52 protein-coding genes and 1 pseudogene (2 of these 53 cut by a window edge) are annotated in these 56063 nt (G+C 63.2%); 30 read left to right on the top strand and 23 right to left on the bottom strand.

Going from position 1 to position 56063, the window contains the following annotated elements; genetic code table 11:
* A protein-coding gene (locus K5Q02_RS05645) for an SgcJ/EcaC family oxidoreductase (protein WP_225837235.1) crosses the window boundary here: on the bottom strand, nt 1–441 show its 5' portion. 84 nt of this gene lie to the left of the window's left edge; the window shows 441 of its 525 coding nt (coding positions 1–441); its start codon is at nt 439–441; its stop codon lies beyond the left edge, outside the window.
* A 175-nt stretch (nt 442–616) separates the two neighbouring features.
* Between K5Q02_RS05645 and K5Q02_RS05640 the strand changes: the two genes are divergently transcribed.
* Genes K5Q02_RS05640 through K5Q02_RS05625 form a run of 4 tightly spaced genes read left to right on the top strand, consistent with a single transcriptional unit; the run spans nt 617 to nt 5260 of the window.
* Nucleotides 617–1792, top strand: a complete 1176-nt coding sequence (locus tag K5Q02_RS05640) for a sensor histidine kinase (protein ID WP_225837233.1) — start codon at nt 617–619, stop codon at nt 1790–1792.
* Complete coding sequence (locus tag K5Q02_RS05635) at nt 1789–2469, top strand: response regulator (RefSeq protein WP_225837231.1); 681 nt, start codon at nt 1789–1791, stop codon at nt 2467–2469. The genes K5Q02_RS05640 and K5Q02_RS05635 overlap by 4 nt, the downstream gene beginning before the upstream one ends.
* Nucleotides 2466–4790: an ATP-binding protein gene (locus tag K5Q02_RS05630; protein WP_225837229.1), complete on the top strand. Its 2325-nt coding sequence runs from the start codon at nt 2466–2468 to the stop codon at nt 4788–4790. The genes K5Q02_RS05635 and K5Q02_RS05630 overlap by 4 nt, the downstream gene beginning before the upstream one ends.
* The gene (locus K5Q02_RS05625) at nt 4787–5260 is read left to right on the top strand and encodes a response regulator (protein WP_225837228.1); all 474 of its coding nucleotides are present in this window, start codon (nt 4787–4789) and stop codon (nt 5258–5260) included. The genes K5Q02_RS05630 and K5Q02_RS05625 overlap by 4 nt, the downstream gene beginning before the upstream one ends.
* An 8-nt stretch (nt 5261–5268) precedes the next feature.
* Here K5Q02_RS05625 and K5Q02_RS05620 read toward each other — a convergent pair whose 3' ends face one another.
* Together K5Q02_RS05620 and ilvA are read right to left on the bottom strand one after the other, a co-directional pair.
* Nucleotides 5269–5709 carry a DUF2269 family protein gene (locus K5Q02_RS05620; RefSeq protein WP_225837226.1) on the bottom strand — a complete coding sequence of 147 codons (441 nt, stop codon included), beginning with the start codon at nt 5707–5709 and terminating at the stop codon, nt 5269–5271.
* A gap of 141 nt (nt 5710–5850) precedes the next feature.
* The gene (gene ilvA, locus K5Q02_RS05615; protein ID WP_225839586.1) at nt 5851–7365 is read right to left on the bottom strand and encodes a threonine ammonia-lyase, biosynthetic; all 1515 of its coding nucleotides are present in this window, start codon (nt 7363–7365) and stop codon (nt 5851–5853) included.
* Nucleotides 7366–7496: 131 nt separating this feature from the next.
* On the opposite strand from ilvA, the gene rpiA reads away from it, so the two are divergent.
* Entirely contained in the window at nt 7497–8168 is a 672-nt protein-coding gene (rpiA, locus tag K5Q02_RS05610; RefSeq protein WP_225837224.1) for a ribose-5-phosphate isomerase RpiA, read from the top strand.
* Between the two features lie 36 nt (nt 8169–8204).
* On the opposite strand, the gene K5Q02_RS05605 is transcribed toward rpiA, so the two are convergent.
* From K5Q02_RS05605 to K5Q02_RS05585, 5 genes are all read right to left on the bottom strand, one after another.
* On the bottom strand, nt 8205–9119 hold the full coding sequence (locus tag K5Q02_RS05605) for an SdiA-regulated domain-containing protein (RefSeq protein WP_225837215.1): 915 nt from the start codon (nt 9117–9119) through the stop codon (nt 8205–8207).
* Between the two features lie 168 nt (nt 9120–9287).
* A complete protein-coding gene (locus K5Q02_RS05600) occupies nt 9288–10208 on the bottom strand; it encodes an SdiA-regulated domain-containing protein (protein WP_225837213.1) in 921 nt (306 codons plus the stop codon).
* 99 nt (nt 10209–10307) lie between these two features.
* Nucleotides 10308–10655, bottom strand: a complete 348-nt coding sequence (locus K5Q02_RS05595; protein ID WP_225837211.1) for a NirD/YgiW/YdeI family stress tolerance protein — start codon at nt 10653–10655, stop codon at nt 10308–10310.
* A gap of 242 nt (nt 10656–10897) precedes the next feature.
* The gene (locus tag K5Q02_RS05590) at nt 10898–11563 is read right to left on the bottom strand and encodes a fumarylacetoacetate hydrolase family protein (RefSeq protein ID WP_225837209.1); all 666 of its coding nucleotides are present in this window, start codon (nt 11561–11563) and stop codon (nt 10898–10900) included.
* Between the two features lie 21 nt (nt 11564–11584).
* Nucleotides 11585–12976 (bottom strand): FAD-binding oxidoreductase, encoded by a 1392-nt coding sequence (locus K5Q02_RS05585; RefSeq protein WP_225837207.1) that lies wholly within the window; start codon nt 12974–12976, stop codon nt 11585–11587.
* 183 nt (nt 12977–13159) lie between these two features.
* Here K5Q02_RS05585 and serA point away from each other — a divergent pair, with 183 nt between their 5' ends.
* Nucleotides 13160–14389, top strand: coding sequence for a phosphoglycerate dehydrogenase (gene serA, locus K5Q02_RS05580; RefSeq protein ID WP_225837206.1), 1230 nt, complete (start codon nt 13160–13162; stop codon nt 14387–14389).
* 64 nt (nt 14390–14453) lie between these two features.
* Here the strand turns inward: serA and K5Q02_RS05575 are convergent, their stop codons facing one another.
* Nucleotides 14454–15077, bottom strand: coding sequence for a 2OG-Fe(II) oxygenase (locus K5Q02_RS05575; protein WP_225837204.1), 624 nt, complete (start codon nt 15075–15077; stop codon nt 14454–14456).
* An 82-nt stretch (nt 15078–15159) separates the two neighbouring features.
* Between K5Q02_RS05575 and K5Q02_RS05570 the strand changes: the two genes are divergently transcribed.
* Nucleotides 15160–15891 (top strand): hypothetical protein, encoded by a 732-nt coding sequence (locus K5Q02_RS05570; protein ID WP_225837202.1) that lies wholly within the window; start codon nt 15160–15162, stop codon nt 15889–15891.
* On the opposite strand, the gene K5Q02_RS05565 is transcribed toward K5Q02_RS05570, so the two are convergent.
* Nucleotides 15885–16823, bottom strand: a complete 939-nt coding sequence (locus K5Q02_RS05565; protein WP_225837200.1) for an alpha/beta hydrolase — start codon at nt 16821–16823, stop codon at nt 15885–15887. The two genes, K5Q02_RS05570 and K5Q02_RS05565, sit on opposite strands and share 7 nt — an antisense overlap.
* Nucleotides 16824–16988: 165 nt before the next feature.
* Between K5Q02_RS05565 and K5Q02_RS05560 the strand changes: the two genes are divergently transcribed.
* From K5Q02_RS05560 to K5Q02_RS05550, 3 genes and pseudogenes are all read left to right on the top strand, one after another.
* Nucleotides 16989–17564 (top strand): DUF6436 domain-containing protein, encoded by a 576-nt coding sequence (locus K5Q02_RS05560; RefSeq protein ID WP_225837199.1) that lies wholly within the window; start codon nt 16989–16991, stop codon nt 17562–17564.
* An 84-nt stretch (nt 17565–17648) separates the two neighbouring features.
* On the top strand, nt 17649–19136 hold the full coding sequence (locus K5Q02_RS24410; protein WP_329959553.1) for a methyl-accepting chemotaxis protein: 1488 nt from the start codon (nt 17649–17651) through the stop codon (nt 19134–19136).
* Between the two features lie 56 nt (nt 19137–19192).
* Nucleotides 19193–21570, top strand: a pseudogene (locus K5Q02_RS05550) (penicillin acylase family protein).
* Between the two features lie 77 nt (nt 21571–21647).
* Here K5Q02_RS05550 and rpmG read toward each other — a convergent pair.
* Together rpmG and rpmB are read right to left on the bottom strand one after the other, a co-directional pair.
* A complete protein-coding gene (gene rpmG / locus K5Q02_RS05545) occupies nt 21648–21803 on the bottom strand; it encodes a 50S ribosomal protein L33 (RefSeq protein WP_079203857.1) in 156 nt (51 codons plus the stop codon).
* A gap of 9 nt (nt 21804–21812) precedes the next feature.
* Entirely contained in the window at nt 21813–22049 is a 237-nt protein-coding gene (gene rpmB, locus K5Q02_RS05540) for a 50S ribosomal protein L28 (protein WP_225837198.1), read from the bottom strand.
* Nucleotides 22050–22430: 381 nt separating this feature from the next.
* Between rpmB and K5Q02_RS05535 the strand changes: the two genes are divergently transcribed.
* Together K5Q02_RS05535 and K5Q02_RS05530 are read left to right on the top strand one after the other, a co-directional pair.
* Nucleotides 22431–24008: an ABC transporter substrate-binding protein gene (locus K5Q02_RS05535; protein ID WP_225837197.1), complete on the top strand. Its 1578-nt coding sequence runs from the start codon at nt 22431–22433 to the stop codon at nt 24006–24008.
* 96 nt (nt 24009–24104) lie between these two features.
* Nucleotides 24105–25469: an esterase-like activity of phytase family protein gene (locus tag K5Q02_RS05530; RefSeq protein WP_225837196.1), complete on the top strand. Its 1365-nt coding sequence runs from the start codon at nt 24105–24107 to the stop codon at nt 25467–25469.
* Nucleotides 25470–25488: 19 nt separating this feature from the next.
* Here the strand turns inward: K5Q02_RS05530 and radC are convergent, their stop codons facing one another.
* Nucleotides 25489–26163, bottom strand: a complete 675-nt coding sequence (radC, locus tag K5Q02_RS05525) for a RadC family protein (RefSeq protein WP_225837195.1) — start codon at nt 26161–26163, stop codon at nt 25489–25491.
* A 175-nt stretch (nt 26164–26338) separates the two neighbouring features.
* On the opposite strand from radC, the gene coaBC reads away from it, so the two are divergent.
* The 4 genes from coaBC (at nt 26339) to argB (ending at nt 31566) form a co-directional block, all read left to right on the top strand.
* A complete protein-coding gene (gene coaBC, locus K5Q02_RS05520) occupies nt 26339–27547 on the top strand; it encodes a bifunctional phosphopantothenoylcysteine decarboxylase/phosphopantothenate--cysteine ligase CoaBC (protein WP_225837194.1) in 1209 nt (402 codons plus the stop codon).
* A gap of 31 nt (nt 27548–27578) precedes the next feature.
* Nucleotides 27579–28034 carry a dUTP diphosphatase gene (dut, locus tag K5Q02_RS05515; protein ID WP_225837193.1) on the top strand — a complete coding sequence of 152 codons (456 nt, stop codon included), beginning with the start codon at nt 27579–27581 and terminating at the stop codon, nt 28032–28034.
* Nucleotides 28035–29244: 1210 nt separating this feature from the next.
* Nucleotides 29245–30636 (top strand): phosphomannomutase/phosphoglucomutase, encoded by a 1392-nt coding sequence (gene algC / locus K5Q02_RS05510; RefSeq protein WP_225839582.1) that lies wholly within the window; start codon nt 29245–29247, stop codon nt 30634–30636.
* Between the two features lie 24 nt (nt 30637–30660).
* Entirely contained in the window at nt 30661–31566 is a 906-nt protein-coding gene (argB, locus tag K5Q02_RS05505) for an acetylglutamate kinase (RefSeq protein ID WP_225837192.1), read from the top strand.
* A gap of 142 nt (nt 31567–31708) precedes the next feature.
* Here the strand turns inward: argB and K5Q02_RS05500 are convergent, their stop codons facing one another.
* A complete protein-coding gene (locus tag K5Q02_RS05500; protein ID WP_225837191.1) occupies nt 31709–32806 on the bottom strand; it encodes a TRAP transporter substrate-binding protein in 1098 nt (365 codons plus the stop codon).
* A 310-nt stretch (nt 32807–33116) separates the two neighbouring features.
* Here K5Q02_RS05500 and K5Q02_RS05495 point away from each other — a divergent pair, with 310 nt between their 5' ends.
* From K5Q02_RS05495 to yihA, 4 genes are all read left to right on the top strand, one after another.
* Nucleotides 33117–33662, top strand: coding sequence for a TRAP transporter small permease subunit (locus tag K5Q02_RS05495; RefSeq protein WP_225837190.1), 546 nt, complete (start codon nt 33117–33119; stop codon nt 33660–33662).
* Nucleotides 33655–35031: a TRAP transporter large permease gene (locus tag K5Q02_RS05490; protein WP_225837189.1), complete on the top strand. Its 1377-nt coding sequence runs from the start codon at nt 33655–33657 to the stop codon at nt 35029–35031. The genes K5Q02_RS05495 and K5Q02_RS05490 overlap by 8 nt, the downstream gene beginning before the upstream one ends.
* Before the next feature lie 138 nt (nt 35032–35169).
* Nucleotides 35170–36066 carry a D-hexose-6-phosphate mutarotase gene (locus K5Q02_RS05485; RefSeq protein WP_225837188.1) on the top strand — a complete coding sequence of 299 codons (897 nt, stop codon included), beginning with the start codon at nt 35170–35172 and terminating at the stop codon, nt 36064–36066.
* Between the two features lie 85 nt (nt 36067–36151).
* Nucleotides 36152–36796 (top strand): ribosome biogenesis GTP-binding protein YihA/YsxC, encoded by a 645-nt coding sequence (gene yihA, locus K5Q02_RS05480; RefSeq protein WP_225837187.1) that lies wholly within the window; start codon nt 36152–36154, stop codon nt 36794–36796.
* A gap of 475 nt (nt 36797–37271) precedes the next feature.
* Here yihA and polA read toward each other — a convergent pair whose 3' ends face one another.
* Complete coding sequence (gene polA / locus K5Q02_RS05475; protein ID WP_225837186.1) at nt 37272–40100, bottom strand: DNA polymerase I; 2829 nt, start codon at nt 40098–40100, stop codon at nt 37272–37274.
* A 75-nt stretch (nt 40101–40175) separates the two neighbouring features.
* Here polA and K5Q02_RS05470 point away from each other — a divergent pair, with 75 nt between their 5' ends.
* From K5Q02_RS05470 to K5Q02_RS05460, 3 genes are all read left to right on the top strand, one after another.
* Nucleotides 40176–40460 carry a DUF2782 domain-containing protein gene (locus K5Q02_RS05470; protein ID WP_225837185.1) on the top strand — a complete coding sequence of 95 codons (285 nt, stop codon included), beginning with the start codon at nt 40176–40178 and terminating at the stop codon, nt 40458–40460.
* Nucleotides 40461–40472: 12 nt separating this feature from the next.
* Nucleotides 40473–41423, top strand: a complete 951-nt coding sequence (locus tag K5Q02_RS05465; RefSeq protein WP_225837183.1) for a homoserine kinase — start codon at nt 40473–40475, stop codon at nt 41421–41423.
* Nucleotides 41424–41590: 167 nt separating this feature from the next.
* Nucleotides 41591–42289 (top strand): TVP38/TMEM64 family protein, encoded by a 699-nt coding sequence (locus K5Q02_RS05460; protein ID WP_225837181.1) that lies wholly within the window; start codon nt 41591–41593, stop codon nt 42287–42289.
* Nucleotides 42290–42325: 36 nt separating this feature from the next.
* Here the strand turns inward: K5Q02_RS05460 and znuA are convergent, their stop codons facing one another.
* Nucleotides 42326–43315, bottom strand: coding sequence for a zinc ABC transporter substrate-binding protein ZnuA (gene znuA, locus K5Q02_RS05455; RefSeq protein ID WP_225837179.1), 990 nt, complete (start codon nt 43313–43315; stop codon nt 42326–42328).
* Between the two features lie 179 nt (nt 43316–43494).
* Between znuA and K5Q02_RS05450 the strand changes: the two genes are divergently transcribed.
* The 7 genes from K5Q02_RS05450 to K5Q02_RS05420 all read left to right on the top strand — a co-directional run bounded on the left by K5Q02_RS05450 (nt 43495) and on the right by K5Q02_RS05420 (nt 49141).
* Nucleotides 43495–43995: a Fur family transcriptional regulator gene (locus K5Q02_RS05450; protein ID WP_225837178.1), complete on the top strand. Its 501-nt coding sequence runs from the start codon at nt 43495–43497 to the stop codon at nt 43993–43995.
* Nucleotides 43992–44795: a zinc ABC transporter ATP-binding protein ZnuC gene (gene znuC / locus K5Q02_RS05445; RefSeq protein WP_225837176.1), complete on the top strand. Its 804-nt coding sequence runs from the start codon at nt 43992–43994 to the stop codon at nt 44793–44795. Before K5Q02_RS05450 ends, znuC begins: the two co-directional genes overlap by 4 nt.
* Nucleotides 44788–45576, top strand: a complete 789-nt coding sequence (gene znuB / locus K5Q02_RS05440; RefSeq protein WP_225837174.1) for a zinc ABC transporter permease subunit ZnuB — start codon at nt 44788–44790, stop codon at nt 45574–45576. Before znuC ends, znuB begins: the two co-directional genes overlap by 8 nt.
* 74 nt (nt 45577–45650) lie before the next feature.
* Nucleotides 45651–46472: a hypothetical protein gene (locus K5Q02_RS05435; RefSeq protein WP_225837173.1), complete on the top strand. Its 822-nt coding sequence runs from the start codon at nt 45651–45653 to the stop codon at nt 46470–46472.
* Between the two features lie 160 nt (nt 46473–46632).
* Complete coding sequence (locus K5Q02_RS05430) at nt 46633–47637, top strand: methionine ABC transporter ATP-binding protein (protein WP_225837171.1); 1005 nt, start codon at nt 46633–46635, stop codon at nt 47635–47637.
* Nucleotides 47637–48302, top strand: coding sequence for a methionine ABC transporter permease (locus K5Q02_RS05425; protein ID WP_090423656.1), 666 nt, complete (start codon nt 47637–47639; stop codon nt 48300–48302). Before K5Q02_RS05430 ends, K5Q02_RS05425 begins: the two co-directional genes overlap by 1 nt.
* A gap of 62 nt (nt 48303–48364) precedes the next feature.
* A complete protein-coding gene (locus tag K5Q02_RS05420; RefSeq protein WP_225837169.1) occupies nt 48365–49141 on the top strand; it encodes a MetQ/NlpA family ABC transporter substrate-binding protein in 777 nt (258 codons plus the stop codon).
* 86 nt (nt 49142–49227) lie between these two features.
* Here the strand turns inward: K5Q02_RS05420 and K5Q02_RS05415 are convergent, their stop codons facing one another.
* From K5Q02_RS05415 to K5Q02_RS05385, 7 genes are all read right to left on the bottom strand, one after another.
* Entirely contained in the window at nt 49228–49656 is a 429-nt protein-coding gene (locus K5Q02_RS05415) for a GFA family protein (protein ID WP_225837167.1), read from the bottom strand.
* Between the two features lie 149 nt (nt 49657–49805).
* Nucleotides 49806–50219, bottom strand: a complete 414-nt coding sequence (locus K5Q02_RS05410) for a YbaN family protein (RefSeq protein ID WP_442963966.1) — start codon at nt 50217–50219, stop codon at nt 49806–49808.
* Nucleotides 50212–50805, bottom strand: coding sequence for a biliverdin-producing heme oxygenase (locus K5Q02_RS05405; protein WP_225837165.1), 594 nt, complete (start codon nt 50803–50805; stop codon nt 50212–50214). Before K5Q02_RS05405 ends, K5Q02_RS05410 begins: the two co-directional genes overlap by 8 nt.
* Before the next feature lie 110 nt (nt 50806–50915).
* Nucleotides 50916–52274: a TolC family outer membrane protein gene (locus K5Q02_RS05400; RefSeq protein WP_442963965.1), complete on the bottom strand. Its 1359-nt coding sequence runs from the start codon at nt 52272–52274 to the stop codon at nt 50916–50918.
* Nucleotides 52271–53596: an HlyD family type I secretion periplasmic adaptor subunit gene (locus tag K5Q02_RS05395; protein WP_225837163.1), complete on the bottom strand. Its 1326-nt coding sequence runs from the start codon at nt 53594–53596 to the stop codon at nt 52271–52273. Before K5Q02_RS05395 ends, K5Q02_RS05400 begins: the two co-directional genes overlap by 4 nt.
* Nucleotides 53596–55356, bottom strand: coding sequence for a type I secretion system permease/ATPase (locus tag K5Q02_RS05390; protein ID WP_225837161.1), 1761 nt, complete (start codon nt 55354–55356; stop codon nt 53596–53598). The genes K5Q02_RS05395 and K5Q02_RS05390 overlap by 1 nt, the downstream gene beginning before the upstream one ends.
* A 186-nt stretch (nt 55357–55542) precedes the next feature.
* Nucleotides 55543–56063 carry the 3' portion of a heme acquisition protein HasA gene (locus K5Q02_RS05385; RefSeq protein ID WP_225837159.1) on the bottom strand. 43 nt of this gene lie beyond the right edge of the window, so only the last 521 of its 564 coding nucleotides appear in the window; the start codon falls outside the window, past its right edge; its stop codon occupies nt 55543–55545.

Genomic DNA, 56063 nt, shown 5'->3' with positions numbered 1-56063 from the left:
ACGGGTGTAGAGGAAGGTGTAACGCGCCTGCACATCCTGCGTCTTGCCTTTGGCATCGGTCAGCCGGAAGGTGTATACGCCGCTGTCCAGTGCAGTGTTCAGGCCCAGACGACGGATTTCCCGGTAATTGATGTGGCCAACCGGCTTCAGCGCCAGGAAGTGGTCGAAGTAGTCAGTGATTTCCGCAGACGTTGCCCGCACATGGTTGGAAACGGTTGGCTGCAACACCGCATCCTTGCTGTACAGGGCAACGACCTTGGACGAATCACCGGTCTGCAGCGCTTTGTTCCACTGATCGAAAAGAGCAGCCACGTCACGATCAGCGGAATCGGTAGGCGCCTCGGCGATACTGCTGTAGTTGTAAGGCTTCTGCTCAACGGCAGCGAACAGCGAGGAGCTGGCGGTAAGCAACAGAGCGGCGGCGATGGCATGTACTTTCATGGTCTTTCCTGTCTCGTTGGTTGATGCCGGTACTTTGCCCCGCCTGCCCGACGCCGCCATCGGCCGGTTGGCGACAACGGCCTATGCCGATCGGCGGATGGGCGACAGCGGTATGAAGTCGATTTAATGGGATCATTGCGCCACCAATCGGCGCTGCCCCGCTGGAGAGACACCCATGCACAATGAAAACGGCAGTGCCCTGGCCCTACGCAGCCAGTACCGGCAGTGGGAAAGCCGCGCGGCGCGTCTGAGTCTGCTGGTCGATACCGGGCGCGAGCTGGGCGCCTTGGCGCCGAGTGAGATGGGCGAGCGCGTACTGCAACGCGCCTGCGCTTTCTGTGCAATGGACAGCGGCCTGGTAATCCGTGAGCTGAACGGTGAAAACCAGGTGCTCGCCAGCCATGGTGCCCACTCCAACGAACAGCGCGTGGCACTCTTGGCACTGGCCGAAAACGACTCCCCTCTGGCCCAGTGTCTGGCCATCGAGAAGAGCGTGCTGCAACTGGTCATCCGGCTGCCCTTGTCGACTGCTCAGGGCCGCCCGTTTGGCAGCGTATTGCTGGCCAGCGCAGCGAAGATCAACCCGCCGGATGACGAAGACCTCGAGTCCCTGCAACTGCTCGCCACCCTGCTTGCCGCGCACCTGGAGAACCAGCGCCTGCACGGCGACCTGCTGGCACGCGAGCGCACCATGTCGGAGCTGGTACATCGCCTGCTCAGCGCTCAGGAAGATGAGCGCAGACGCGTCGCCTATGACCTGCACGACGGCCTCGCACAGACCCTGGCCGGCCTGCACCAGCGCTTACAAGGCTTCGCCAGCCAATGTCCGACGCTACCCAACGCCCAGCAGCAGGAACTGAGCACCATCCTCGACCTTGCCCAGCGCTGCGTGCGCGAAGGCCGACAGGCCATCGGTGGGTTGCGCCCGCAACTGCTCGATGACTTCGGCCTGCTGCAAGCGCTGGACAAGGAAGCCGACCGCCTGCGCGAAGCCGGCTACCGGGTGCAATGGCTGCAGCGCAGCGATGCGCGGCTGCCAGCCAACGTGGAAATCACCCTGTTCCGTATCGCCCAGGAAGGCATCAACAACATCCTCAAGCATGCCGGCCCCTGCAGCGTGCGCATCGGTCTGAGCAGCGCAGAGCAAAGCGCCGAGCTGCGAGTCGAAGACGATGGCCGCGGCTTCGACACGGCACCCGACCGTTCCGTGACAGGCAGCGGCGGCCTCGGCCTGGCCGCCATGCACGAGCGGGCCAGCCTGCTGAACGGACACCTCCACTGCAACAGCGAGCCAGGGCGCGGCACTCGGTTGCTGGCTCAGGTACCCAGCGTCGGGGGGAGCACGCCATGACCGCCCCCTTGCGCCTGGTGCTGGCCGATGATCATGAAGTGACCCGCGCAGGCTTTGTCGCCATGCTGGCGAGCTGCGACGAATTCGAGGTGGTCGGTCAGGCAGCCGATGGCGATAGCGCGCTGCAACTGTGCGAGCGCCTGCAGCCGGACATCGCCATCCTCGACATCCGCATGCCCGGGCTGAATGGGCTGGGCGCCGCGCGCCTGCTGCAGCAGCGTCTGCCGCGCCTGAAGGTGGTGATGTTCACCATGTACGACAGCCCCGAACACCTTGAAGCAGCCATCGCCGCGGGCGCCGTGGGTTACCTGCTGAAGGACGCCACGCGCGACGAGGTGATTGCCAGCCTGCGCCGCGTCGCAGCGGGTGAAGAAGCACTCAACAGCTCAGTCAGCGCGCGCCTGCTGCGACGCATCGCCGACCGCAGCAATACAGGCGCTCCACCCTCAGACGCCCTGACCAACCGCGAGCGGCAGGTACTTGGCCTGGTCGCCGGTGGCTTCAGCAACCGCGAGATCGGCGAAAAACTGGGAATTGCCGCCGGCACCGTGAAGACCCACGTCGAGCGGGTGATCGCCAAGCTAGGCGTGGCCGATCGTACCCAGGCGGCCGTACGCGGCATCGCCCTGGGTTTGGTGGCGCAGCCGGCGACAGACTGGTTCGGCCCGCCCACATGATGCGCCGCATCGATGGTTTCTGGGCTGACCTGCCCCTGCGCGGCAAGGCGCTAGTCGGTATCTCGCTGCCATTGGTGATTCTGCTGCTATCACTGGTACTGATCTACATCACCGAGCGCCGCACCGCCGAGGCCGAGGAGGACGTGCGCCGGGTGCTGCAGGTGCAGGGCGATATCCAGGCCGTACAGACGCTATTGGCCGAGGGCGCCTCCAGCGTGCGGGGCTACCTGTTGACCCGCCGTGAGAATTTCCTGCCCACCTACCTGCAAATCGAACCGCGTATCGACGCAGCCCTGGCACGCCTCGACGCCAACATCCGCGATACCGAGGTGCGCCAGCGCCTGGATCGTATCAAGCCGCTGATCAGCACCAAGCTGCAAGGGCTGGATGTGCTGCGCAACGTCGACATGCGCCAGGATAGCGAGCAGATCATCGCCATTCTGGTCGAGAACAAACGCATGCTCGACACCCTCCGCCAGGAGATCGACGCGATGCGCGTACGCGAAGACGCCCTGCTCGCCGACCGCACGGCGAATGCCGCGGACAATCGCCAGCGCATGCTGCTAGCCACGCTGCTGGCGGCCGGCTGCGGCCTGTTCGGCGCGATCATCGCCGTGCTGTTGCTATCCAGCGGCATCGTCACCCGCGTTCAGCGCGTGCAACGCAGCGCTCGCCACCTGGCCCTCGGCAAGCCCTTGAAAACCCGTCACCACGAACGCGACGAGATCGGCCGCCTCGGCGCCAGCCTCGAGGAAGCCAGCCAGTTGCTGGCCCAGCGCGAGCGCGCCTTGCGTGACAACGAGGAACGCCTGCGCCTGATCATTGAAGGCGTACGCGACTACGGCATCTTCGCCCTCGATCCACAGGGCCACGTCACCACCTGGAACGCCGGCGCCGAGCGCATCAAGGGCTATAGCGAAGCGGAAATCATCGGCCGTCACTTTTCACTGTTCTACCCGACCGAGCAACGACCGCACCATCCACTGCATGCACTGCAGGTGGCGGCCGAAAAAGGCCGCTACGAGGAAGAGGCCTGGCGCCAGCGACGTGATGGCTCGCGCTTCTGGGCCAGCGTGGTAATCACCGCCCAGCACGATGCCAGCGGCACCCTGCGCGGCTTTTCCAAGGTCACCCGCGACATCACTGACCGTCGCGCCGCTGACATCGCCCTGCGCGACGCCCGCGAGGAAGCCGAGAACGCCAGCCAGGCGAAGAGCGAATTTCTATCGCGCATGAGCCATGAGCTGCGCACGCCGCTCAATTCCATTCTGGGCTTCGCCCAACTGCTCGATCTGGAATCGCCCAGGCCTCAGGTCACCCACATCCTGCGCGCTGGCCAGCACCTGCTGACGCTGATCAACGAAGTGCTCGATATCGCCCGCATCGAAGCCGGCCGGCTGCCCATGAGCCCGGAAGCCATTGACCTGCATGGCGTGGTGCAGGAGGCGATGACGCTGATCTCGCCGCTGGCCGACGAGGCAGGCATCCGCCTTCGACCCTTGCCGCCGAGCACCTCGCCGGCAGGCGTGATGGCCGACCGGCAGCGGCTGATCCAGGTGCTGCTCAACCTGCTGTCCAACGCCGTGAAGTACAACCGCCCAGGTGGCGAAGTGCACCTGGATATCGAATTGCAGGGCGAGCGCCTGGCCCTGGCCGTCAATGACAGCGGAGCGGGCATCGCAGCGGACGATCTGGAGCGACTGTTTCGCCCCTTCGAACGCCTGGGCGCCGATCAACACAGTGAAGGCACCGGCCTGGGCCTGGCCCTGAGTCGCAACCTGCTGGAGGCAATGGACGGCACGCTGGAGGTGATCAGCGAGGTAGGAACCGGCAGCCGCTTCGTGCTGACGCTGCCCACGGCGCAGGTCGAAACTCCGGCAGTGGGTGACGATCCCTGGCGCCAGCCACCTTCGCCAGCGCCCGCTGGTACGCTGGAAAGCGCCAACCTGACCCGTGTGCTGTGCATCGAGGACAACCTGTCCAGCCAGGCGCTGATCGAAACCCTGCTGCAGCGGCGCCCCGGCGTGCAACTGCTGTCGAGCATGCAAGGTCAGCTTGGTCTCGATCTGGCGCGCCAGCATCTGCCCCGGGTGGTTCTGCTGGATATCAACCTGCCGGACATGACCGGCATCGACGTACTGAAACGGCTGCGCGCCGACCCGGCCACAGCAGGTATCGCCGTACTGATGATCACCGCCGACGCCACCAGCGCCTCACGGCGCGCCATGCAGCAGGCGGGGGCGACGGCGATCCTCACCAAACCCATCCACGTACCGACCTTTCTGGCCTTTCTCGACCAGCACCTGCCGGAGCCCGCATGAGCGACGACTATCGCATCCTGATCATCGATGATCAGCGTCCCAACCTGGATCTGATGGAGCAACTGCTGGCCCGTGAGGGTTTGCACAACGTGCTCAGCAGCACCCAGCCGACCCGGGCGCTAGAGCTGTACAACAGCTTCGAGCCGGACTTGGTGATTCTCGATCTGCATATGCCGGACTTCGACGGCTTCGCCCTGATGGAGCAGCTCAACCGACGCATCCCGCAGAACGATTACGTGCCGCTGCTGGTGCTGACCGCCGACGTGACCCGCGCCACGCGCCTGCGCGCCCTGGCACTGGGCGCACGGGATTTCATCAGCAAGCCGCTGGACGCCCTGGAAACCATGCTGCGGGTCTGGAACCTGCTGGAAACCCGCGCCCTCTACAAAGCCCTGCGCGCGACCTTGAGCGAGCCGCAACTGGCCGCCCTGCTGCAACCGCTGGTGGCGCAGCGCCAGGGCAGACGTTAAACGGGTTCTTAGACAGGCTTGGCGCCCATCACCGCCATGATCACCACCAGCAGCACCACGATCAGCGCGGCATAGGCCACCACGAAGCGCAGCGACCTGGCCGGCACCGTGCCACCGGCCTGAGCCTGCCAGGCGCCGAGACGCCCGAGCAACAGCAAGCCGACGATCATCAGCACGGCGAAGAGAATGCTGCCGAGCAGCAGCCAGGTCTGGCTCAGTGGCCAGCCGGCCAGGTTGACCATCCACCAGCCGGTCACCGGCAGGCTCAACGCCAGCAGGGCGAACACCGGCAGGCTGATGGTGCGGGTGCGCTGCAGCTTGCGTTGCAGTACGGCGCTGTCGCCATTGCGCCACGCCTTCCAGAGCATGAAGGCATGGGCCAGCACGCCGAGCAGCAGCAAGATGCCAGGCACGCTGTGGAGGATGCGCAGCAGCAGGTAATGTTCCATCACGGTTTCCTTCAGCTTTTATAGATATAGGCCCTGGGTATCGCTGCGCTCAACGCCAGGCTACCGGTAGAAACATCCGTAGCCTGGGTGGAGCAGCGCAATACCCGGGAAAATCGTCTGCGCCTGTTCTGGCTGAAGCAACTAGCCAAGAAACAGCTTATAGGCCGGATTGTCGCTTTCATCCCAATACGGGTAACCGATCGCATCCAGCGCCGGCGCGAGCAGATGGCGCTCGTCTTCCGGCACCTGCAGGGCAGCCAGCACGCGGCCGTCAGCGGCACCGTGGTTGCGGTAGTGGAATAGCGTGATGTTCCAGCGCCCGCCCAGCTTGTCGAGGAAGTTGAACAGCGCCCCCGGCCGCTCCGGGAACTCGAAACGAAACACGCATTCGTCCGGCACGGCAGCGGCATGCCCGCCGACGGTGTGGCGGATGTGCAGTTTGGCCAGTTCGTTGTCGGTCAGATCGAGCACCGGGAAGCCCTGGCCACGCAGATTCTCCACCAACGCCGCACGGGGATCGTTCTCCGGGTGGGTCTGCACGCCGACGAAGATGTGCGCCTCGCCGTCCTGGTGGTAGCGGTAGTTGAATTCGGTGATCTGCCGTTTGCCAATCGCTTCGCAGAAGGCCTTGAAGCTGCCCGGCTTCTCCGGAATGGTGACGGCGATGATCGCTTCGCGTTTTTCACCCAGCTCTGCCCGTTCCGCCACATGGCGCAGGCGGTCGAAGTTGACGTTGGCGCCGGAATCGATGCCCACCAGCACCTGGCCGGTGGCGTTTTCACGCTCGACGTACTTCTTGATTCCGGCCACGGCCAGCGCGCCGGCGGGCTCGGTGATGGAACGTGTGTCGTCGTAGATGTCCTTGATCGCCGCACAGATCTCGTCGGTGCTGACGGTGATCACTTCATCGACGCACAGCTTGCAGATATCGAAGGTGTGCTGACCGATCTGCGCCACTGCCACGCCGTCGGCGAACAGCCCGACTTGCGGCAGAACAACGCGTTCGCCTGCGGCCAGTGCCTGCTGCAGACAGTTGGAGTCGTCTGGCTCGACGCCGATCACCTTGGTCTCCGGACGCAGGTATTTGACGTAGGCGGCGATGCCGGCGATCAGACCACCGCCACCGACTGGAACGAATATCGCGTGCAGCGGGCCCTGATGCTGACGGAGGATCTCCATCGCCACGGTGCCCTGGCCGGCGATCACGTGGGGATCGTCGTAGGGGTGCACATATACCAGGCCCTTTTCCTCGACCAGCTTCAGCGAATGCGCCAAGGCTTCGGGAAAGGCGTCGCCGTGCAGCACAACCTTGCCGCCACGGGAACGCACACCCTGCACCTTGAGCTCAGGCGTGGTGCGCGGCATGACGATGGTCGCCTTCACGCCCATGTGCTTGGCGGCCAGCGCCAGGCCCTGGGCGTGGTTACCGGCCGAGGCGGTCACCACGCCGCGGGCCAGCTCTTCCGGAGTGAGCTGCGCCAGCTTGTTGTAGGCGCCACGAATCTTGAACGAGTAAACCGGCTGCAGATCCTCGCGCTTGAGCAGAATCTGATTGCCCAGGCGTTCGGAGAGTTGGCGAGCGGGTTGCAGCGGGGTTTCCACGGCAACGTCATAGACACGGGAGGTCAGGGTCTTCTTGACGTACTGTTCGAGCATGGCAGGCATCGCAGGCGGCTTCATGGGGAACCCCGGAGTCTAACGCAGCCATCCGCCGAGCGACCATACGAATTCCGGGGTTTTGCCGGCTATAATCAGCGCCTCGTTTCCTTCTCTCTTGTGGAACCCGCATGACCCAGGATCAGCTCAAACAAGCCGTGGCTCAGGCCGCCGTCGACTTCATCCTTCCCAAGCTCGACGCCAAGAGCGTCGTTGGGGTCGGCACCGGCTCCACGGCCAACTGCTTCATCGACGCCCTGGCCAAGCACAAACTGGACTTTGACGGCGCCGTAGCCAGCTCCGAAGCCACTGCCGCGCGCCTCAAGGGCCATGGCATTCCGGTGTACGAACTCAATACTGTCAGCGACCTGGAGTTCTACGTCGACGGCGCTGACGAGAGTGACGAGCGCCTGAACCTGATCAAGGGCGGCGGCGCAGCGCTGACCCGCGAGAAGATCGTCGCCGCCGTGGCCCGCACCTTCATCTGCATCGCCGATGGCAGCAAGCTGGTGCCGGTGCTCGGCGCCTTCCCGCTGCCGGTGGAAGTGATTCCCATGGCGCGCAGCCACGTGGCCCGTGAGCTGGTCAAACTGGGCGGCGATCCGGTTTACCGCGAAGGCGTACTGACCGATAACGGCAATGTGATCCTCGATGTGCACAACATGAGCATCACCGACCCGGTGAAACTGGAAGCGGACATCAACGCCATCGTCGGCGTGGTCACCAACGGCCTGTTCGCCGCACGTCCGGCCGACCTGCTGCTGCTCGGCACCGCCGAAGGCGTGAAATCGCTGCAGCGCTGATTATCGCAGGCGCTACCGAAAAGGCCGGGTGAGCAGTCACTCGGCCTTTTTGCTGAAGGTGTAGAAGAGATTGGGCTCGCTGATCATGTAGATCACGCCATTCTCATCCATGGCGATGCCCTCGGCCTGAGGCACGGATTCCTTGAGCCCCTGTTGCCCACCGATCAGCGACAGGCTGCTGACCGGTTCGCCCTCGATATTCATCTCAACCAGCAAGCGCGAATCATCGGAGAGCGCCAGCAGGTGCCCGCTACCGGCGACGTATTGCAGGCTGGACAGATCGCGCACGAACAGCCCCTCGTCACGCTGGCGGTCATCGATGATGCGGATCGCCGACGGGCTGTTCGGGTCGAGATGGGGAAAGCCATGAACCTCGTAGATGCGCAGCGGGTCGCGCTCCTTGGCGACGAACAGGCGCTTGCCGGCCAGGTCGTAGGCCAGGCCTTCGAAGCCTTTGTTCTTGGCCTCCATCTCCAGGCCCAGCGACAGCTGCTGACCATCGGCAGCGTCGACACGGGTGGTGGTGTCGTCGATACGCACTTCGACCATACGCTGCGGGCGCTCGTCGGCGATCACGAAGATCCCCGGAGCCACATATTCCACCGCCTCCGGATCACCAAAACCGACCAGCTCGATCTCTCGCAGCACCTTGCCGTCCAGCGAAAGCTCGATCAGCCGCGAGTTCTGGTTGGTGACGGTGAACAAGCTCTTGCGCAGCGGATCGTAGGTCAGTGCCGACACATCGTCGTCCAGACCGTCGATCACCTGTGCTTCCAGGGTTACCTCATAACCATCGAGCCACAGCGCATTGGCCGGTGCGTCGTCGGGCTGCTGCACATTGAACCAGGCCCGTTCGAAGACCCGGAACTCCTGACCCCAGACAGCCAGCAGCGAGGCCGCGACGAGTATGAACAGCACCAGCAATGCCTTGAAGGAAAACAGACGACGCATATCGGTTCACTTGTCCATCGGCGGGAAAAACCGGGCTGCCTCTGGGTAAACACGCGGAGGCGAGCATTTGAGATCGGCGAAACTAACAGCCCTCGCTCCACTTCACCAGCGCGGCGAGGGCGGCAGCACTATCGCAAGCTGGCCGATTCTCGCCTCACGACACCTAGCTCAGTCGCTCTTGCCGTCCTTGCTGAAGACGTAGAAGAGATTGGGCTCGCTGGTCAGGTAGAGCACACCGTGATCATCCATCGTGATGCCTTCCGCCTGTGGCACCGATTTCTTGAGGCCCTGCTGTCCCTGCAGCAGCGACAGGCTGCTGATCGGCTTGCCGTCCTCGCCCAGCTCGACGACCAGTCGCGACTCGTCCGACAGCGCCAGCAAATGGCCGGTGAGGTTGTCGTAATGGAGGCTGGAAAGATCACGCACGAAGATGCCCGCATCACGTTTGCGGTCGTCGCGGATCTGCACCGGATTGGGCGCGGCCGGGTCGAGATTGGGGAAGCCGTGCACCTCGTAGATCCGCATCGGGTCACGCTCCTTGGCGACGAACAGGCGTTGCCCTTTCAAGTCGTAAGCCAACCCCTCGAAGCCCTTGTTCTTGCTGCCCATCTCCAGGCCCAGCGACATCTGCTGACCGTCGGCGGCGTCGATGGAGGTGGTGTCGTCGTCAACGCGGATCTTGACCAGCCGCTGGGTGCGCTCATCGGCGATCACGAAGCGCCCGGGCGCAACGTACTCAACCGCTTCGGGATCACCGAAACCGACCAGCTCTATCTGCCGCAGCACCTTGCCGTCGAGGGACAGCTCGATCAGCTTGGGATGCTGGTTGGTTACCGTGAACAGGCTCTGGCGATCCGGGTCGTAGGTCAGCGCCGAGACGTCGTCCTCCAGACCCTCGATACGCTGCGCCTCGATCACCACCTTGTAGTCGCTCAGCCACAGCGAATGCGAGGGCGCCTCGGCGGGCTGGCTGAAATTAAACCAGGCCCGCTCGAACAGGCGAAATTGCTGGCTCGTGATAGCCAGCGCAGCCAGCACAACGAGCATCAACAGCAGGAATAATCCTTTGATCGAAATCAGACGACGCATGGCAACTCACATATCCATCAGCAAAAACGACAACGCCGCCCCTCGGTAGTCCGAGAGGCGGCCATTCAGTGCAGTGGCGAGACGCTAACAGCGCGCGCCTTATTTCACCAGTTCGACGATATCGACATCGATTTCGCGGCTGGTCAGATCCTTGTCGACTTCACCGGTCAGCTTGACGGTGGCCTTCTCGGAGATGGCTTGCGGCGGCCAGTCTTCGTCGTCGATTTCAACGTGGATGGTGCCGGTGGCGTCCTTGAACTCATAGAGTTCGTCCTGCAGACGTTTGACGATCTGGCCCTGCAGTACCACCGGGGTGTCGTCGCCGGCTTTCAGCGCCTGCTCGACAGTGGTGACCTGAGCGACCTGACCTGGGCCGGTGTAGCCGGCAGCCATGGCAGCGGAAGAGAACAGCGGAACGAGCAACAGTGCGAGTGCGGGAGCTTTCATGGGTGTGACCCTCTATCTGTAGATGACGGGGTCAGGTTAAGTCGACTAGCTGAAGCCAGGCTTAAAGCCGGCTTAAGCGAAGCTTAATTGGAATAAACGTGGATTCGGGATGGTTGCGAGGCGAGAGCGGTCATCGGTGCAGTATCTGTGGGAGCGGGCCATGCCCGCGATTTTTCGCGCGCATGGCGCGCTCCCACAGTGGAGCGGCGAACGGCCGCTACCGCCTTGCAGCGGGCGCCGTGTCAGATGACCCGGCTGGCGAAGCTGGAGTGGCCGACCAAGTCGAGCACTACTTCATCGCCCTTGTGCAGCGGGCCGACGCCTGCGGGAGTGCCAGTGAGGATCACGTCGCCAGGCTGCAGATTGAAGTGGCCGGCCATTTCCTGGATCACAGGCAGGATCGCGAAGATCATGTCACCGCTGATGCCATCCTGGCGCACTTCGCCGTTGATGGTCAGGCGAATGCCGATAGCAGCCAGGTCTTCGACCGCGTCACCCGGCACGAAGGGCGCCAGCACGCAGGCACCATCGAACGACTTGGCCGGCTCCCAGGGATGCCCCTGGCCTTTGAGTTTGTTCTGCACGTCGCGCAGGGTCAGGTCGAGAGCGGGAGCGAAACCGGAAATGGCATCCAGCACTTCTTCATCGCTCGGCTTGCGCGACAGCGGCTTGCCGATCAGCACGGCGATTTCCACTTCGTAGTGCACCGAGCCGCGGTCTTCCGGAATGCTGAAGCCACCTTCGAGCGGCACCACGCAGCTGCCGGGCTTGATGAATAGCATCGGCTCGGTCGGCAGCGGGTTGTTGAGTTCTTTGGCATGCTCGGCGTAATTGCGGCCTACACACACCACCTTGCCCATCGGGAAGTGGATACGGGTGCCATCGATATACTGGTGCTGGTAGCTCATGGTCGCTCCTTGGTCCGGGGATCAGTTGAAGATCTTGCCTGGGTTCATGATGCCGTTGGGGTCAAAGACCGCCTTGACCGCTCTCATGTAACCGATTTCTGCCGGCGAGCGGCTGTACTCCAGGTAATCGCGCTTGGTCATGCCCACGCCGTGCTCGGCGGAGATAGAGCCGTTGTACTTCTCGACGGTCTCGAACACCCACTTGTTGACGGTCGCACACTTGGCGAAGAAGTCTTCCTTGCTCAGTGCGTCGGGTTTGAGGATGTTCAGGTGCAGGTTGCCGTCGCCAATGTGGCCGTACCAGAGCACTTCGAAATCGGGGTAGCTGCCGGACACGATGGTGTCGATATCGGCGAGGAACGCTGGCACCTGGCTGACCGTCACCGAGATGTCGTTCTTGTACGGCGTCCAGTGGCTGATGGTCTCGGAGATGTACTCGCGCAGCTTCCACAGGTTCTGCAACTGCTGCTCGCTCTGGCTCATCACGCCATCGAGCACCCAGCCCTGTTCGACACAATGTTCGAAGGTCGCCAGGGCGGCGTTGGCCACATCTTCATTGACGGCTTCGAATTCCAGCAGGGCGTAGAACGGCGTGCGGCTTTCGAAAGGAGCAGGAATGTCGCCACGGCCAAGGATTTTGTCCAGGCACTTGTCGGAGAAGAACTCGAAGGCGGTGAGGTCGAGCTTGCCGTGGAAGGCGTGCAGCACCGGCATGATCGAATCGAAATCCGGCGTGCCGAGCACCATGGCGGTGAGGTTGCGCGGCGCGCGATCCAGACGCATGGTCGCCTCGACCACGAACCCCAGGGTGCCTTCGGCGCCGATGAACAGCTGGCGCAGGTCATAGCCGGTAGCGTTCTTGATCAGGTCTTTGTTCAGTTCGAGCAACTCACCGGTGCCGGTGACCACTTTCAGGCCAGCCACCCAGTTGCGGGTCAGGCCGTAGCGGATCACCTTGATGCCACCGGCATTGGTGCCGATGTTGCCGCCAATCTGGCTGGAGCCGGCGGAGGCGAAATCCACGGGGTAATAAAGGCCCTTGTCCTCGGCGAACTGCTGCAGCGCGCCGGTGACCACACCCGGCTGGCAGACCACGGTGCGGTTGGCCTCGTTGAAGTCGAGGATCTGGTTCATGTAATCGAACGACACCACCACTTCGCCATTGGCCGCGACCGCCGCTGCCGACAGGCCGGTACGGCCGCCCGAGGGCACCAGGGCGATCTTGTGGGCGTTGGCCCAGCGCACGATGGCCTGTACCTGCTCGATGGTCTTGGGGAAGACGATGGCACTGGGGGCTGGCGCGTAATGCTTGGTCCAGTCCTTGCCGTAGGTTTCCAGGGAGGCAGCGTCGGTCAGCACCTTACCGGGCTCGACCAGGGTTTTGAGTTCTTCAATCGGCAGGTGATCGGTCATTTCAACTCTCGAAACATTCATGGTCGCCCTGAGAACCGTTCAGGTCGCAACCGAGCAAGGAAAAGGGAAGCCATGCTAGCATATGCCCCCCGCAAATCATGCTTTGCCGCGATCTGCAGGCCCATTGGCGCTAGCGCCGATACTTCTCCTGACACTTAATTTAGTGGGACAACAGGTACTCCGATGAGCACGACCTCTCTCGACAAGAGCAAGATCAAGTTCCTTCTTCTCGAAGGTGTCCACCAGAACGCAGTGGATACCCTGAAGGCGTCCGGTTACACCAACATCGAGTACCTCAAGACCGCGCTGTCCGGCGAGGAGTTGAAGGCCAAGATCGCCGACGCGCACTTCATCGGCATCCGCTCTCGCACCCAGCTGACAGAAGAGGTCTTCGACTGTGCGAAGAAACTGGTCGCCGTTGGCTGCTTCTGCATCGGCACCAACCAGGTCGACCTGAACGCCGCCCGCGAGCGCGGTATCGCCGTGTTCAACGCGCCGTACTCCAACACCCGCTCGGTCGCCGAACTGGTGCTGGCCCAGGCCATCCTGCTGCTGCGCGGCATCCCCGAGAAGAACGCCTCCTGCCACCGTGGCGGCTGGATCAAGTCGGCAGCCAACTCCTTCGAAATCCGCGGCAAGAAGCTGGGCATCGTCGGTTACGGCTCAATCGGCACCCAGTTGTCGGTACTCGCCGAAGCCCTGGGCATGCAGGTGTTCTTCTACGACGTGGTAACCAAGCTGCCGCTGGGTAACGCCACACAGATCGGCAAGCTGCATGACCTGCTGGGCATGTGCGACATCGTTTCGCTGCACGTGCCTGAGCTGGCATCCACTCAGTGGATGATCGGCGAGAAGGAAATTCGCGCCATCAAGAAAGGCGGCATTCTGATCAACGCCGCCCGTGGCACCGTGGTCGAGCTCGATCACCTGGCTGCGGCGATCAAGGACGAGCACCTGATCGGCGCGGCCATCGACGTGTTCCCGGTCGAGCCGAAGTCCAACGACGACGTGTTCGAAAGCCCGCTGCGTGGCCTGGATCGCGTGATCCTGACGCCGCACATCGGTGGCTCCACCGCCGAAGCCCAGGCCAACATCGGCCTGGAAGTGGCCGAGAAGCTGGTCAAGTACAGCGACAACGGCACCTCGGTATCCTCGGTCAACTTCCCGGAAGTGGCGCTGCCGGCGCACGCGGGTAAGCACCGTCTGCTGCACATCCACGCCAACGTTCCAGGCGTGATGAGCGAGATCAACAAGGTGTTCGCCGACAACGGCATCAACATCTCTGGTCAGTACCTGCAGACCAACGAGAAGGTTGGTTACGTGGTCATCGACGTCGACGCCGAATACTCGGATCTGGCGCTGGAGAAGCTGCAGCACGTCAACGGCACCATCCGCAGCCGCGTTCTGTTCTAAGAGCCTAGGCGCATTGAAAAGGGAGGCCTCGGCCTCCCTTTTTCGTTTCCGGCAGTCGCTGACGTCAGAGCGGGCCGTCACCACGGCGGCGAAACCAGCCCGTCAGTGACAAGCGATCACGGCTCGCGGGTAGCACTTCATGGGGCACATCGGCAGACAGAAAGACGACCAGAGTGCCGGCCTGAGGCCAGACATCGCGCACTTCGCCATCGGCCAAGTACAGCCGTAACGCGCCGCCTTCCTCCGGCAACCAGTCGTCGTTGAGATAAAGCACTGCAGAAACGGCACGACGGTCCTCGTCGAGAAAACGATCCAGGTGCTTGAGGTAGAAAGCCCCAGGCGGGTAGAAGGCGAAGTGACTCTCGTAGTCCACCAACCCGAGATAAAGGCTCTGGTTGAGTACACCACGCAGTTCGTCGAGCAACTGCAAGTAACCATCACAGGCCGGCGACTGCCCAGCTTCGAGCCACTGAATGTGATCACCCCGGGTGCCTTCCCGTACCGCCACGGCGTTACCACGACCGGTACCAGCAGGCGCCAGCGTTCCCAGCGCTATACGCTGGCGGCACTCATCGGCCAGTTGCTGAGTCAAAGCAGGGGAGGCGAACTGCGCTTGCAACGACCAACCGAACTCGGCAAGGTCATCGATGATGCGGTTCAGCAGCGAGTCGGTGATTTCGGTCGTCATGAGCGGATTCTACCCTGTGTCGACTACACCTCGACAAGTGCCACCCAGCTGCCGAAAATAGCCGCCCCAGACAGGAGTCCTTATGCGTGCGTTGTGTTGTTTCTTGCTGTTGCTCCTGAGCCTTCCCGCTCTGGCCGAGCCCCATGCCGAGCTGTATGAGAAAGCCGGCTGGCCGCAGCAGCGTGCGCATTTCAGCGATGCCCTTAGCGCCGCCCAGGCCCGCTACAGCAAGAGCCTGCCACCTGCGGTTTATCAAGCGCTGGTGAACAACAGCAACCAGCGCTTCGCGGCCAGTGCCATGGATCAGCGCGCCGAGACCAGCCTGCGCGAGAACCTGGCTGACCCAATGCCTGCGCTGCGCTTCTTCGAATCACCACTGGGCCGCAAGATCGTCGAGGCAGAGCTGCTCGCCACCCGCCCGGATCAGCTAGCCAAGTACGCCGACGGGCTGCCGCTCAGCGAGGCAGACGCCACCCGCCGCTTGTTGATACGCCACTTGGCCCAGGCGCTGCCGGCCAGCGAGTCGGGCGCGGAAATCAGTCTGGCCCTGGCCGGTGTCGCTGCCGACAGCCTAAGCCAGATGATTCCCGGGCTGCTTGGCGCAGGCGCCGCACAGGGTCTACTCGACGGCCAACGCCAGCGTCTGATGGCGCAGATCGACAAGGATCTGGATAACACGCTGCTGCACGTCTACCGCGGGCTTTCAGACCCAGAGTTGGAAGAGTTCGTCACGTTCGCCCAATCCAGTGAAGGCGCGGCGTACTACAAGGCCGCGCTAGCGGCAATTCGCGCTGGCCTGGCGGTTGGTCAGTAAGCGTTCAACTGCTCGCCCAGATAATCGAAGTAGCGCTGACGTAGCGGCGCCGCCTCATTGGCAAGGTGGTGTCTGGCCTCAGGCAGGCGCAGGATGCGCGGCGCCCTGAACTTGTTCTCCAGCACACCGAGGTTGTGCCGCCAGTCTACCGTCATGTCTGCCTCGCCCTGGATGATCAGCGGGCTTCGCGTACTGCGCGGCGCCTGCTCGATGCGCGGCACCCACTGGCTCAGCGCGCCGACCCAGACCGTCGGTACTACCTTGGGCTGCAAGGGATCGCGGTTGCGCAGGAAGTCGAGAAACTCCAGGTCACTGGAGTTCTCGCTGAAGCGCCGTGGAATCTCCTGGACAAACCGGCGCAGCAAGCGATAGCTGAGTTGCGACCAGTTCCAGCGGCGCGGCCTAACCAGCGGCGCCAGCAGGATGGTCTCGCCCACCGCAGCCAGCGGCTTGTCGTTGAGCAGGTAGTCGATCAGGATCGCCCCGCCAGTGCTTTGCCCGCACAGGTGCCAGGGCTCCGGCAACCCCAGCGCGTCGGCCTGCTCCAGCGCCCCACGCAGCACCGCCTGATATTCAGCGAAATCATTGATGCTGGCGCGCAGCCCGCTGGACAACCCATGCCCAGGCAAGTCCACGGCAAGCACGGCAAAGCCCATCTCCAGGCCCCACTGAATCACGTGGCGATACAGCCCGCTGTGATCGTAATAGCCGTGCAGGAGCAGCAGGGTTGCGCGCGGCGCGACGGGTTTCCAGACCTGCGCTGCGATGCGATAGCCGCCCACCTCGAACCAGCCCAGCCGCGTTTCTACCGCGTCCTGCGGCACGAAGCCGTAGAACTGCCGATAGACGAGCTCCGCCGGCGACAGCGGCGCCGCGCTGGCCAGAGGACGCAGGCTGGCGACCAGGGATTCGGGCTGAAAGGTATCGGACATCAGGCTCATGACTCTTTTGATTCACAGCAGCGTCGCCCCAGCGGGCAACAGGTACAGTAGCGATATTCTGCTGCCGAGGGCTTCATGGCAAGCCGCCCTCGGCAGTTGCAGGCTTCAAGCACTGCGCGACTCGACGCTGTCTCCACACCTAACAGAAGCTGTCATATGGCACGTTCCCGCCGCACCACCCTGCTCGCCTGCCTGGTCACCGTGATCTGGCTGGTTGCCATGGTTGTCGCCTTTTGGTGGTTCGAGGCGCGCTACCTGCGGCCGTTCAGTGATCGCACCACGTTGTTCACAGGCGCAGAGCTGCGCCTGCCTGCAGAGCTGGCCGGATCAGGTGAAGTTCGCCTGGTGCATTTCTGGGATCCGGCCTGCCCCTGCAATGTCGGCAATCAGCAGCATCTCGCCGAGCTCACGGAACGTTACTCTGCGCGTGGCGTGAGCTTTCACGCTGTACAGAAGGCGGGCACCGACGGACAGTTACCCGCCAGTCTGAGTGCCCTGCAACCGCTCAGCGGATTGATCGGCAGCGACCACCTGCCTGCCAGCCCGGCCGTAGCGATCTGGGATCAGCACGGCGAACTGGCTTATTTCGGCCCCTACAGCAGCGGCTTTACCTGCACCTCGGGCAACAGCTTCGTCGAGCCCGTACTCGACGCGCTGCTCGCTGGCCGGACAGTCCTTGCAAACAACAACCTGGCCAGCGGCTGCTTCTGCGATTGGGCAGAACTGCGCTGAACGGCCATTAAATAGAGCCGATGTTGCGCTTTTCCTCGTGTTCTGCCACAACTTCTGGGCGCAGCAGCAACCGGAAGGGACACCATGCACAACAATTTCTATCGCCAGGCCGACCGCCTGATGCTTTGCGTAGTCTGGCTGATGACCCTGTACGCGCTCGGGCTGGCGTTCTGGCACGCGACCTGGGCGGCGGCACTGATCATCGGCGGCGGTACGGCCATCGCGCTCAGTGCGCTGTACGCCATGATCGGCGGCACCCGGCCCTATCGCTGCCTGATCGCGGTGGCATTCATGGTGCTGGCCGCGCTGCATATCCAGCAGAGTCATGGCATGGTCGAGATGCATTTCAGCGTATTCGTCCTGCTGGCGTTCCTGGTCTATTACCGCGACTGGCTGCCAATCCTGCTGGCTGCCGGCACTATCGCCGTGCATCACCTGAGCTTCTTCGCCCTGCAGCAAAATGGCAACGGCGTGTTCCTCCTGCAAGCCGGCGCTGGCTGGCCCGTGGTGTTCATCCACGCCGCCTATGTGATCGCCGAGACCATCATTCTGCTCGTGCTGGCGCGCCACAGCGCCCGCGAGGCGGCGGCTGGGGAAGACCTGCAGCGCACCTCGGCGCACCTGCTACGCGACGGCGAGCCTGTCGACCTGGCGTACCGCAGTGCCTCCAGCGACCGCCTGGCACAGCGTTTCAATCGCTTTCTGGCGCTGCTCGACAACCTGGTGAGCCGGGTCGTCGGCGCAGGCGATGAGCTGCGCAGTACCAGCCAGCACCTCAGTCAGTCCACCCACGAGCTGAACAAGTGCGCCGAGGATCTGCTCAACGCCACCGCGCAGATGGGTGGCGCCATCGAACAGATGACCCTGGCCGTGGGCGAAGTGTCCACTAGTGCAGAACAGGCTGCCCAGACCGCACGCCTGGCTGATCGCGACGCGGCGGCGGGTGCATCGGCGATCACCGACACGCAGAGCGAGATCCAGAACCTGGCCCGGCAGATCGACGGCAGCAGCACTGTGGTGCAGGAACTGGCCGACGAAGCCCGAGCCATCGACAAGGTACTGGAGGTGATTCGCTCGGTGGCCGAACAGACCAATCTGCTGGCCCTCAACGCCGCCATCGAAGCCGCCCGCGCTGGCGAGCAGGGCCGCGGCTTCGCGGTAGTGGCCGATGAAGTGCGCCAATTGGCGCAGCGCACCCAGCAGGCCACTGGCGAAATCCAGGGCATGATCGCCCGCCTGCAGCAGGGCTCGACCAACGCGGTGAATGCCATGGCCGAAAGTCATGCTGGCGTGGCCCGCTGCGTTGGCCATACCCAGCGCACCGTGGCGCTGCTGGACAACGTGCACCGCTCCATCGAGGCCATTCAGGCGATCGGCGTTTCCACCCGCGAGCAACTGGCGGCCACCGCCGAGGTCGCACGCCTGATCGAACAGGTGCGCCAGGTGGCTGGAGAGACGGCGCGCGACGCCGGCGAGGTGGCCGGCGACAGTCAGCGTCTGGCCTCGCTGGCCGAGCACCTGAATGGTCTTTGTGACCAGTTTCACGTCAGCCAGAACCGCGTGACGTCCTAGTTGCGGCCGGCGCCGATTGCTCGCAGCATGGGCGCCCTCGTAACAAGGATGTGAGCATGAAACGCCTATTTATCACCCTGGCTGCACTCATGCTGGCAGTGACTGGCGCAGGAGCCTGGTACCTGCACAGCAAGCAGCCACTGCGTGACGGCCAACTGACGCTGCAGCGCTTGAGCGCGCCGGTCGAGGTGCGCTACGACGAGCGCGGCGTGCCGCATATCGAGGCGCAGAACGAGTCCGACCTGTACCGCGCTCTGGGCTTCGTGCAGGCTCAGGATCGTCTGTTCCAGATGGAAATGCTGCGCCGCTTGGCACGCGGCGAACTAGCGGAAATTCTCGGCGCCAAACTGCTGCCCACCGACCGTCTGTTCCGTAGCCTGGAAATCCGCACAAGGGCCGACCAGCAGGCCGCCCTGCTGGATGCCGACAGCCCCCACGCCAAGGCACTCGTCGCCTATCTCGATGGCATCAATCAATATCAGGACAGCCGCCCGGCGCCCTTGGAGTTCGACCTGCTGGGCATCGAGAAGCGCCCTTTCACGGCCGCCGACACCCTGTCCATAGCCGGTTACCTGGCCTACAGCTTCGCCGCGGCGCTGCGCAGCGAGCCGCTGCTGACCCATATTCGCGACAGGCTAGGCAGCGACTACCTGACTATCTTCGATCTCGACTGGCACCCCGAAGGCGTGATCGACGCATCCCTCGGGAAAAACGATTGGCAGATGCTCGACCGCCTCGCCCAGCTCAGCCAGCAGGCCCTGATCGACAGCGGTCTGCCGCAGTTCGAGGGCAGCAATGCCTGGGCGGTATCCGGTTCGCGCACCGCCAGCGGCAAGCCCCTGCTGGCTGGCGACCCGCACATTCGCTTCTCCGCACCGTCGGTATGGTACGAGGCGCACCTCAAGTACCCGGGCTTCGAGTTGTACGGTCATCACCAGCCGGCGACCCCGGTGGCGTTTCTCGGCCACAACCGCGACTTCGCCTGGAGCCTGACCATGTTCCAGAACGACGACATGGATCTGATCGCCGAACGGGTCAACCCGGATAATCCTGGGCAGGTCTGGTACCAGGGCCACTGGGTCGATCTGCAGCATCGCCAGGAGACCATTCAGGTCAAGGACGCCGAGCCGGTAACCCTGGAACTGCGCCGCTCCCCTCACGGCCCGATCATCAACGATGCCCTGGGCGACGCCGACGGCACGACACCGATCGCCATGTGGTGGGCCTTTCTGAAACCGAAAACCCGCTGCTCGACGCCTTCTACCGCCTGAACCGCGCCGACACCCTCGAAAAGGGCCGCGCTGCTGCAGAGCGCATACACGCTCCAGGCCTGAACCTGGTCTGGGCCAACGCCAGCGGTGACATCGCCTGGTGGGCCGCGGCGAAACTGCCTGAACGACCTGCCGGGGTGAATCCAGCGTTTATTCTCGACGGAGGCAGCGAGGCGGCAGACAAACCCGGCTTCCACCCCTTCAGCGCCAACCCTCAGGAGGAGAACCCGGCGCGCGGCTATATCGTTTCAGCCAACTTCCAGCCGCTGTCGACCAGTGGCCTGGAGATTCCCGGCTACTACAACCCGCCGGAACGCGGCCAGCGCCTGAATCGGCACCTGGCCGACCCGGCTATACGCTGGGATCTGCACAACAGCCAGGCCCTGCAGCTGGAGACCGGCACCGATTACGGTCCGCGGCTACTGGCACCGATCCTCGACGACTTGCGCGCAGCGGCGGCGGACGAGCCCGAGCAGGAACTGGTCAAAACCCTGGCCACCTGGACGGGCGATCATCCGCTGGATTCAGTGGCCGCCACGCTGTTCAACCAGTTCATCTTCGAGCTGAGCCGCGTAGTCATGGCCGAGAGGCTGGGCCAGGCGTCCTTCGAACAGTTGCTATCGACGCGCATGATCGATAGTGCGTTGCCGCGCCTCACCGCAGACCCGCAATCGCCCTGGTGGGCACGTGCCGACGGCCAACCCCGCAGCCGTGCAGACGCAGTGGCCGAGGCCTGGCGCGCAACCCTGCAGCACCTGCGCGCGACCCTTGGCGAGAATCCCGAGCAATGGCACTGGGGGCCGGCGCACACGCTCACCCATCAGCATCCGCTCGGCGTGCAATGGCCACTGAACACGCTACTCAACGTCGGCCCACTGGCAGCGCCTGGTGGTCATGAAACACCGAACAACCTGTCGCACCGCATCGCCAGCGCGCCCTGGCAGGTGGGCCACGGCCCCTCCACGCGACGCCTGATCGATATGGCCGATGCCAGCCGCAGCCTGGGTATCAACCCGCTCGGCCAGAGCGGCGTGCCGTTCGACCGCCACTACCACGATCAGGCGCAGCGCTTCATCGATGGCGCATACGTGCCACAGCACCTGAGCGCCGCGGACGTCATCGCCAACACCCGCAGCACGCTGACCTTGCAGCCGGCCCCCTGACAGGCTGCCGAGGTGAATCGCGGGCATGAAAAAGCCCGCCATGAGGCGGGCTTTTCAACAACAGGGTCGCCGATCAATTACTTGATCTTGGCTTCCTTGTAGTTCACGTGCTTACGTACGACAGGATCGAATTTCTTGATTTCGAGCTTGTCGGGGGTGGTGCGTTTGTTCTTGTCGGTGGTGTAGAAGTGGCCGGTACCGGCACTGGACACCAAACGGATCAGTTCGCGCATGATAGCTCCTTAAACCTTTTCGCCACGAGCACGAAGCTCGGCCAGGACAACGTCAATACCACGTTTGTCGATGATGCGCATACCTTTAGCAGTAAGGCGCAGACGCACGAAGCGATTCTCAGTCTCGACCCAGAAGCGATGATGCTGCAGGTTCGGCAGGAAACGACGACGGGTTTTATTGTTAGCGTGGGAAATGTTATTCCCGCTTACCGGACGCTTACCGGTAACTTGACAGACTCTCGACATACCTCAGCCCTCTAAAACCACATGCCCAACCCGGCATGGGTTGGCCGCTTAATCTCTGTTTTTCGGCGCTGGGCGCCGCGTTTCTTCAGGGTCTTACCGGTGATAGATAGCAATCAAGCAACCGGGCCCCTAGAAAAGAGCGCTGCTTTATACCAGAAAGACCTGGGTGCAACAAGCATGAACACACGCTAAAGCGCAGTTCATCTGCGCTTTAGCCCGGCCCTGCGGGCGTGCCCAGCAACGACCATTGGTCGCCAGGATACGTTGTCCCCCTCCGACTTATCGCTTAGTGTCTATTCACGCGTCAACGCGACCCACCCCAGTCAGCGTTTTCCATTCGACGGCCCGCCGGATGCGCGCCGCCCCGTTCAGGAGTTCACCATGCGTCTCGCCCTTTTGCCGCTACTCATCGCCCCGCTGTTCGCCCAGGCCGCCACCCTCAGCGTCTGTACCGAAGCCAGCCCGGACGGGTTCGACGTGGTGCAGTACAACTCCCTGACCACCACCAACGCCTCGGCCGACGTGCTGATGAACCGCCTGGTCGATTTCGATGCGGCCAGCGGCAAGCTGGTACCGAGCCTGGCCAGCAAATGGGAGGTCTCCGCGGACGGCCTCGCCTACACCTTTACCCTGCGCCCCGACGTGCAGTTCCACCGCACCGACTACTTCAAGCCCAGCCGCCCACTGGAAGCCGACGACGTGCTGTTCAGCTTCCAGCGCATGCTCGACCCTGCCCAGCCGTGGCATAAGGTGGCCACCAGCGGCTATCCCCATGCCCAATCCATGCAATGGCCGGAGCTGGTCAAGGCGGTCGAGAAAGTCGATACCCATCGGGTACGCATCACGCTCAACAAACCGGACGCGACCTTCCTCGCCACCCTGAGCATGGGCTTCGCCTCCATCTACTCGGCCGAATACGCGGATCAGTTGTTCAAGGCCGAGACGCCCGAGAAGCTCAACAGCCAGCCCATCGGCACCGGGCCTTTCGTGTTCAGGCGCTTCCAGAAGGACGCCGCCGTCCGCTATGTCGCCAACGCGGACTACTTCGCCGGCAAGCCGAATGTCGACGCGCTGGTGTTTGCCATCACCCCGGATGCCAACGTACGCCTGCAGAAGCTGCGCCGCGGCGAATGCCATATCGCCCTGTCGCCCAAGCCGCTGGACGTCGAGGCCGCCGCCAAGGACGCCAACCTCAGCAGCGTGAAAACCGCGGCCTTCATGACCGCCTTCGTCGGCATCAACAGCCAGCACCCACCACTGGACAAGCCCGCCGTGCGCCAGGCCATCAACCTGGCGTTCGACAAGACCAGCTACCTGAAAGCGGTATTCGAGAACAGTGCAGAGCCCGCCAACGGCCCTTACCCGCCCAACACCTGGGGCTACGCCAGTGAACTGCCGGGCTACGCCCATGATCCGCAGAAAGCCCGTGAGCTCTTGAAAGAAGCCGGACTGGCCGACGGCTTCAGCACCACCATCTGGACGCGCCCGTCGGGCAGCCTGCTCAACCCCAACCCCAGCCTGGGCGCACAACTGCTGCAGGCCGACCTGGCCAAGGTCGGCATCAAGGCCGAAATCCGCGTGATCGAGTGGGGCGAACTGATCCGCCGCGCCAAAGCGGGCGAGCATGACTTGCTTTTCATGGGCTGGGCCGGCGACAACGGTGACCCGGACAACTTCCTGACCCCGCAATTTTCCTGCGCCTCGGTGGAGTCCGGCCTGAACTTCGCCCGTTACTGCGACGCCAAGCTCGACAAGCTGATCGCCGACGGCAAGGCGATCAGCGATCAGGCAAAACGCGCGGCGCTATATAAAGATGCTCAGGCGATCATCCAGCAGCAGGCGCTGTGGCTGCCACTGGCCCACCCAACGGCCTACGCCCTCATCCGCAAGGATGTCGAGGGCTACAGCGTCAGCCCGTTCGGCCGCCAGGACTTCTCCAAGGTCAGCGTGAAGCCCTGAAACCCAGCCAGCAGCTCGACAGCAGGCGGTTGTCACAGCCATGACACACGCCTGCCCCACCCTGTCCGTTCTCTACAGACGGGGATCGTTCAGGCCATGCGCTTCAATGCCAGTGTTTGCAAACTGCTAGCCACCACGCTCTGCTGCGTGCCGCTCATCGCCCATGGGCAGAACACAGCCAGCGCCTACCCGGCGATACTGGCCGGCCACGCCGTGCTACCTGCGGCCAGCTTCGTGACTCCGCCGGCGGATGCACCGGCTGATTTCGCCGTCAGCGGCAAATTCTCCAATGGCCAGCGCAGCGAGAAAATCGGCAGCGTCGAAGGGATGTCGGCCAATCGCCCCACCGGTATGTCGCTGCCTTTTGAAGGTCAGCCGCTACAGGGCCATTCCGGCATCAAGCACATGCCTGATGGCAGTTTCTGGGTGCTGACCGACAACGGCTTTGGCACCAAGGCCAACTCCGCCGACGCGATGCTCTACCTCAACCACTACGACGTCGACTTCCAGTCAGGCGAATTCAAGCGGCTGGCGACGGTATTTCTCAGCGACCCGGACAAGAAGGTGCCCTTTCGAATCGTTCACGAAGGCACGCAAGCGCGCTGCCTGTCGGGCGCCGATTTCGATCCCGAGAGTTTCCAGTTCGCGGGTGATGCAATCTGGATTGGTGACGAGTTCGGCCCCTATGTAATCAAGACCGACCTGCAGGGCCGGGTGCAGAAGGTGTTCGACGTGGAGGTAGCGGGCAAACCGGTGCGCTCGCCCGACAACCCAGCGGTCAAGCTGCCTGGCTGGCCTGCCGAGCCGATGAATGTCGAGGTGCGTCGTTCCAAGGGCCTGGAAGGCATGGCGGCCTCCAGCGACGGCAGCAAGCTCTATGCACTGCTCGAAGGCCCCTTGTGGGACGCAGCCAGCAACGGCGCCGAGCAGCAGGATGGCAAGAGCGTAGTGCGTATGGTCGAATTCGACGTGCAGCGCGAGGCCTGGACGGGTCGCCACTGGCTCTATCCCCTTGAGCAGCCCGGCCACGCCATCGGCGACTTCAACATGATCGATGCTGCCAGCGGGCTGATCATCGAACGCGACAATGGCGAAGGCACGCCCGACAAGGCCTGCCCTGCCGGCCAGACCGACAGCACCTGCTTCTCCGACATCGCCCGCTTCAAGCGCGTCTACAAGGTGGCGTTCGACGACAGCAATGTTGGCCAGCCCGTGCGCAAGGTCGGCCATATCGACCTGCTCGCTATTCAGGATCCCAAGGGCATCGCCCGCAAGCCGTTGAACGATGGCGTGCTGACCTTCCCGTTCTTCACCATCGAGAACGTCGACATCGTCGATGACACGCACATCGTTGTCGGCAACGATAACAACCTGCCGTTCTCCAGCAGCCGAGAGCCCAACCAGGCCGATGACAACGAACTGGTTCTGCTCGAGGTGGGCGAACTGCTGCGCGCCCAGTGATCGGCGATGGCCGCGCCGGCTACATCCAGCCGTGCTCGGCCATCGACAACGGCTCGCCATCGCCAACAATGAAATGGTCGAGGATGCGGACTTCGACCAAGGCGAGCGCCTCCTTCAATCGCTGGGTCAGCACCTTGTCAGCCTGACTCGGCTCCGCGACGCCTGACGGATGATTGTGCGTGAGGATCAGCGCGGCGGCGTTATGCGCCAGCGCGCGCTTGACCACCTGGCGCGGGTAAACGCTGGCACTGTCGATGGAGCCCTGGAACAGCGCCTCGAACGCCAGCACGCGATGCTTAGCATCAAGAAACAGGCAGCCGAACACCTCGTGGGGCTCGTGACGCAGCAGCGCCTTAAGGTAATCACGCACCGCCTGCGGGCTTTCCAGAGCCGAATCACGGCGCAGCTGCTCGGCCAGATGGCGACGGGCCATTTCCAGCACCGCCTGCAACTGGGCGAACTTGGCAGGGCCAAGCCCGAGACGCTGGGTGAAGAATGGCAGGTCGGCCTGCAACAGTGCCCGCAGGCTGCCGAAGTCGGCGAGCAGATGGCGCGACAGATCCACCGCACTCTGCCCCGCCACGCCAGTGCGCAGGAAGATCGCCAGCAACTCGGCATCGGTCAGGCTGGCCGCGCCCTGGGCCAATAATTTCTCCCGCGGGCGCTCTGCCGCGGGCCACTCACGAATACTCATCAGACGCTCCTTGTCCATCCAGTTTCCGCAGCAAGTCCAGTGGCGCTACCCTCGCCGGACGCCCCACTGCTCGCCTGCTGCCGCTGTGCTATCGTAGCCCGGTTTTTCGCATGTTGCCGGGCCTGGGGAGGATCGGTCACTTGCGTCTGTAACTACACACGACAAAGGCAGAGTTATGCAGCGGCTGTATCGCAAACGCATCATCCTCGGCGTGGGTGGCGGCATCGCGGCGTACAAGAGCGCCGAACTGGTACGCCGACTCAAGGATCAGGGCGCCGAAGTGCGCGTGGTCATGACCCACGGTGGTCGCGAGTTCATCACCCCGCTGACCCTGCAGGCGCTGTCCGGTCACCCGGTGCATCAGGATCTGCTCGACCCGGCTGCAGAAGCCGCCATGGGCCATATCGAACTGGCGCGCTGGGCCGATCTGGTACTGATCGCGCCAGCCACCGCTGACCTTATGGCGCGCCTGGCACAGGGTGTGGCCGACGACCTGCTGACCACCCTGGTGCTCGCCACCGATGCCCCCGTAGCCCTGGCACCGGCAATGAACCAGGCAATGTGGCGCGACCCGGCCACCCAGGCCAATGCCGAGTTGCTGCGCGCGCGAGGCCTGCGCCTGTTCGGGCCGGCATCCGGCAGCCAGGCCTGTGGCGACGTGGGCCTGGGGCGCATGCTCGAGGCCGATGACCTGGCGCATCTCGCTGCCGACTGCTTCGAACACCTCGCGCTGACCGGCAAGCACGTGCTGATCACTGCCGGCCCGACTCAGGAAAACATCGACCCGGTGCGTTACATCACCAACCACAGCTCCGGCAAGATGGGCTTCGCCCTCGCCGAGGCCGCGGTGGAAGCCGGCGCCAAGGTCACCCTGATCAGTGGCCCGGTGCACCTGGCGACGCCGGATCGGGTCAACCGCATCGACGTGGTCAGTGCCCGTGACATGCTCGCCGCCTGCGAAGCGGCAATGCCCTGCGACATCCTCATCGCCGCGGCGGCGGTCGCCGACTACCGCCCGGAAGTTGTCGCCCAGCACAAATTGAAGAAAGACCCCAACAGCGGTGACGGCCTGCTGTTGCAGATGGTGCGCAACCCGGACATTCTCGCCACCCTGGCACACCGTGACGACCGCCCCTTCAGCGTCGGTTTCGCCGCCGAAACCGAGAATCTGCTGGAGTACGCCTCGCGCAAGCTCAAGGACAAGAACCTCGATCTGATCGTCGCCAACGACGTGGCCAACCCCAGCATCGGTTTCAACAGTGAAGACAACGCGATCACTATCATCGATCGCGAGCTACAGCAGAGCAGCTTCGCGCAGACCAGCAAGGGCAAGATCGCCCGACAACTGGTGAGTTTCATCGCCGCGCACCAACACAAACCCTGACATTCATCAGCACGGAAACCTTGATCGCCCCATGCACGCCCTACAAGCCAAGATTCTCGACCCCCGCCTCGGTAACGACTTCCCCATGCCGGCTTATGCCACGCCGGGTTCGGCAGGCCTCGATCTGCGCGCCATGCTCAAGGAAGACCTGACCCTGGAACCGGGGCAGACCGTATTGATCCCCACCGGCCTGGCCATCCATGTTGCCGACCCTGGCCTGGCGGCGCTGATCCTGCCGCGTTCGGGCCTAGGCCACAAACACGGCATCGTGCTCGGCAATCTGGTCGGCCTGATCGACTCCGACTACCAGGGTGAACTGATGGTGTCGTGCTGGAACCGCGGCAACAGCGCCTTCAAGATGGCGATTGGCGAACGCATCGCTCAGCTGGTTCTGGTGCCCGTCGTACAAGCTCGCTTCGAAGTGGTCGAGGAATTCGACGACAGCGAGCGCGGCACCGGTGGTTTCGGCCACTCCGGCAGCCACTGAAACAGACCCAATCGCCAGGAGACGTCTGATGAAAGGCTTCAAACGCGCGCCCAAGGAAGAACGCTCCGGCGATTCGCAAGACAACTCCCGGCCCAAGCAGAAGGCCAGTGCCGACCTGCTACCCGGCGCCTTGGCAGCCGCCCTGGGCGTGGTACTTGCTGGCGCGCTGCTGTGGATCACCGCTGTCAGCCCCGCCCAGCAGTTGCAACAGCAACAACTCACCCAGGCCTGGGGCAACAGCCAGGCGGCCAGCCTGCAGCAGGCGCTCAAGCAACTCAGCGCCGACACTATCGCAGCCGCACGCAACCCAGCGCTGTCGCAAGCGCTGCAGAGCGGTGACGAGCAGCAACTGCGCAGCGCCGAAAACAGCCTGCGCTACTGGAGCGGCGTGGCCGATGCCCAGCTCAACCTCACCGGCCAGGCTGTGCCGGACAGCAGCCGCACAGCGCCGATGAACTTCGCCGCCCTGGACATGTTGCGTCGCCTCGAAGGCGGGCAGGCACCGGCAGTGGAAGCCTACCGGGTCGGCGATCGCTGGCTGGCCTATAGCGTCGCCCCTGTCCGTCAGGACGATGCCCAACCCATGCTCGGCACCCTGCTGCTGGCCGTCGATATCAACCGCGTGCTCGCCAACCTGCCGCCGCTACCAGCCGATGTCGGGCAGATCCAGCTGGTGCAGCGTTTCGATGGCGGCGCACCGCAGACCCTGATCCAGCGTGGCCAGGCCGACGGCAACGCTCAGGCATTCGCGACCGGTAACCCACACTGGACGCTGAACTTCACACCGGCCTCCAGCCTGGGTGCGAACGGACTGTCGCCGACGCTGCTGGCGCTTGCATTGCTGGTCGCGCTGGCCGGTGCTCTGGTGGGGCTCTACCTGGTCAATCGGCGCCTGCAGCAGCGCCTTACCAGTGACACTTCGCAATTGACCCAGTTGGTTAAAGAACTCTCCGCGGGCAAAGCCGTCAAAGCCTTCAGCTTGAGCCTGCCCGCCCTGCATGACCTGGCGCAAAGCCTGAGCCGACTCCCCCGTCGAGCCCAGGAGTCCGTGGCCATACGCCCGGACGTCACAGCCAGTCAGCAACCCAGTAGTAGCGTCGCGGCCAAGCCGGCGGATCTCGTAAATCCGCTGTTTCAAGACACCGATATCCTCGATATCGACATTCTCGACGACGACCAGGATCTCCTGGGACTGGAGCAGACCCCGATCATGACCGCGCCGCAAGCCCCAAAACTTCCAGCAGATATCTTCCGCGCCTATGACATCCGCGGCGTGGTGGGCGCTGGCCTGACCCCGGAAACCGCCTATTGGATCGGCCGTGCCATCGGCTCCCAGAGCCTCGCCGAGGGCGAGCCCAACGTGTCCGTTGGCCGTGACGGCCGCCTATCCGGCCCAACGCTCGTGCAGCAACTGATCCAGGGTCTGGTCGACAGCGGTTGCCAGGTCAGCGACGTCGGCATGGTGCCGACGCCTGTAGTGTATTACGCCGGTCACGTGCTGGCCGGCAAATCCGCGGTAATGCTCACCGGTAGCCATAATCCGCCGGACTACAACGGCTTCAAGATCGTCATCGCCGGCGACACCCTGGCCAACGAACAGATCCAGGCACTCAAGACACGCATCGACACCAATGACCTGGTCAGCGGTGAAGGCAGCGTCGAGGCCATCGACTTGCTGCCGCGCTATATGGAACAAATTCGCAGCGATATCGCCATGGCCAAGCCCCTGCGCGTAGTGGTCGACTGTGGCAACGGCGCCGCAGGCGTGATCGCCCCGCAGCTGATCGAAGCCCTGGGCTGCAAAGTTATTCCGCTGTTCTGCGACGTCGATGGCAACTTCCCCAATCACCACCCGGACCCGGGCAAGCCCGAGAACCTGGTCGACCTGATCGCCAAGGTCAAGGAAGAGAACGCTGATATCGGCCTGGCTTTCGACGGCGATGGTGACCGTGTTGGCGTTGTCACCAACACCGGCTCTATCGTCTACGCAGACCGCCTGTTGATGCTGTTCGCCAAGGACGTGGTCTCGCGCAATCCGGGCGCCGACATCATCTTCGACGTCAAATGCACCCGCCGCCTGACCCCGCTGATCAGCGGCTACGGTGGCCGTCCGGTGATGTGGAAGACCGGCCACTCGCTGATCAAGAAAAAGATGAAGGAAACCGGCGCCCTGCTGGCCGGCGAAATGAGCGGCCACGTGTTCTTCAAGGAACGCTGGTACGGTTTCGATGACGGCATCTATGCCGCCGCCCGTCTGCTGGAAATTCTCAGCCAGGACAAGCGCACCGCCGAGCAGGTATTCGCTGCATTCCCGAACGACGTGTCCACCCCGGAAATCAACATCCAGGTCACCGAACAGACCAAGTTCCCCATCGTCGAGCGCCTGCAGCGTGAAGGCCAATGGGGCGAAGGCAGTGTGACCAACCTCGATGGTGTGCGCGTCGACTACCCGAAAGGCTGGGGCCTGGTGCGTGCGTCCAATACCACGCCGGTTCTGGTGCTGCGCTTCGAAGCGGAGAATCAGACTGAGCTGGAGCGGATTCAGGAACTGTTCCGCACGCAGATGCACCTCGTCGCGCCCGATGTCAAATTACCGTTCTGATCCGCCCAGCACTGGAGCCCCCGCATGACCCTAGAGCGTGATGCCGCCACCAACGTCGCCAAGGTTCTGTCCGAAGCACTGCCGTACATTCGCCGCTTCGTAGGCAAGACCCTGGTGATCAAATACGGCGGCAACGCCATGGAAAGCGACGAGCTGAAGACCGGCTTCGCCCGCGACATCGTGCTGATGAAGGCCGTAGGCATCAACCCGGTGGTGGTTCACGGTGGTGGCCCGCAGATCGGTGATCTGCTCAAGCGCCTGTCCATCGAAAGCCACTTCGTCGACGGCATGCGCGTGACCGACGCACAGACCATGGACGTGGTGGAGATGGTGCTTGGCGGCAAGGTCAACAAGGACATCGTCAACCTGATCAATAGCCATGGCGGCAGCGCCATCGGCCTGACCGGTAAGGATGCCGAGCTGATCCGCGCCAAGAAGCTCACCGTCAGCCGCCAGACCCCGGAAATGACGCAGCCGGAGATCATCGATATCGGCCACGTCGGCGAAGTCACCGGGGTCAATGTCGAGCTGCTGAACATGCTGGTCAAGGGCAACTTCATTCCGGTTATCGCGCCTATCGGCGTGGGCCCGGACGGCGAGTCCTACAACATCAACGCAGACCTGGTGGCCGGCAAGGTCGCCGAGGCGCTGAAGGCCGAGAAGCTGATGCTGCTGACCAACATCGCCGGCCTGATGGACAAGCAGGGCGAGGTACTCACCGGTCTGACCACCGAGCAGGTCGACAGCCTGATCGCCGACGGCACCATCTACGGCGGCATGCTGCCGAAGATTCGCTGTGCGCTGGAAGCGGTGCAGGGCGGCGTGACCACTGCGCACATCGTCGACGGTCGCGTACCCAATGCCGTGCTGCTGGAAATTTTCACCGATACCGGTGTCGGCACCCTGATCAGCAACCGCAAGCGTCACTGATTACTCTGCGTAAAACGAAAACGCCGGCTCTAAGCCGGCGTTTTCGTTTGCAGATGTTGTACCCCGGGTCGAGCGAAGCGACACCCGGGAACCACATCCCTGGGTATCGCTTCGCTCAACACCAGGCTACGGCTCTTCAGCCTCAACGAATCGCGTAGATATCCTTCTCGTTGGCTTCGGCGTACTCGTACAGGCGCGCCAGATAGGCCTTCTGCTGCTCCCAGACTTTCTGCGCGGCGGGGTCGGCGGCGGCAGTGGCATCGACCACGCCGGCAGACACTTCCTTGAGTTTGGCGAGCACATCGTCCGGCAGACGGCGCACATCGACACCATCCTTCTTCAGCTGCTCCATGGACTCCATGTTCTTGGCGTTGTAGTCGTCGAGCATGTCGCCGTTGACGTCGCGGGCAGCGGCGCGAACGATGGCCTGCAAGTCGGCCGGCAGGGTTTCCCAAGCCTTGATGTTGATATCCAGTTCGAAGGTGACGTTCGGCTCCTGCCAACCCGGCGTGTAGTAGTACTTGGCCGCCTTGTGCAGGCCCAGCGCCTGGTCGTTATACGGGCCGATCCATTCGGTGGCGTCAATGGTGCCGGTCTGCAACGCCGTGAAGATCTCGCCAGCCGGCATGTTGACCACGGTGCCGCCGACCTTGGTCAGCACTTCGCCGCCGAGGCCCGGAGTACGCATCTTCAGGCCTTTGAGGTCATCGACCGAATTGATTTCCTTGTTGAACCAGCCAGCGGTCTGCACGCCGGTTGCGCCGCACGCCATCGGCAGTACGCCATAGGGCTTGTAGACTTCTTCCCACAGCTGCATGCCGCCACCGTAGTGCAGCCAGGCATTCATTTCCTGAGCATTGGGGCCGAATGGCAGTGCGCAGAAGAATTGCGCGGCGGGTACTTTGCCTTTCCAGTAGTAAGGCGCGCCGTGGCCCATTTCAGCAGTGCCGCGCGACACCGCGTCGAACACCTCGAGGGCCGGCACCAGTTCACCGGCGGCGTAGACCTTGACCTTCAGTCGACCGTTGCTCATCTGATCGACCAGCTTGGCAAAGCGCTCAGCGCCCACGCCGACACCCGGAAAGTTCTTGGGCCAGGAAGTGACCATTTTCCAATTGAAGGTCTTGGCTTCGGCTGCAGGCTGAGAAGAATCGGCCGCACCGGCTTCCTCCTTGCAACCAACCAATGCACCCGCGGCAATGCCGACACCTGCAGCAGCGAGAATTTGGCGACGTTTCATAGGTAGCTCCTTGTTGTTGTAATAATTACCTTCGACCGTTCCAGCCTCGACAAACATAGTGGCGATCCGCCAACCGCCCCGCGCGCTATCCTATGCTCGCGTATAGGCGACACGGCGCGCACAAATGTTTCAACCCGTTTCTAGCAAACGCTCTTTAACCCCTTCCGGCCGCTCAACGCGGACACTTCAAGGGCAGTCCGTCAGTCGCCGCACCGATGCCGATACCCTTTAGTCGCCATTGCCGTACGCCTGGGCACCTGCCTAAAATCCCCAGCTTTTTTTGCTCTTTCGATAACTATAAGGACGGGTCATGTCCAACACGCCTTCATTTCCGCTAGGGATCGCACGCGTCATTGACGCGGTGAACTTCCGCTTCGGCCAGGCCTGCTCCTGGCTGACAGTGTTTCTGGTACTCGGCACGGCTCTGGTCGTGATACTTCGCTACGGCATGAACCTGGGCGCAACGGCCCTGCAGGAAGCCGTGCTCTACGCTCACGCCCTGGTATTCATGGGTGCATCGGCCTGGGCATTGCAGCGCAACGCGCACGTGCGTGTGGATATCTTCTACCAGCAGTTCAGCGGTCGCCGTCAGGCCCTGGTCGAGATCCTCGGTACGCTGTTCCTGCTGCTGCCGGTCTGCCTGTTTCTCGGCTGGGCCAGCTGGGATTACGTGGCCAACTCGTGGTCGACCCGTGAGGGCTCCAGCGAGTCGGGCGGCCTGAAGTTCGTCTACCTGCAGAAGAGCATCATTCTGGTGCTGGTGGTCAGCCTGACCCTGCAAGGCATTTCCAACATCATCAAGGCAATCTACCTGCTACTCGGCGTGCTGCCTGAGCCGGAGGTGAAACATGGCTGAAGTCATGTCGATCCTGCTGTTCCTGAGCATCTGCGTGGTGCTGATGGGCGGCTTCCCAGTGGCTTTCACCCTCGCGGGTGTGTCGTTGCTGTTTGCCGGTGTCGGTATTGCCACCGGCACTTTCGACGCCGGCTACCTGGGCGCCCTGCCCAACCGCCTGTTCGGCATCATGAATAACCAGACCATGCTGGCCGTGCCACTGTTCGTGTTCATGGGCGTGATGCTGGAAAAATCCAAGGTTGCCGAAGACCTGCTGGAATCGATGTCGCGCCTGTTCGGCGGTATCCGTGGCGGCCTGGCGATTTCGGTGTGCCTGGTGGGTGCGCTGCTCGCGGCCAGCACCGGCATCGTCGGCGCCACCGTGGTGACCATGGGTCTACTGGCATTGCCGACGCTGCTCAAGCGTGGCTTCGATCCGGCAGTCGCTACCGGCACTCTGGCCGCCACCGGCACTCTGGGGCAGATCATCCCGCCGTCGATCGTGCTGGTACTGCTTGGTGACGTGATGTCCAGCGCCTACCAGCAGGCGCAGCTGCGCATGGGTATCTTCTCGCCGAAGACCGTGTCGGTTGGCGATCTGTTCATGGGCGCATTGGTGCCAGGCCTGCTGCTGGTGGTGTTGTACGTCGGCTACCTGATCATGGTGGCGATCTTCCAACCGCAGAAAATGCCGGTGGTGCCCAAGGAAGAACTCGGCGAAGTGGAGTGGGGCAAGCTGCTCAGCTCCCTGATACCGCCGCTGGCGCTGATCATCTCGGTGCTCGGTTCGATTCTCGCGGGTTACGCGACGCCGACCGAAGCCGCCGCCATCGGTGCCGTCGGTGCAACCCTGCTGGCGCTGTTCAAGGGTCAACTGAACCTGACGCAGTTGCGCGCCGTGGCCCAGGGCACCACGGAAATTTCCAGTATGGTGTTCCTGATCCTGATCGGCGCCTCGCTATTCTCCCTGGTGTTCCGTGGCTTCGGTGGTGAAGCGCTGATCGAGGATGTGTTCCAGCAACTGCCAGGTGGCGTGCTCGGCGCATTCTTCCTGGTCATGCTGGTAATTTTCCTGCTCGGCTTCATTCTCGACTTTATCGAGATCATCTTCGTGGTGGTGCCAATCGTCGGCCCGGTACTGCTGGCCATGGGTCTGGATCCGGTCTGGCTCGGGGTGATGATCGCCCTGAACCTGCAGACCTCGTTCCTTACTCCGCCGCTGGGCTTCTCACTGTTCTACCTGCGGGGCGTGACGCCGCGTTCGGTGAGCACGGGTACCATGTACCGGGGCGTGATTCCGTTCATCATCATCCAGTTGATGATGCTGGTCATCGCTTACCAGTTCCCTGGCTTGATCACTTGGCTACCGAACAAGATCTACGGTTCGTAAACTGATACGCAGAACAAAAACGCCCGTCCCGACGGGCGTTTTTCATGGAGGCGAGCGAACCCCGAGGCCACGCCGTGGCCCAACAGGCAACATCTATCAGGCAGTTGAAAAACCACCTGCTACAGGAGCAGCATTTTCATGAGCACCACCAACGAACGTATCCAATTGGGTGACCTGGTTTGCTGGCGCATCCACCATGCCGGCGCCGAACTGCTGGTGAGCGAGCAAGGGGCACAAATCCTGCGTTACCAACCGGCCAGCGGGCAGCCGCTGATCTGGCTGAGCGATGAGGCCGCCTATGAGTCCGGGCAGAGCGTGCGCGGCGGGGTTCCAGTGTGCTGGCCCTGGTTCGGCGACCTGCAGCGCAATCCCGACGCGATACGGGCCGGCCATACGCGCCCTGAAAACGCCCCTGCACACGGTCTGGTGCGTAACTGCGACTGGCAGCTGATCGGCCTGAACACCGAGGAAGATGGCGTGACACTGTCGTTCGCCTTCGACACGGCTGCACAGCCGTTCGCAGAGTGGCCGTTCGCCGCCGAACTGCAGCTCGATATCCATCTCGGCGAGCGCCTCAAGCTGACCCTGACCACGCGCAACCTCGGCGACACCGAGCTGCCAATCAGCCAGGCGCTGCACAGCTACTTCGCCGTTAGCGACATCCGCCAGGTGAAGGTCGAAGGCCTGGATGCCTGCCGCTACGTCGACACCCTCGACGGTTGGAAGAAAGTCCGCCAGAAAGGCGCGCTGGCATTCAGCGGCGAGACCGACCGCATCTACCTCGACACCCCGGCGCAACTGAGCATCGTCGATCCCCTGTGGAAGCGGCGCATCCTCATGCGTAGCGAAGGCTCAAGCTCGGCGGTGGTGTGGAACCCGTGGATCGCCAAAGCCAAGCGCCTGTCGCAATTCGCCGACGACGCCTGGCAGGGCATGCTCTGCATCGAGCACGCCAATGTGCTGGACGACGCCCTGATTCTGGCACCGGACGCCGAATACAAACTCGAAGTGACACTCTGGTCGCAAGCACTCTGAGACAGCGCGGCAGTCAGCCCGTACGCGTCATCGGGGCTCCAGCCTGATAGACTGCCGCGATGCACGCCCTCCACCGGATACCCCGATGCAAGCAAAGAACCCTGCAATCGGCTTGTGTCAGCAAGCCACCTTTCTGATCAGCGCCGCCAAGGTCGACCAATGCCCGGATGATCAGGGCTACGAAGTGGCTTTCGCCGGGCGTTCCAACGCCGGCAAATCCAGCGCGCTGAACACCCTGACCCACGCCAGCCTGGCGCGAACCTCGAAAACGCCAGGGCGCACCCAGTTGCTCAACTTCTTCCGCCTGGATGAAGAGCGCCGCCTGGTCGACCTGCCCGGCTACGGTTACGCCAAGGTGCCGATCCCGCTCAAACTGCACTGGCAGAAACACCTCGAGGCCTACCTCAGCAGCCGTGAAAGCCTGCGCGGGCTGATGCTGATGATGGATATCCGTCATCCGCTGACCGAATTCGACCGCATGATGCTCGACTGGTCCGGCGCCAGCGGCATGCCCATGCACATCCTCCTGACCAAGGCCGACAAACTGGCTTTCGGCGCGGCGAAAACTGCGCTGCTCAAGGTTCAGCAGGACATTCGCAAGGGCTGGGGCGACCATGTCAGCATCCAGCTGTTCTCGGCCCCCAAGCGCATTGGTGTCGAAGACGCACAGACCGTTCTGGGGCATTGGCTGGGCCTGATGGGCGAAGAAGACGAGCCAGTCGAGGAATAGTCCCTGCCCTGTAGCCCGTGGTTGAGCGCAGCGATACCCGGGATGGTCATCAAAAGCCACGCAGTGCTAAAGAACACCCCTGGGTTTCGCTTCGCTCAACGCCAGCCGACTGAACGCCCCGCATTACGCGGGGCGTTTTGCATTGGCAAGAATTTGCGCCCAGGCAATCAGGGTCTACGCTGCAGATGGGGAGATCGAAGGACGATGTCGCCTGGCACTTTTCTGCAGGCAAAAAAAACCCCGAACTTCATATGGGGAGGGAGAAGATCGGGGTTTAAGGGTCTGAACCGCTAGGGCGGGGTTCAGATGTCTGCCAACACTTAACACAACAAAGGAGCATCGAAGGGCTTTATGGGCCATTCACAAACTCTGACCGGGTGGACAGGAGTAAAGTTCAGCGATGCTTAGAACCCTTTGTTTGGTCTCGATATCCACTAATACCCCTGGACACTAACTGATAATGTGACGCATCCACTCAGTGGGCTTCATCCCAGTTATTGCCTACACCGACCTCGACGAGCATCGGCACATCCAGCTCGGCGGCCCCGGCCATCAGCGGACGAATCTGCGCGCTGACCTGCTCAAGCAGATCTTCACGCACCTCCAGCACCAGTTCATCGTGTACCTGCAGGATTACCCTGGCATCCAGGCCCGACTCGGTGAGCCAGTTATCCACAGCCACCATGGCCTTCTTGATGATGTCCGCCGCAGTGCCCTGCATCGGCGCGTTGATTGCCGTTCGCTCGGCACCGGCGCGTTCCTGAGGACGACTGGACTTGATCTGCGGCAGGTACAGACGACGCCCGAACAAAGTTTCCACGAAGCCCTGCTCCGCGGCCTGCCGACGGGTCCGATCCATGTACTCGCGCACGCCGGGGTAGCGAGCAAAGTAGGTCTCGATGTAGGCCTTGGCCGTTTTACTGTCGACGCCGATGTCCTTGGCCAGCTTCTGCGCACCCATGCCGTAGATCAGGCCGAAGTTGATGGCCTTGGCGCTACGCCGCTGATCCAAGGTCACCTGATCCAGCTCGACCTTGAACACTTCCGCGGCAGTCGCGGTGTGCACATCGAGGTTTTCGCGGAAGGCATTCATCAGCCCTTCATCGCGCGACAGGTGCGCCATGATGCGCAGCTCGATCTGCGAATAGTCGGCCGCCAGCAGCTTGTAACCCTCAGGAGCGATGAAGGCCTGGCGAATACGCCGGCCCTCAGCGCTGCGTATTGGGATGTTCTGCAGGTTCGGGTCGCTGGACGATAGGCGCCCAGTAGAGGCCACTGCCTGTTGATAACTGGTGTGGATACGCCCGGTACGCGGGTTGATCTGTTCCGGCAGGCGATCGGTGTAGGTGCTCTTGAGCTTGCTCAGGCTGCGGTACTGCATCAGCACCTTGGGCAGCTCGTAGTCCTGCTCGGCCAGCTCCGCGAGCACCGCTTCGGCAGTCGATGCCTGACCTTTGGCGGTCTTACTGATGATCGGCAAACCTAGCTTTTCATAAAGAATGGCGCCGAGCTGCTTGGGCGAACCAAGGTTGAATTCCTCGCCTGCCACCTCGAAAGCCTCGCGCTCCAAAGCGACCAGCTTCTCGCCCAGCTCCTGGCTGTGGCGGCCCAGCAGGTTGGCATCGACCAGCGCACCATTGCGCTCGATACGCGCCAGCACCGGTACCAATGGAATTTCGATATCACTCAGCACGCTGGCCAGACTCGGCACCTGCTCCAGGCGGTTCCACAGGTGCTGATGCAGGCGCAAGGTCACGTCAGCGTCTTCAGCCGCATAAGGGCCGGCCTGCTCCAGGGCGATCTGGTCGAAGGTCAGTTGCTTGGCGCCCTTGCCGGCGATGTCCTCGAAACGGATGGTGCTGTGCCCCAGGTACTTGAGCGACAGGCTGTCCATGTCGTGGCGCGTGGCGGTGGAGTCCAGCACGTAGGACTCGAGCATGGTGTCGAACGCCACGCCCTGCACGGTGATGGGCGTGGAGGCGTTGGCGAGGATATTGATGTCGTACTTGGCGTGCTGGCCGACCTTGGCTTTGGCAGGGTCTTCGAGAATCGGCTTGAGCGCGCGCAGCACGGCATCACGATCCAGTTGCTGCGGCACGCCCATATAACTGTGGGCGACCGGCACGTAGACAGCCTCACCGGCCTTGACCGCGAACGACAGGCCGACCAGCTGCGCCTGCTGGGCGTCGACGCTGGTGGTTTCGGTGTCGAAGGCGATCAGCTCGGCCTGCTGCAACTGCGCGAGTAGCGCGTCGAACTCGCCCTGCTCGAGGATCGTGCGGTAGTTACCGGTAACAACCGCCGGCTCGCTTTCGGCAACGGGTGCTTCATCTGCTGCAGGCGCAGGGCTTTCTGGGTTGCTGAACAGATCGTCGGCAGCCGGGGTGAGTTCACTCTTGGCCTTGGCTTTGGGCGCAGCGCTTTTGTTCTGGCGCAGCAACTCGTCGAGCCAGCCCTTGAACTCCAGCTCTTCGTAGAGCGGTTTGAGCGCCTCGATATCCGGCTCGCCCGGGTAAAGCCTGGAGTAATCAAGATCCAGCGGCACGTCCAGCTTGATGGTCGCCAGTTGATAGGAGAGATACGCCATGTCGCGGTGTTCTTCGAGCTTGGCCGGCAGCGTCTTGGCGCCGCGGATCGGCAGGCCTGGCACCTTGTCGAGGTTGGCGTAAAGCACGTCGAGGCCACCACCGACACCGACCAGCAGGCCGAGGGCGGTTTTTTCACCGACGCCGGGCACGCCCGGGATGTTGTCGACCTTGTCGCCCATCAGTGCCAGGTAGTCGATGATCAGCTCAGGACCGACACCGAATTTCCCTTTCACGCCCTCAATGTCGTAAACGCTACCGGTCATGGTGTTGACCAGCGTAACGTGCTGGCACACCAGCTGCGCCATGTCCTTGTCGCCCGTAGAGATCACCACGTCACGGCCCTCGGCGGCGCTCTGCCGGGCCAGGGTACCGATCACGTCGTCCGCTTCCACACCCTCGATGCACAGCAGCGGCAGGCCAAGTGCACGCACGCTGGCGTGCAGCGGCTCGACCTGCAGGCGCAGCTCGTCGGGCATCGGCGGGCGGTTGGCCTTGTAGTCGGCGAACAGCTCATCGCGGAAGGTACCGCCCTTGGCATCGAAGACCACTGCGAGGGGGCTGTCCGGGTACTGCCGGCGCAGGCTGCGCAGCATGTTCAACACACCCTTGACCGCGCCTGTCGGCAGGCCTTTGGACGTAGTCAGGGGCGGCAGGGCATGGAAGGCGCGGTACAGGTAAGAGGAACCGTCGACCAGGACGAGGGGGGCTTGGCTCATGAGCGTGATCAACCTTTTCGGCGGGCGTGGCGCTAGAATACGCAGTACCGTTGATTTCAAAGGGACAAGGTTACCATGGGACTCTTCAATCGCTTGATCCTGCTTGCCGTGCTGGCCGCAGTGCCGTTCGTTGCGCAGGCCAGTGATGCGCCCTCGGCGGAACCCGATGTCACCATCCGCCAGGACGGCGACCGTACCGTGGAGGAGTACCGGGTCAACGGCTTCCTCTACGCCATCAAGGTCACCCCCAAAGGTGGCAAACCCTATTTCCTGGTTCGGGCCGACGGCAGCGACGGTAGCTTCGTGCGCTCCGATTCGCCGGACATGCTGATCCCGGCCTGGGAAATCTTCAGCTGGTAAGGCAGTCAATTCATGTCGGTGTTCACCCCGCTGCAACGTTCGCAACTGGACACGTTTCTCGCGCCTTACGGGCTCGGCCGTCTGCTCGATTTTCAGGGCATCGAGGCCGGTAGCGAAAACAGCAACTTCTTCGTCAGCATGGAACAGGGCGAGTTCGTGCTGACCCTGATCGAGCGCGGGCCAAGCGACGATCTGCCGTTCTTCATCGAGCTGCTGGACGTGCTCCACGACGCTGGTCTGCCGGTGCCCTACGCACTGCGCGCCGACAGTGGCGAAGCCTTGCGCAGTCTGGCTGGCAAGCCGGCGCTGCTGCAGCCACGACTGAGCGGCAAGCACATCAGCGCGGTCAACGCCCACCATTGCCAGGAAATCGGCGGCCTGCTGGCGCGCATTCATCTGGCGACCCGCGAACATCCCCTGCCGCGCAAGAGCGATCGGGGCCTGGAGTGGATGCTGCGTGAAGGTGCAGCGCTGGCCCAGCGGCTGCCGGCCGAGCAGGCCAGCCTGCTGAACGGCGCCCTGGAAGAGATCGCCAAACTGCAGGAGCGCGTGCGCAAGCTGCCGGGTGCCAACCTGCATGCCGATCTTTTTCGCGACAACTGCCTGTTCGAAGGCACGCACCTGAGCGGAGTGATCGACTTCTACAACGCTTGTTCGGGGCCGATGCTCTATGACCTTGCCATCGCCGTGAACGACTGGTGCTCGGATGAACAAGGGCGCCTGAATGCCGAGCGCACTCGCGCGCTGCTCGGCGCCTATGCCGCACTGCGCCCGTTCAGCGCCGCTGAAGCCGAGCTGTGGCCTGCCCTCTTGCGCATCGGTTGCGTGCGTTTCTGGCTGTCGCGGCTGATCGCTGCCGAGGCCTTTGCCGGCCAGAACGTGTTGATCCACGACCCTGCCGAATTCCAGCGCCGTCTGGCAGAGCGTCAACACGTCGACCTGGCACTGCCATTCGCGCTGTAAATCACCCCTGGGGCCAGGGGTCTGTAGCATCCAGTCGCGCATGCCCTGGCTCAGCGCTTGTACCGCTCGAGCGCTTGCCCCTATGCTGCGGCTCTCATCCGCTGCTACCGGTAAAACGCGGCTGGCAGCTCGATCTCCACTGACTCGCGCGAAATCGAGTCAGGTTCATGACCTTGCAGCGGGCCCTCATGCAATCACCGACGCCCAATCACAAAGGGCGCCCGGCGCCCGCAACACCCGCCACCTGGGCACTGCGTATTCTTGGCGCGATCGTCTTGCTGGTACTCGCCGTACTGATCTGGAACGCCTGGGATCATCAGGCGTTCATCGCCTGGCGCGAAGAGGCCGGGGTACTGCCGTTTTTCTTCGCAATGGCGATACTGCCCGCGCTGGGTGTACCGATCACACCCTTTTTCATCGTCGCCGGGGCGACCTTCGGCGTGCATATAGGGCTTGCCGGCAGCGCGATCGCCCTGTCGGCCAATCTTCTGCTGTGCTACTGGATAGCGCGCAGCGGCCTGCGGCCCTGGCTAAGTCGCCTACTCGCACGCACTCGCTATAGCATTCCCGACTTCGAGAAGGGTGAAGGTGCGCTGCGTTTTACGCTGCTGGTCAAGCTGGCCCCGGGCGTGCCCATCTTCATCAAACACTATCTGCTCGGTATGGCCGGGGTTCCCTTCTGGATCTACTTCGCGGTGTCGGGGCTGATCACCGGCGTTTATGCAGTGGCCTTTGTGGTCCTTGGCGAGTCACTGCTCGAACATGACCTGGGCAACAGCGCGGCGGCGCTCGCCGTGCTGGGCCTGGTCGCGCTGGCGATCTATCTGTGGCGTCGGCGTATTACCAACAGGCAAGACGCCGAGTGAGCGATCCGAGCCTCTGTGAATTATGGACACCCGGTTTTAAAGCTTACCCAAGCAGCCACTAAAACCATCGGCTAACTCTTGCAACAGGCTTTCATAACCGGCTGCGCTGATCGGTGCTGCCGCGCCCATGGCGTCGAGTTCTGCCAGAGTAGCCGGCAAGCCAGCAGTCAGGGTCTCGGCCAGGCGCGGGCGCAGCGGCGGCTCGCTGAACACGCAGCTCGGCCCTACGCGCTGCAGTTGCTCACGCATCGCCGCCACATGACGGGCACCCGGCTGCACTTCGCTGGCCACACTGAATACACCGACATGCTTGAGGCCATATGCGGCTTCGAAGTAGTCGAAGGCCTCATGGAAAACGAAAAAAGGCTTGGCTGACAGCGGCTTGAGCTGAGCCTGCAGGCTCGGCTCCAGCACATCGAGTCGCTTTTCGAACGCTTGCAGATTGGCCTGATAACGCAGTGCATTGGCGGGGTCGGCCTTGCTCAGGTCGGCGGTCATGCGAGCGGCAATCACCCGAGCGTTGGCCGGCAGCAGCCACAGGTGAGCGTCCAGACTGCCGGGACGGTGATCGTGGTCATGCTCGCCGAGTGCTTCAGGGGCATGCTCGTCACCGTGATCGTGATCGTGATCGTGATCGTGATCGTGATCGTGATCGTGATCGTGATCAGCATCCTCGCCGAAATGCCGCAGCGTCATGTCCGGCAAGCTCTGCACAGCCACGCTGGGCTTTTCGCGGGTAGCCAGAACGCGGGGCATGAAGCTCTCCATGTCCGGCCCGATCCAATACAGCAGATCCACTTCCTGCACACGACGCATGTCCGAGGGGCGCAGCGCATAGTGGTGCGGCGACGCGCCCGGCGGCAGCAATACTTCGGGTTCGCCCACGCCGTCCTGCACCGCAGCGGCGATCAGCTGCAATGGCTTGATGCTGGTGAGCACACGGACATCGGCCTGGGCAGCGCCCATCGTGCTGAAGAACAAGGAAACGGCCAGAGTGAGCAACGACGGGAAACGCAAACGCAGCATGGGAAGAGATTCTTTCGAGAGACAACAGGAGTAATACAATAACATCCTATTCTCGCCAGTTGGCACTTGTCCGCCGAATGAACCTCTCAGCGCGCCAGCCGGACGGCCAACCGGTACATGCGTGGCGCGCGGCGGGCGATGCGTAATAGAATAACGTCCTACGCTTCGAGGCCCTCGCCATGTACAAACCCGTCAGCGTCGTGCCGCCTTTGGCATCGCGCCCACATGACCACTCCCATTGCGTCAGCCACGCCCTGGCCGAAGCCGAGGCCATCTGTGCTCGTCAGGGCCTACGCCTGACCGCCCTGCGCAAGCGGGTTCTGGAGCTGGTATGGGCTAGCCACAAGCCGCTGGGAGCCTACGACATTCTTGGCGTGCTCAGCGAGGAAGACGGCCGCCGCGCGGCGCCGCCGACCGTTTACCGAGCCCTGGATTTCCTTCTGGAAAACGGCCTGGTGCACCGTATCGCTTCGCTCAACGCCTTCGTTGGCTGCAGCCATCCGGCACACGCTCACCAGAGCCAGTTCCTGATCTGCCGCAATTGCAACGCTGCCGTGGAACTGGAGCAAACAGCGATCAGCGATGCCATCGTCACAGGCGCCAAGGGTGTCGGCTTCAACGTCGAGAGCCAGACCGTCGAAGTCGTTGGCCTGTGCGCAGGCTGCCAAGGCAGCAAATGAGCGACGCGCTGATTCGCCTCGAAGGCGTGACTGTCGGTTTCTCCGGGCAGACGGTGCTCGATAACGTCGAGCTGACGATTAAACCTGGCGAGATCGTCACCCTGATCGGCCCCAACGGCGCCGGCAAGACCACCCTGGTGCGTGCGGTACTCGGCCTGCTCAAGCAGGACAGCGGCAGCGTCTGGCGCAAACCCAAACTGCGCATCGGCTACATGCCGCAGAAGCTGCACGTCGACCCGACCTTGCCGCTCAGCGTGCTGCGCTTTCTGCGCCTGGTGCCCGGTGTCGACCGTGCCCGCGCCCAGGCGGCGCTGGCAGAGGTAGGTGCCAGCCAGGTGCTCGACAGCCCGCTGCAAGGCATCTCCGGTGGCGAACTGCAGCGCGTGCTGCTGGCCCGTGCCCTGCTGCGCGAGCCGCAGCTGCTGGTGCTCGACGAGCCTGTCCAAGGCGTCGACGTAGCCGGCCAGGCCGAGTTGTACCGGCTGATCACACGCTTGCGCGATCGCCACGGCTGCGGCGTGCTGATGGTTTCACACGATCTCCATCTGGTGATGAGCACCACTGATCAAGTGGTGTGCCTGAACCGTCACGTGTGCTGCTCGGGCCATCCAGAGCAGGTCAGTTTCGATCCGGCCTTCGTCGAACTGTTCGGCCGCGACGCCCAGAGTCTGGCCGTCTATCACCACCATCACGACCATGAACACGACCTGCATGGCGGCGTGGTCAGCGACAAACCGGGTCTGACCATCAACGGCCCGGTTCGCCCCCACGTACACGGAGATGGCTGCAAGCATGGCTGATTTTCTGCTCAACGCCCTGCTCGCCGGCCTCGCCCTGGCGCTGGTCGCCGGCCCATTGGGCTCCTTCGTGGTGTGGCGGCGCATGGCCTACTTCGGCGACACCCTGTCCCATGCCGCGCTGCTCGGTGTGGCTCTGGGGCTGATGCTGGATGTCAGCCCGACCTTCGCGGTGACCGTCGGCTGTGTGCTGCTGGCGATCTTGCTGGTCACCCTGCAGACACGCCAGCCGCTGGCCAGCGACACGCTGCTCGGCATCCTCGCCCACAGCACGCTGTCGCTGGGTCTGGTGGTACTGAGTTTCATGCGCGACGTGCGCATCGACCTGATGGGCTACCTGTTCGGCGACCTGCTCGCTGTCAGCACCACCGATCTGGCCTGGATTCTCGCCGGCAGTGCTCTGGTACTGATCCTGCTGGTGCTGATGTGGCGCCCGTTGCTGGCGATTACCGTGCACGAGGAACTGGCCAGGGTCGAAGGTCTGCCCGTGGCAGCGATCCGCCTCGGCCTGATGCTACTCATCGCCATCGTCATCGCCGTGGCGATGAAGATCGTCGGCGTGCTACTGATCACCTCACTGCTGATCATCCCCGCCGCGGCCGCACAGCGGCATGCGCGCACGCCAGAGCAGATGGCCTTCGGCGCCAGCCTGCTGGGCATCGTCGCAGTCTGTTGCGGCCTCAGCCTGTCCTGGCTACAGGACACACCGGCCGGCCCTTCCATCGTGGTTTCCGCGGCCAGCCTGTTCCTGCTCAGTTTCGTGCTGCCGCGCCGCAGGGCGTGAGTTGCGGAATTTGGTCAGCGCATGAGCCAGCGTGTAGAATTGCGTGTTTTTTGCACAAATCGAGACTCGCAGCCATGACATCGTTCCCCCTATGCCGTGCCGCTCTGGCCGCACTGGTTCTGCTGATGGTCGGCTGCCAAAGCCGCCAGGAAGCCGAACCAGTTGCGGCTCCGGCTGCCGTGGCGGTTGCTCCCAGTGCTCAGGAGCAGTTCGACGCCAACCTGGCCGCTGGCCAGTTGGCCGAAGCCGAGGCGCAATTCGAAGCGCTGCAGGGCGGTGACCCCGCCGCGGTGCTGCACGCTCAGCGACGCCTGTCCGAAGCCTATTTGCAGGAAGGTCAAAAAGCCCTGGAAAGCGGCGATCTCGACAAGGCCGCCAAATCCCTTGGTCATGCGCGCAACCTGATGCCCAAGGCCCCAGCGCTGACCACCGGCCTCGATGGCGCTATCGGCAAGGCTCGTGAAGCCGAGCTGAGCGCAGTCGAGCAGGCCCGCCAGGCCGGTGAGCAGGCTCAGGCCGCACGTCAGGAGCAGCTGCGCCTGTTGCGCCAAGCTGCCGAGGCACAGGCAGCCGCAACCCGCGCCGCTGATGCGCAGCCGGAAGTACCGGCGAAGCTGATCGATCCTGCTGCCACACGCAGCGAAATCAGCCTGCCTATGCTGGATAGCCGTGATGAGGCCGCCTTGTTCGAACGCCTCGATGCGGTGGCTGCGGATGTGGTGACCTTCGACCGCACCGTGCATATCCAGGTGCGCAGCGCCGAGGATCTGCGTCGCGTCACCGGCTTGCTGGAAGCGCGGGTGATGAAACGCGACCCGACCTTCAAGCTGACCCTCAGCCATGCGGTGAAACCCGTTCAGGTGCCCCACCTGATACTGAGTTCGCGCAATCGGTAGCTGAATGGATGTGCCGCCTGGAGCGGCGCACTTCAACCAGCTTTTTAGCTATAAACATAGGCCTACAAAGATCTTTGAGGCCTAACAAGCGCCGGATAAACTAGCGCATCTAATCTATATGCCTATCCGGCAAAAACGACGAACCCAAAAGGTTTAACGCGTGATCGACTTCCATCAGGTTCACAAGGCGTACCGCGTCAGTGGCCGCGATATCCCCGCCCTGCAACCCTGCGATTTGCATATCGACCGTGGCGAAGTATTCGGCATCATCGGTCACTCCGGTGCAGGCAAGAGTACCCTGCTGCGCCTGATCAACCGCCTCGAAGAGCCTTCGGGCGGGCGCATCGATATCGACGGCGTGGACGTGACCGCTCTTGGTGCCGATGGCCTGCGCACGTTCCGCCAGCAGGTCGGCATGATCTTCCAGCACTTCAACCTGCTGTCATCCAAGACCGTCGCCGCCAACGTCGCCATGCCCTTGAAGCTGGCTGGCGTGCCAAACGCGGAGATCGAGCAGCGTGTCGCCGAACTGCTCGAACGCGTCGGTCTTCAGGATCACGCCAACAAGTACCCGGCACAACTGTCCGGCGGGCAAAAGCAGCGTGTGGGTATCGCCCGGGCGCTGGCCACCCGCCCGAAGATTCTGCTCTGCGACGAGGCCACCAGCGCCCTCGACCCGCAAACCACCGCGTCGGTGTTGCAATTGCTGGCCGAGATCAACCGCGAACTGGGCCTGACCATCGTCCTGATCACCCATGAGATGGACGTGATTCGCCGCGTTTGCGACCGAGTGGCGGTGATGGATGCGGGCGTGATCGTCGAACTGGGCGCCGTCGCCGACGTCTTCCTGCACCCACAGCACGCCACCACCAAGCGCTTCGTTCAGGAGGCCGAGCAGGTCGACGAAAACGAGCAGCGCGACGACTTCGCCCATGTTCAGGGCCGTATCCTGCGCCTGACCTTTCAGGGTGACTCGACCTATTCGCCGATCCTCGGCCAGGTCGCCCGGGAAACCGGTATCGACTACAGCATCCTCGCCGGGCGTATCGACCGCATCAAGGACACGCCCTACGGCCAGTTGACCCTGGCACTGAGCGGCGGCGATATCGACGCGGCCCTGGCTCGCTTCGAAGCGGCCGACGTGCACCTGGAGGTTCTGCGCTGATGGAAACCTTACTGCCCAACGTCGACTGGCTGGAAATCTGGCAGGCCAGCCTCGACACCCTGAACATGCTCGGCGGCTCCATGCTGTTCACCGTGCTGTTCGGCCTGCCCCTCGGCGTGCTGCTGTTCCTCACCGGCCCACGGCAGATGTTCGAACAGAAGGCGCTCTACGCAGTGGTCTCGTTGCTGGTGAACATCCTGCGTTCGGTGCCCTTCGTGATCCTGCTGATCCTGCTGATCCCGGTCACGGTGCTGATCACCGGCACATCGCTGGGGGTTGCCGGGGCCATACCGCCGCTGGTGGTCGGTGCCACGCCGTTCTTCGCACGTCTGGTGGAAACCGCACTGCGCGAGGTCGATCGCGGCATCATCGAAGCGACCCAGGCGATGGGTGCCAGCACCCGCCAGATCATCTTCAACGCCCTGTTGCCCGAGGCCCTGCCGGGCATTCTGGCGGCGGTCACCGTCACCGCCATCACCCTGGTGTCCTACACCGCGATGAGCGGCCTGATCGGCGGCGGCGGCCTCGGCGACCTGGCGGTGCGTTACGGCTACCAGCGTTACCAGCCGGACGTGATGTTCGTGACCGTGGCGCTGCTGGTGGTGCTCGTACAAATTCTGCAAACCATCGGTGATCGGCTGGTGGTGCACTTCTCTCGTAAATAAAACAGCTGGAACGGACGACCGGCACTTTGCCGCCACGCCGCCTCATCTCAAGGAGTCAAATGATGAAAAAACTGCTTACTGCCCTGGCTGTCGTCGCAGCCTTTTCCAGCGCTGCCCAAGCTGAAACCCTGAGCGTCGCAGCGTCGGCCGTGCCGCACGCGGAGATCCTCAACTTCGTCAAACCGGCACTGGCCAAAGAAGGCGTGGAGCTGGACATCAGGGTGTTCACCGACTACGTACAGCCCAACGTACAGGTCGCCGAAAAGCGCCTGGACGCCAACTTCTTCCAGCACCAGCCCTACCTTGATGAGTTCAACAAGAGCCGTGGCACTACCCTGGTCAGCGTAGGCGGTGTGCACGTCGAACCGTTCGGCGCCTACTCCAGCAAGATCAAGGATCTGAAAGACCTGCCGCAAGGCGCCAACGTGGTGATTCCTAACGACGCCACCAATGGCGGCCGTGCCCTGCTGCTGCTGCAGAAGGCCGGCGTGATCACGCTCAAGGATGCCAACAACATCCTCTCCACGCCGAAAGACATCGCCGAGAACCCGAAGGGCATCAAGGTGCGTGAACTGGAAGCCGCGACCCTGCCGCGCGTTCTGACCCAGGTCGACCTGGCGCTGATCAACACCAACTACGCGCTGGAAGCCAAGCTGAACCCGACCCAGGACGCCCTGGCCATCGAAGGCAGCGACTCGCCGTACGTCAACATCCTGGTTACTCGTGAAGACAACAAGGACAGCGCCGCCGTACAGAAGCTGGTCAAGGCCCTGCACAGCGACGAAGTGAAAGCCTTCATCCTGGAAAAATACAAAGGCGCGGTCGTTCCGGCATTCTGATTGCCGTAATACCACCCCTGCAGCACCCGATGCCGCGTAGCCTAAAGCTACGCGGCATTTTCATTTCTGCACGGCGGGCTGCACGCTCACGACGGGATAAAGCGCAGCACGCCAGCCTGTCGCGGCCCGGCGCCAGAGGGATCGTCCTTCGGGTGGGCGATGCCATCGCTGACCGGCACCTCGGCGAAGTCGAACGGGCTGACACCTTCGAGGCACGCCACGTTGACGCCATACTGATGGGGATTGGAGCGGCGTTGATGGTGGGTGTAGATGCCGCAGCGCGAGCAGAAGAAGTGCTCGGCGCTCTTCGTATTGAAGCGATAGACCGTCAGCAGTTCTTCACCCTGCAGGATGCGAAAGCCGGCCAACTCGGCCGATACCGCCACCGCGCCGCGCATGCGGCAATAGGAGCAGTTGCAGCGCCGGGCGGTGTGCAGACCGTTACTGAGCGTCACCTGAAAGCGCACCCCGCCACAATGGCAGGCACCGCTGATCTCGCTGATATCCTTGTTCATCGCCAGGCCCTCGTTCGATCGAGCGCACAGCATAGGCCAAATACCGAACAAATAGCCTGGCGTTGAGCGTAGCGATACCCAGGAACAATCGACAAAAAACCCAGGTTTACTATCGATGCATCCCGGGTATCGCTGCGCTCAACCGTGGGCTACGAGACGGAATTGTCTTTGCGTGGTCGCTCCGGCCGCGACCAGATCCACAGCGCGCCGCCGCTCATGCCCAAGCCGGCGAAAATCAGCGACGGCGTGTGCGCTACCGTCAGCAACATGACTGCGAAGGCCATCAGCATGCTCAGGCTCGCCACCCGCTTGGTACGCCGGGTGATCACACCGCCGTCCCGCCAGTTGCGCAGCAGCGGGCCGAACAGACGATGGTTCTCCAGCCAGGCGCTAAGCCGTGGTGAACTGCGCGACGCGGCCCAGGCGGAAAGCAACACGAACTCGGTGGTCGGCAAGCCAGGCACCAGCACGCCCACCGCTGCCATGCCGATGCTCAGGTAGGCGAGCGCCAGCCATAGCCAGCGTGCCCAACCACTCGCCATCGTCTGCGGCGTATCAGGCAAAGCTGCGCTCCAGGTGCACGGCGAAACGCTCGAAAGCCGCGATAGCGGCGGCCTCGGCCTCACGCTCTTGCTGCTCATCCAGTTCGACACCGTCGAGCGCTGCGACGAAGGTTTTCCAGCCTTGCGCCCGGCCACCCTCGGGCTCGCCCAGATGCCGCGCCCCGAAGGTCTCGCTCAGGCCCAGAGCGGGCATGCGCTTGAGTAGGAAGGCCGCCCCCAGCTTGGAGCCCTCGGACACGAACAGCCAGGCAAGGGCGGCGCCGAGCCCCAAGGACTGGCCACGAATCGACTCATCGCCCAGTGGCACCGGCAGGCCAAGGTCAGCCAGATCGAGACGGGCCTGCTGCAAGCGGCAACGTGCCGGCAGATCCGCTAGCAACGCGATCAGCGCGGGGTCGTGATAGAGCGTTTCCAGGTCGTACTGGAACAGATACTGGGCGGCGACGAAGCGCGCGAAGCGCTCTGGACTGCCGAATGGATCATGGCCTTTGACCAGCGCATCGAGCTTGCCATGAGGTTCGTGGGTCAGTTGGTTGAGACGCTGCGAACGCAGTGGATGGGACAGTTGTGCTTGTTGGGCGGTCATGGGTCTCTCCTTGTACGGGCCTGCCGAGCGGTGCTCGGCATCGTCTAGATAACTGACGAATCAGCAGGAAAAATTCGGTAAATACCGACACTCGCCCCGCGAGCCAACGGTCATGCGCTACCCGGGAAATAACGGCTCAAGTGGCGCAGATCCGCCTCACCGAGCACCCCGGCCAGGTAGCGCAGCTGCAACCAGGCGCGCAGGTAGCCATAACGCGCCTCCGCCAGATCCCGCCGAGCGCTGTAGAGCTGCTGCTCGGCATCGAGGACGTCACGGTTGACCCGCTCACCACCGGTGACACTCTTCCGGGTAGCGTCGATCAGACCACTCGCCGACTCGACCGCCAGCTCATAGGCACGCACCTTGGCAGTGCTACTCGCACACAGGTTGAACTGCCGCCGTAGCTCGTTGAGCACCCCGTCGCGCTGGGCGTCCAGCTCGTAGCGGGCCTGATCGTAGGATGCCGCTGCCTGACGTCGCGAAGCCGATACACCGCCACCGGCGAACAACGGCACACTGAGCTGGATACCGATGCTGTCGGTGTCGTACTTCTGGTTGTAGGTGCTTTCCGAGTCGGAGCTGGTCTTGCGCGAGCTGGCGTACAGCCCGAGTGTCGGCAAGTGCCCAGCACGTTGGCGCTCGACCTCCTGCTCGGCCACGCTCAGCCCATGGCGCTGGCTGGCGAGCTCGGCATTGTGCGCCATGGCCATGTCGCGCCAGCCTTCGAACCGCGCCGGAGCCAGCGGTTCGGCGCTGAACGGGCCACTCAATGGCGCCAGTTGGCGAAGTTCGACCGGCTCGCCGATGATTGCCTGCAGGTCGCGCAGCGCGGCATCCAGGGCATCCTGCGCCTCGATCTCCTGCGCCCGGGACAAATCATGACGAGCGCGGGTTTCCAGCAAGTCGGTACGGGTGCCTTCGCCGGCCTCGAAGGTGCGCTGGTTGAGCTGCAGCTGCTCGGCATAGGCACGCCGCTGGGCACCCGCCAGCTCGATCTGCTCACCCGCCAGCAAGGCCTGGCTGTATGCCTCGAACACTCGCACCACCAGTTCCTGGCCACGCCCACGCAGACGTTCGTCGGCCAGCGCTGCCTTGGCCACGCCCTGGCGGTACTCGGCCCAGGCGGCGTAATCGAACAGCGGTTGCTGCAGGGTCAGCGCCGAGGAGTAGCTGTCGTAATCGCGATCGTTGGTCACCCCGCCCGCCGTGACATCGGACTCGTTGCGGGCCTTGCGATAACTGTACGAGAGGTTCGGCAGCAAGCCGGCCCGGCCGATGGCGAGGCTCTCCACGCCAGCGTCCCGCTCGCGGGTGGCGGCTTGGAAGGTCGGATCATTGCGCAGGGCCAGGGCGTAAGCGTCCATCACACCGAACGCGAAGCCTGGGCCGGCGAGCAGCGCACCGAGCAGCAGGAGCCCGCATCTTAGGGCTGGCGAGATCCGACGCCGGGTTCGATTCGATGCTTTCATTCTTCCACCAGCGCCATATGGGTGCGATCGGTCAGCGGCTTGAACAGATAGTTGAGCAACGAGCGCTCACCGGTGCGCACGAAGGCTTCCACCGGCATGCCGGGACGAATCTGTTGTCCCTGCAACTGACGCAATCCATCGTCGTCCACCTGCACACGCAACCGGTAATAGGGCTGATCGGTCTTTTCGTCCAGCAGGCGGTCGGCAGAGACCAGGGTCACCTTGCCGTTCACCCGCGGCGTACGGCTCTGGTTGAAGGCGACGAACAGCAGCTCCACGTCCAGGCCGGGCTGCAGCTTGTCGACCAGTTCGACCGGGGCCCGCGCGTCGACCAGCAACGGAGCGTCCTGCGGGACGATCTCCATCAGCATCTGCCCCGGCGAAATCACCCCACCCTCGGTGAACACGTCGAGCCCGACCACGGTACCGCCGGCTGGGGCACGGACTTCACTGTGGGCCAGTTCGAAGTCGGCGGCGCTCAGACGACTGCCCAGTTCCTCCACCTTGAGGCGTGAATCTGCAAGCTGCTGACGTACGTCCTGCTGATATTCCTCGCCGCGCTGGGCGGCACGCAGGCGCAGCTCGAGTATCTGCCGCTGAGTGCGGCCGATATTGCCGAGGTCTTCGGAAATGTCACCATTGAGCTGGGCATACAGCCGCTCGTTTTCCAATAGTCGATTGCGGGCCACGTAGCCTTCGCGGGCCAGCTCGCGCAGCCCCTGCAATTGCGCCTGCATGCTGCTGCGCTGCTCGTCCTTGTGAGCCTTGGCGGCGCGCAGCCCTTCGAGCACGGCCTGGCTGCCGGCAATGCTCTCCTGCAGGCCATCGAGTTCCAGACGCAACGCGGCCCGTCGACTGGCGAGCAACTGCCGCTGCAATGCCAGGGTCGAGTCGACCCGTGGATCGTCTGCTGAAGCGATGGCCGGCGGAAAGTCGATGGCCGCCAGCCCGTCACGCTCGGCTTCCAGACGAGCGCTACTGGCCACTGCTCCAAGGTGCTGAACGAACAGCGATTCGCGCTGGGCACGGATCTGCGTGGCGTCCATGCGAATCAACACCTGACCGGCTTCGACTTGGTCGCCGTCACGTACCAGCAGGCTCTGAACTACCCCACCAGAGGGGTGCTGCACGGCTTGACGATTGCCGGCGACCACCACATTGCCGCTGACCGCCACGCCCTTGTCGAGGGGCGCCAGGCCAGCCCAGAGCAGAAAGCCACCGAAACCGACTGCCAGCAGCCAGCCACCCATGCGCGAATAACGCCGTTCGTCGAGGGGCAGCACATCGGCCAGCGGCCCTTCCTTACGCAGAGATTCGGCCATCAGGACACCACTCCCTGACTGCTGTAACTCATGCTCAGCGATGAGGCTCCGCGCAAGGCTGCCGCTACGGGTGCCGCCTTGGGTTGCAACGCCTGCAAGACTCGCTCGGCCGGCCCGAATGCCTGCATCTGCCCGGCGCGCAGTACCAGCAGTTTGTCGGTGCTGGTCAGCAATGAGGGCTTGTGGGCGATCAGCACCAGGGTGCGACCTTGCCGCTTCGCCTCGGCGATGGCGGCCAGCAGGGCCTGCTCACCCGCTTCGTCGAGATTGGAGTTCGGCTCATCGAGCACGATCAGCGCCGGCAGGCCATACAGCGCACGTGCCAGGCCGATACGCTGCCGCTGCCCCCCGGACAGCCCGGTGCCGCCCTCACCGAGACGGGTATCGTAGCCGTCGGCCAGTTGCAGGATCAGGTCATGCACACCGGCCATCCGTGCGGCGGCCACTACCTTCTGCGCATCCACCTCGGTAAAACGGGCAATGTTCTCGGCCACGCTGCCGGCGAACAGTTGCACGTCCTGCGGCAGGTAACCGATATGAGCGCCAAGCGCGCTGCGCTCCCAGTGCTGGAGATCGGCGCCATCCAGCCGCACCTTGCCGGTCTGCGCCGTGGTCACGCCCACCAGCAGGCGTGCCAGGGACGACTTGCCCGAGCCGGAGGGGCCGATCACACCCAGCACTTCCCCCGCCTCCAGGGCGAAACCAAGGTTCACCAGGCACGGCGTGCGGGTGCCCGGGGCGAAAGCGCTGAGCTGCTCGACGCGTAGCGCACCGAGCGGCGCGGGCAACGGCATGCCTGCCTGGCGCGGCGGGTGCGCCTGGAGCAGCGCCGACAGCCGCTCATAGGCCAGCCGCGCATTGCTCCACTGCCGCCAGACGCCGAGAACCTGATCGATGGGCGCCAGCACCCGGCCCATGAGTATGGAACCGGCGATCATCATGCCCGCCGTAATCAGACCATCCAGGGCCAGCCAGGCACCCAGGCCCAGCACCAGTGACTGCAGTGCCAGACGCACGTACTTGGAGCAGGCGCTGAACACCGCAGTCTTTTCACTGGCCAGGTTCTGCTGACCCAGGAAACCGGCATGCAGGGCGAACCAGCGCTGGCGTATCGCGCCAAGCATGCCCATCGACTCGATGGCTTCGGCCTGACGCAGATGGCCGGCGGCCTGCTGATTCGCCGCGATGGACAGCCGTGCAGCCTCACCAAGCGGCTCCCGGGTCAGACGCTGATTGAGCCAGGCCAGTATCACCAGCGCCAAGGCGCCTACCAGGGCAAGCAGGCCAAGCCACGGACTGAACAGGAAGATCACCCCCAGATACACCGGAAACCAGGGGGCGTCGAAGAAGGCGAACAGCGCATTGCCGGTGGCGAACTGGCGCAGGCTGGTGAGATCGCTCAGGGCCTGGGTCGAGGTCTGTCGAGCGTTGCTCAGGTTGGCTTCGAAAGTCGCCTCGAATACCCGTGCATTGAGGCGCATGTCCATCTGCGTACCGAGCCGGATCACCAGCAGGCTGCGGATCCATTCCAGCGCTCCGGCGAACACGAACAGCCCGACCACGATAAGGGTCAGCATCAACAGGGTCATGGCATTGCCGGAGGCGAGCACCCGGTCATAGACCTGCAGCATGTAGAGCGCAGGTGCCAGCATCAGCAGGTTGATCACCGCAGAGAACAGGCCGACATGCAGCAGCCCTGATCGGCAGGCACGCAGGGCCTGAAGTATCTCGTTGACAGCCGCGGGAACGGTCGCGCGCATGCAAGGGCTCCTTGGCACAAGGCCAGGCGCAGCACGCCTGGCGGCATCCCCCGGCACCCTTGACGGGCGCCCGGGCGACACCCAGAATTCGTGACCGTCACAGCCTGGGCCTTGGAAACACGGGCCGTGACGGCGTTACCAGAGCGGACGGGATGACATATCCGTTCGCTTTTTATTGCCTGATGATCAGGCTGCCAGCAGCAACTCGGACTCGCTCAACGACGAACCCGCTGCGGTGATGATGTCGTCGGTCAGCCCGGCAGCTTCCAGCACGGCCAGCAGGCCACCGTCGTTCGGCGTACCGGCGCTGTCGGTAGCTCCCTCGACCGAGCCGTTCATCAGCCCCCAGATCACATCGTGCACGGCATTGTCGCGACCTTCCGCCGCCGTGGCGGTCAGCGGCGTGTTGCCGAAGTCGAAGGTGATCAGCGGGCTGGAAACGGTACCGTTGGCATTCAGGCCGCCTCCCAGGGTCACCTGCTGCAGGGTGCCGTACAGCGAGTGGCTGCTGAAGTTGTAGGACAGGTTGCCGACCGCCGAGAACGAGAACGAGCCATCACCCAGACTGATTGCGTAGGTGTCGCCAGACAGACCGGACGAAACACCGTTGGTGTAGAACCCGCCGGTGTTGGTGGGGTGCTCACCTGGTACGCCAGTATCCTGATAGGCCTGCAGCAGGCTTTCGAGCGTGCCGCCCGAGCTGAAGC

Origin of the sequence: Pseudomonas sp. MM211 (genome assembly GCF_020386635.1) — a bacterium.
Lineage (GTDB): Bacteria > Pseudomonadota > Gammaproteobacteria > Pseudomonadales > Pseudomonadaceae > Aquipseudomonas.
This window is presented reverse-complemented; position numbering and strand designations above follow the sequence as displayed.

Coding starts and splice junctions, on each gene's coding strand:
- K5Q02_RS05625 (WP_225837228.1), top strand. CDS start 4,787: ATGAGCGACGACTATCGCATCCTGATCATCGATGATCAGCGTCCCAAC.
- znuA (WP_225837179.1), bottom strand. CDS start 43,315: ATGCTGCGTTTGCGTTTCCCGTCGTTGCTCACTCTGGCCGTTTCCTTG.
- rpiA (WP_225837224.1), top strand. CDS start 7,497: ATGACCCAGGATCAGCTCAAACAAGCCGTGGCTCAGGCCGCCGTCGAC.
- K5Q02_RS05490 (WP_225837189.1), top strand. CDS start 33,655: ATGGCTGAAGTCATGTCGATCCTGCTGTTCCTGAGCATCTGCGTGGTG.
- K5Q02_RS05590 (WP_225837209.1), bottom strand. CDS start 11,563: ATGAGCTACCAGCACCAGTATATCGATGGCACCCGTATCCACTTCCCG.
- K5Q02_RS24410 (WP_329959553.1), top strand. CDS start 17,649: ATGCACAACAATTTCTATCGCCAGGCCGACCGCCTGATGCTTTGCGTA.
- argB (WP_225837192.1), top strand. CDS start 30,661: ATGACCCTAGAGCGTGATGCCGCCACCAACGTCGCCAAGGTTCTGTCC.
- K5Q02_RS05425 (WP_090423656.1), top strand. CDS start 47,637: ATGGAAACCTTACTGCCCAACGTCGACTGGCTGGAAATCTGGCAGGCC.
- yihA (WP_225837187.1), top strand. CDS start 36,152: ATGCAAGCAAAGAACCCTGCAATCGGCTTGTGTCAGCAAGCCACCTTT.
- K5Q02_RS05400 (WP_442963965.1), bottom strand. CDS start 52,274: ATGAAAGCATCGAATCGAACCCGGCGTCGGATCTCGCCAGCCCTAAGA.
- serA (WP_225837206.1), top strand. CDS start 13,160: ATGAGCACGACCTCTCTCGACAAGAGCAAGATCAAGTTCCTTCTTCTC.
- K5Q02_RS05605 (WP_225837215.1), bottom strand. CDS start 9,119: ATGCGTCGTCTGTTTTCCTTCAAGGCATTGCTGGTGCTGTTCATACTC.
- K5Q02_RS05450 (WP_225837178.1), top strand. CDS start 43,495: ATGTACAAACCCGTCAGCGTCGTGCCGCCTTTGGCATCGCGCCCACAT.
- coaBC (WP_225837194.1), top strand. CDS start 26,339: ATGCAGCGGCTGTATCGCAAACGCATCATCCTCGGCGTGGGTGGCGGC.
- K5Q02_RS05495 (WP_225837190.1), top strand. CDS start 33,117: ATGTCCAACACGCCTTCATTTCCGCTAGGGATCGCACGCGTCATTGAC.
- znuC (WP_225837176.1), top strand. CDS start 43,992: ATGAGCGACGCGCTGATTCGCCTCGAAGGCGTGACTGTCGGTTTCTCC.
- rpmB (WP_225837198.1), bottom strand. CDS start 22,049: ATGTCGAGAGTCTGTCAAGTTACCGGTAAGCGTCCGGTAAGCGGGAAT.
- K5Q02_RS05630 (WP_225837229.1), top strand. CDS start 2,466: ATGATGCGCCGCATCGATGGTTTCTGGGCTGACCTGCCCCTGCGCGGC.
- K5Q02_RS05485 (WP_225837188.1), top strand. CDS start 35,170: ATGAGCACCACCAACGAACGTATCCAATTGGGTGACCTGGTTTGCTGG.
- dut (WP_225837193.1), top strand. CDS start 27,579: ATGCACGCCCTACAAGCCAAGATTCTCGACCCCCGCCTCGGTAACGAC.
- K5Q02_RS05635 (WP_225837231.1), top strand. CDS start 1,789: ATGACCGCCCCCTTGCGCCTGGTGCTGGCCGATGATCATGAAGTGACC.
- K5Q02_RS05640 (WP_225837233.1), top strand. CDS start 617: ATGCACAATGAAAACGGCAGTGCCCTGGCCCTACGCAGCCAGTACCGG.
- K5Q02_RS05465 (WP_225837183.1), top strand. CDS start 40,473: ATGTCGGTGTTCACCCCGCTGCAACGTTCGCAACTGGACACGTTTCTC.
- znuB (WP_225837174.1), top strand. CDS start 44,788: ATGGCTGATTTTCTGCTCAACGCCCTGCTCGCCGGCCTCGCCCTGGCG.
- K5Q02_RS05530 (WP_225837196.1), top strand. CDS start 24,105: ATGCGCTTCAATGCCAGTGTTTGCAAACTGCTAGCCACCACGCTCTGC.
- K5Q02_RS05535 (WP_225837197.1), top strand. CDS start 22,431: ATGCGTCTCGCCCTTTTGCCGCTACTCATCGCCCCGCTGTTCGCCCAG.
- K5Q02_RS05420 (WP_225837169.1), top strand. CDS start 48,365: ATGAAAAAACTGCTTACTGCCCTGGCTGTCGTCGCAGCCTTTTCCAGC.
- K5Q02_RS05570 (WP_225837202.1), top strand. CDS start 15,160: ATGCGTGCGTTGTGTTGTTTCTTGCTGTTGCTCCTGAGCCTTCCCGCT.
- K5Q02_RS05595 (WP_225837211.1), bottom strand. CDS start 10,655: ATGAAAGCTCCCGCACTCGCACTGTTGCTCGTTCCGCTGTTCTCTTCC.
- K5Q02_RS05405 (WP_225837165.1), bottom strand. CDS start 50,805: ATGACCGCCCAACAAGCACAACTGTCCCATCCACTGCGTTCGCAGCGT.
- K5Q02_RS05460 (WP_225837181.1), top strand. CDS start 41,591: ATGACCTTGCAGCGGGCCCTCATGCAATCACCGACGCCCAATCACAAA.
- K5Q02_RS05575 (WP_225837204.1), bottom strand. CDS start 15,077: ATGACGACCGAAATCACCGACTCGCTGCTGAACCGCATCATCGATGAC.
- ilvA (WP_225839586.1), bottom strand. CDS start 7,365: ATGCTCGAACAGTACGTCAAGAAGACCCTGACCTCCCGTGTCTATGAC.
- K5Q02_RS05435 (WP_225837173.1), top strand. CDS start 45,651: ATGACATCGTTCCCCCTATGCCGTGCCGCTCTGGCCGCACTGGTTCTG.
- K5Q02_RS05390 (WP_225837161.1), bottom strand. CDS start 55,356: ATGCGCGCGACCGTTCCCGCGGCTGTCAACGAGATACTTCAGGCCCTG.
- algC (WP_225839582.1), top strand. CDS start 29,245: ATGACCGCGCCGCAAGCCCCAAAACTTCCAGCAGATATCTTCCGCGCC.
- rpmG (WP_079203857.1), bottom strand. CDS start 21,803: ATGCGCGAACTGATCCGTTTGGTGTCCAGTGCCGGTACCGGCCACTTC.
- K5Q02_RS05600 (WP_225837213.1), bottom strand. CDS start 10,208: ATGCGTCGTCTGATTTCGATCAAAGGATTATTCCTGCTGTTGATGCTC.
- K5Q02_RS05585 (WP_225837207.1), bottom strand. CDS start 12,976: ATGACCGATCACCTGCCGATTGAAGAACTCAAAACCCTGGTCGAGCCC.
- K5Q02_RS05470 (WP_225837185.1), top strand. CDS start 40,176: ATGGGACTCTTCAATCGCTTGATCCTGCTTGCCGTGCTGGCCGCAGTG.
- K5Q02_RS05395 (WP_225837163.1), bottom strand. CDS start 53,596: ATGGCCGAATCTCTGCGTAAGGAAGGGCCGCTGGCCGATGTGCTGCCC.
- radC (WP_225837195.1), bottom strand. CDS start 26,163: ATGAGTATTCGTGAGTGGCCCGCGGCAGAGCGCCCGCGGGAGAAATTA.
- K5Q02_RS05415 (WP_225837167.1), bottom strand. CDS start 49,656: ATGAACAAGGATATCAGCGAGATCAGCGGTGCCTGCCATTGTGGCGGG.
- K5Q02_RS05565 (WP_225837200.1), bottom strand. CDS start 16,823: ATGTCCGATACCTTTCAGCCCGAATCCCTGGTCGCCAGCCTGCGTCCT.
- K5Q02_RS05620 (WP_225837226.1), bottom strand. CDS start 5,709: ATGGAACATTACCTGCTGCTGCGCATCCTCCACAGCGTGCCTGGCATC.
- K5Q02_RS05560 (WP_225837199.1), top strand. CDS start 16,989: ATGGCACGTTCCCGCCGCACCACCCTGCTCGCCTGCCTGGTCACCGTG.
- K5Q02_RS05500 (WP_225837191.1), bottom strand. CDS start 32,806: ATGAAACGTCGCCAAATTCTCGCTGCTGCAGGTGTCGGCATTGCCGCG.
- polA (WP_225837186.1), bottom strand. CDS start 40,100: ATGAGCCAAGCCCCCCTCGTCCTGGTCGACGGTTCCTCTTACCTGTAC.